The sequence below is a fragment of the Micromonospora sp. NPDC020750 genome (assembly GCF_044334565.1).
Lineage (GTDB): Bacteria > Actinomycetota > Actinomycetes > Mycobacteriales > Micromonosporaceae > Micromonospora.
Genome location: NZ_JBIRTH010000001.1, coordinates 450,585 through 507,465, shown reverse-complemented (window position 1 = coordinate 507,465; position 56,881 = coordinate 450,585). Strand labels below are relative to the sequence as shown.

The window sequence follows — 56,881 nt, the reverse complement described above, 5'->3', positions numbered from 1 at the left end:
TGCCGGATGCTGCCGGAGCGGCTGGCCGCGTACGGCATCGCCGGGCCGGCCGTCGGGGAACTGCTCCGCGTCGGCCACCTGGACGTCGGCGGTCGCCGCGTGACCCGGGACGAGGTGAGCGTGACCCGGCCGGGGCAGCGGTTCGCCTTCGTGATGGACACCGGGCTCTGCGACGGGGTGTACGCCCTCGCCGAGCACGCCGACCTGCTGGTCATCGAGTCGACGTTCCTGGAGTCCGAGGCCGCGCTCGCCGCCGAGGTCGGGCACCTCACGGCCGGCCAGGCCGCCCGGGTGGCGGCCGAGTCGGGGGTACGCACGCTGGTGCTCACCCACTTCTCCCAGCGGTACGGCGACGCCCGGCGCTTCGCCGACGAGGCCCGGCAGCACTTCGCCGGTGACCTGGTGGTCGCCGAGGACCTGATGACCGTGCCGGTGCCGCCCCGGCGGGTAGCCTCGGGCGGGTGACGATCACCCTGCGCCACGCGACCGTCGACGACCTGCGCCCGGTGGGGGCGCTGCACCAGCGGTCCCGGGTGGCGGCGTACTCATCGTTCCTGCCGGCGGAGGCGCTGGCCGACCCGACGCCGGAGGCGATGGGGGCGTACTGGGCCGAGCGGTGGACGTGGGAGCGGGACGACCACCTGATGACCGTGGCCGAGCGGGACGGCCGGCTGGTCGGGTTCAGCTACCTCGGCCCGGACGACCGGGACGACCCGGCGACCGGCCTGCTCAACGCCATCCACCTCGACCCCGCCGAGCAGGGCCGGGGCACCGGCCGAGCGTTGATGGCCGACGCGCTGGCCACCATGCGCGGCCGGGGCCGGCACCGGGCGGTGCTGTGGGTGCTGGAGCCCAACGCCCACGCCCGCCGATTCTACGAGCGTGGCGGCTGGCGGCCCACCGGTGAGCGCCGCGAGGAGCACGTCGGCACCGCCCGCGCCCCCCAGCTCCGCTACGCCCGCGAGCTGTTGTCCCAGTGAGCCCCGAACGAAGATGACCCCCAGCTTCACGCCGGGGGGCATCTCCGACCCCCTCCGGAGCGCCGCGCGCGCCAACCGTCGACCCAGGGCCGAGCCGCTCACCCTGAATCGCGATTCTTGGACACTTCTTGTTCACCCTGAACGACAACAGTCCAAGGTCCAGGCGCGGTGCCGTTGACGGTCGAGACGCAGCGACGACCGGGCTTCGCGCCGCGCCGCTCGCCGCTTTACGAACCACATGGAGACACCCCGGGCTGGGTCAGACGCCGTCCCGGTCCGAGTCCGCCGAGAAGTTGATCACCCCGAGGTAGCCGTCGCCGTCCTCGACGACCTTCATCAGCATGCTGTCAGCGTAGATGTTGTCCTTGTCGTTGAAGGTGTCCCGCCCGGTGTGCGCGGCGTACGGCGCTGCGGCGAAGACCTTCGTGTTGAGCGCCTCGTCGAACATCACCTGGGTGGTGAGCACCCGGCTGTTGTTCACGTGCACCATGGCGTGGATGTGCACGGTGCGGCCCCGGTACCAGCCCGGCCAGACGGTGACGAACTCGACGATCCCGTCGGCGTTGGTGACCTGCGCCCCGCGCAGGTACCGCTTGTCGTCGGTCGGGGTGAGGTCGGCCGCCTGCCCCTCGGAGCCGCCACCCGGGGCTCCGCCACCGGGCGCACCGCTCGGCGGAGTCCCACCCGGCCCGCCGCCGGGCGCACCACTGGGCGGAGTCCCGCCGGGCGCACCGCTCGGCGGAGTCCCACCCGGCCCACCACCGGGCGCACCGCTGGGCGGAGTCCCACCGGGCGCACCGCTCGGCGGAGTCCCACCCGGCCCACCACCGGGCGCACCGCCGGGCGCACCGCTCGGCGGGGTCCCGCCGGGGGCACCACCGCCGCCGGTCGACTGGCCCTCCGCGCCCGAGTACAGCCCTGCCGCGTCGCAGTGCCAGATCTCCACGACGGCGTTCGGCAGCGGAGCGCACTTCTCGCTGTCCTGCACCCGGATGGCCACCTGCAGCCGGGTGCCCGGCCGGTCCTCCCGGATGTCGCGACGGATCTTGTCGGCGTCGAAGTAGTACGGGCCCTGGGTGGTGCTGGCGGTCAGCGTGCAGGTGTTCGCGTCTGCGAAGAGCGCGGCCAGGTCACCCGACGTGCCGGCGGTGGCCTGCGGCGTCACGGTCTCACCGGTCGACGTGGTGACCGTGCCGTCGTCCCGTCCGCAGGCGGCCAGCAGGCCGGCCAGCCCGATCGAGCCGACGCCGGCGATCAGCCGACGACGGCTGACCCGCTGCCCTTCGTGGTGGTCGAGGTCGTGACGCATGGGTCCTCCCGGGGTGGCTCGATGACGGATCAACCGATCCGGCACCGACGCTAGGCCGGGGGGTTGGGCGGGCCCTGTGCCGAACTTGTGCGCCTGCTGTGTAACGGGTCAGAGCCCCTTCCCGGTCGGGGAAGGGGCTCTGCGGCATGTCGCCGGATCAGGCCGAGCCTGGGCCCGGCAGGTCAGTGTGCGCGGTCAGGTCAGTGGGCGCGGTCGGTCAGTGGGCACCGAGGTGGGCGAGCAGGTCCTGCCGGGTCAGCACGCCCTTGGGCTTGCCGTCCACCAGCACCAGCGCCGCGTCGGACTTCTCCAGCAGCGCGACGGCCTCGCTCACCGGCTGGCCGCCGCCGATCATCGGCAGCGGGTCGGCCATGTGCCGCTCGATCGTGTCGTGCAGGTGCGCCTGACCGGTGAACAGGGCGTCGAGCAGGTCCCGCTCCGCGATCGAGCCGGCCACCTCGCCGGTCACCACGGGCGGCTCGGCCTTGAGCACCGGGAGCTGGGAGACGCCGTACTCGCGCATGTAGTCGATGGCGTCACGGACCGTCTCGGTCGGGTGCACGTGCACCAGCTCGGGCAGCCCGCCCGGCTTGCTGGCGAGGGCGTCGGCGACGGTGGGCTCGCTGCCCGAGTTGTCCAGGAAGCCGTACCGGGCCATCCAGGTGTCGTTGAAGATCTTCGACAGGTACCCCTTGCCGCTGTCCGGCAGCAGCACCACGACCACGTCGTCCGGGCCGGCGGCGCGGGCCACCTCCAGGGCGGCGACCACGGCCATCCCGCAGGAGCCGCCGACCAGCAGCCCCTCCTCGCGGGCCAGCCGCCGGGTCATCTCGAAGGACGCCTTGTCGGAGACCTCCACGATCTCGTCGGTGATGCTCCGGTCGTACGTCTCGGGCCAGAAGTCCTCGCCGACCCCCTCGACCAGGTACGGCCGGCCGGTGCCGCCGGAGTAGACCGAGCCCTCCGGGTCCGCGCCGACGATCCGCACCCGCCCGTCGGAGGCCTCCTTCAGGTACCGGCCGATGCCGGAGATGGTGCCGCCGGTGCCCACCCCGGCCACGAAGTGGGTCAGCCCGCCGCCGGTCTGCTTCCACAGCTCCGGGCCGGTGGTCTCGTAGTGCGAGCGCGGGTTGGCCGGGTTGCTGTACTGGTCGGGCTTCCACGCGCCGGGGATCTCCCGGGCCAGCCGGTCGGAGACGTTGTAGTAGGAGCGCGGGTCCTCCGGCGCGACGGCGGTCGGGCAGACCACCACCTCCGCGCCGTACGCCCGCAGCACGTCCTGCTTGTCCTGGCTGACCTTGTCCGGGCAGACGAACACGCACCGGTAGCCCTTGAGCTGGGCCACCAGGGCCAGCCCGACGCCGGTGTTGCCGCTGGTCGGCTCAACGATGGTGCCGCCCGGCCCCAGGATCCCGGCGGCCTCGGCGTCCTCGACCATCCGTAGCGCGATCCGGTCCTTCACCGAACCGCCCGGGTTGAGGTATTCCACCTTCGCGAGCACGGTCGCCCGGATGCCCTCGGTGACGTTGCGCAGCCGTACCAGCGGGGTGTTGCCGATCATCTCGACGACATTGTCGTAGTACTGCACCTCGTTGTGCCCTCCGTTACGGCGCCGGCGACGGCGGCCGGGCAGACGTTGATTCGACGCCCAGGGTACGTGCCGTCAGGGCGTCACATGCCCCGGGATGACCGAGCTGCGGCGGGTCTCCCACTCCAGGAACCGCTCGGTCTCCGCCAGCACGGCACCGGCCAGCCAGGTGACCATGACCGCGTCGTCGGCCAGCCCGAAGATCGCCAGCGGGATCTCCGGGAGCAGGTCGATCGGCGAGACGATGTACGCCGTCGCCGCGGTCATCAGGGCCAGCCGGAGGCCGCCGTCGTACTCGCCCCGGGTGGTGGCCCGGATCATCCGGGGCAACGCCCCCAGCCGGGCGCCCAGCGACGGGCCGCCCCTCGCCCCGGAGGACAGCGCCCTGGCCAACGCCGTGAACGCCGCGCCACGTTTCAGTGTCTTCCCCATCTCCACACCCCTCTCCGCCCGACATCGTGCGGTGTCGGTGCAAGGAATACCCGCAACCGTCGGATCCCAGGCATCGCAGAGGGCAGCACGACGACAGCGGTATGTCGTGCCGGCGCGATAATGTCGCTGTATGGGGGTCGCTGGTTCCGCCGTACCGGTCGGTCCGCGCTGGCGCCGTGCCCGGCGGGTCGCCCGCTTGGCGGCGCTCGGCACGGGCGCCACCGCCGCTGCCGCCGTCGCCACGGGCGGGGTGCTGATCGGCCAGGCCCGGCAGGCCCGGCGCACCATACCGATGGCCGAGGCGCCCCCGCCCCGCTGCGACGGCGTCTACGGCGCGAAGCTCCCCGGCCCGCCGCTGACCGTGGTGGTCCTCGGCGACTCCACCGCCGCCGGGTACGGGGTGCACCGCCGCCGGGAGACCCCCGGGTCGCTGCTGGCCACGGGGCTGTCCCGCCGCCTGCACCGCCCGGTGCGGCTGCACCGGTTCGCCGTGGTGGGCGCCATCTCGTCGGGGCTCAAGCCGCAGGTGGAGTCCGCGCTGGAGCACCAGCCGGACGTCGCGGTGATCCTGATCGGCGGCAACGACGTCACCAACCGTGCCCCGGCGAGCCTGGCCGTGCGCTACCTGTTCGACGCGGTCCACGCGCTGCGCGAGGGCGGGTGCGAGGTGGTGGTCGGCACCTGCCCCGACCTCGGGGCGATCCGGCCGATCCAGCCGCCGCTGCGCTGGCTGGCCCGGCGGTGGAGCCGGCAGCTCGCCGCCGCCCAGACGGTGGCGGTGGTCGAGGCGGGCGGGTGGACGGTCTCCCTCGCCGACCTGCTCGGTCCCCGGTTCGTCGCCGAGCCGACCCGGATGTTCGCCTGGGACCGGTTCCATCCCTCCGCCGAGGGGTATGCGATGGCCGCCGCCGCGCTGCTGCCGACCGTGCTCTCGGCGCTCGGCGCCGGGCAGGAGCGCCGCCCTGGCCTCGCGCGCGGGGAGGGCGTACGGTCGCTGCCTGAGGCCGCCCAGGAGGCGGCTCGGCACGCGGGCACAGAGGTCAGCGCCACCCAGGTCCACGGGCGCGACCGGGGGCCGGGCGGGCGATGGGCGCAGCTGCGTCGGCGGGCCTTCTTCGGCGTCGGCGCGGTGCCGCAACCCGGCCCGGCCGCCGACTCACCCACACTGGAGGGACGGCCATGACCGAGCACAGCGGTAGCCACGGCGCGGGGGACCGGGGTCTGGGCGCGGAACTCGCCCTCCGGCTGGGCCGGGCTGTGGCCCTGTCCCTGATCGCCGGGACGATCGGCGGCGCGGCCGTCCTCGCCGGCGAGGCGTTCGTCGCCCGCAACCGCCGGTATGCCCAGCCGGAGCTCGGGCTGGCCCTGCGTGCCACCGTGGGGCGGCCGGGCGCGCCGCCGCTGCGGCTGGTCCTGCTCGGCGACTCGTCCGCCCTCGGAGTCGGCGTGGGCCTGCTGGGCGACACCGTCGGCGGGCAGCTCGCCCACCTGCTCGCCGAGGGGCCGGCGGGCCGCCAGGTGCACCTGTCCAGCGTCGGGGTGTCCGGCTCCCGCTCCACCGACCTGGCCACCCAGGTGGCCCGGGCGCTGCTCGGCCCGCGCCCCGACGTGGCGGTGATCCTGATCGGCGCCAACGACGCCACCGCGCTGCGCCGGCCGGCTGAGGCCGGGGCGTACCTGGGGGCGGCCGTGCGGCGACTGCGCGAGGCGCACGTCGAGGTCGTCGTCGGCACCTGCCCCGACCTGGGGGCGGTCCACGCGATCGCCCCACCGCTGCGGCAGGTGGTCGGCTGGGCCGGCCGGCGGGTGGCCCGGGCACAGACCGTCGCCGTGCTCGACGCCGGGGGCACCGTGGTCGACCTGGGCACCGAGACCGGCCCGGTGTTCCGGGCCGACGCCGGCACCTTCTGCCACGACGGGTTCCACCCCTCCGCCGACGGGTACCGGATCTGGGCACACGCGCTGATCCCGGCGGTGGCCGCCGCAGCGAACGTCGCCTCCCGCCACTGACCGCCGGCCCCGGGCCCCGGCGGTACGGCCGGGCTCCAGCGGCACGGCCGGGCTCCGGGCTCCGGGCTCCGGGCTCCGGGCTCCGGGGTGACATTTCCCGCCGGGTGGGACGCTTCCCCGGCATGTTACCGGCAAGTTAACGTTGGTTCATGCCGACCGAGTCGTCCCGCGACGCCGTCATCGTCGCCACCGCCCGCTCCCCCATCGGCCGGGCGCACAAGGGTTCCCTGCGCGATGTCCGCCCCGATGACCTCGCCGCCACCATCGTCCGGGCCGCCCTGGACAAGGTCCCCCAGCTCGACCCCGCCGAGATCGACGACCTCTACCTGGGCTGCGGCCTGCCCGGTGGCGAGCAGGGCTTCAACATGGCCCGGGTGGTCGCCACCCTGATGGGCCTGGACGGCCTGCCGGGCGCCACCCTGACCCGGTACTGCGCCTCCTCGCTGCAGACCACCCGGATGGCGATGCACGCGATCCGGGCCGGCGAGGGCGACGTGTTCGTCTCCGCCGGGGTCGAGATGGTCTCCCGTTACGCCCGGGGCAACTCCGACGGGCTGCCGCCCGAGGCGCAGGCGCTGGTGGGTGGCGGTTGGGAGAACCCCCGCTTCGCGGCGGCGCGGGAGCGGTCGACGCAGCGTGCCCAGGGCGGCGCGGAGGTCTGGACGGACCCGCGAGAGTCCGGCGAACTGCCTGACATCTACCTGGCCATGGGACAGACCGCCGAGAACCTGGCCCAGGTGCACGACGTGACCCGCGCCGACATGGACGCCTTCGGCGTGCGCAGCCAGAACCTGGCCGAGAAGGCGATCGCCGACGGCTTCTGGGCCCGCGAGATCACCCCGGTCACCACCGCCGACGGCACCGTGGTCGACGGGGACGACGGGCCCCGGGCCGGGGTCACCCTGGAGGGGGTCGCCGGGCTGAAGCCGGTGTTCCGCCCCGACGGCCGGATCACCGCCGGCAACTGCTGCCCGCTCAACGACGGCGCGGCAGCCGTGGTGATCATGAGCGCCCAGCGGGCCCGGGACCTGGGCATCACCCCGCTGGCCCGGATCGTCTCCACCGGGGTCACCGCGCTGTCCCCCGAGATCATGGGCCTCGGCCCGGTCGAGGCGTCGCGGCAGGCGCTCGCGCGGGCCGGCATGACCATCGACGACGTCGACCTGGTCGAGATCAACGAGGCGTTCGCCGCCCAGGTGATCCCCTCCTACCGGCAGCTCGGCATCCCCGAGGAGAAGCTGAACGTGATGGGCGGGGCGATCGCCGTCGGCCACCCGTTCGGCATGACCGGCGCCCGGATCACCGGCACCCTGCTCAACGCCCTGGAGTGGCACGACGGGTCGGTCGGCCTGGAGACCATGTGCGTCGGCGGCGGCCAGGGCATGGCCATGGTCCTCGAGCGCCTCGGCTGACACCGGCGGGCCGGGCGGGTACCGGGCCCGGCACGGCGGCGGTCAGAGCACGGTACGGGTCGCCGTCACCTCGGCGGCGGCCCGGGCCAGCAGGTCGGTGGCCGGCCCGGCGGCCAGCAGGTCGGCGGTGACCACCCGGAGCTGGTCGGGCAGGGCGAGGTCGTTGCCGAGCCTGGGCACCGCCCGGCGGGGCTGCCCCTCGGCGTCGGCGGCGAGGTTCGCGAGCTCCTGCACCAGCCGGTGCACCAGGTCGGCCCGGGCCACGTTGCCACCCCCGGCGACCGCCGCCCAGCGCGGTTGCTGCCAGTGCCCGACCTGACGGACCAGCAGTCCCACCGCCCGGTCCAGTTCCGCTGCGCTCACCGCACCGAGTCTACGAAAGGCCGTCGGCCGGCCGGTCACCGGCGCAGGTAGCTGAGCAGTCGCAGCAGCTGCCAGTAGAGGAAGACCAGGCCGGCGAGCAGCCCGAACGCGCAGTACCACGCGTACCGGCGGGGCAGGCCCGCGAGGACCGACCGCTCGACCATGTCGAAGTCGAGGATGAAGCTGAACGCGCCGGCGATGATCGCCACCGCCGAGAACAGGTACGCCAGCCAGCCGACACCGGCGGTCAGGCTGTACACCTCCACCCCCTGCCGGCCGGTCAGCAGGTACGCGACCAGGTTCACCACGCCGATCGCGACGATCCCGAGCAGGGTGCCGGCCACCAGCCGGGCCAGCCGCGGGGTGGCCCGGACCACCCGGGCCCGGTACAGCAGCGCCATGCCGAGGAAGACGCCGGACGTGCCCACCACGGCCTGCACCACGATCCCCGGGTAGACCAGCTCGAACGCCCGGCTGGCCACCCCGAGCAGCAGCCCCTGGAGCACCGCGTACCCGGCGATCAGCGCCGGGTTGGTGCTGCCGCGCAGCGAGATGACCAGCGCCAGCACGATCGCCGCCAGCGCGGAGCCGGCCAGCGCGGCGGAGATCCACACCGCCTGCGGGACGACGAACCAGGCCACCGCCGCCGTGGCGACGGTGAGCAGCAGCAGCCCGATGGTGCGCAGCACCACGTCGTCGACGGTCATCGTCTCGGCGCCGAGCCCGAGCACCTCGCGTTCCCGCCGGCGGGTGTCGTCCAGCCGGTCCAACACCGGGTTGGAACTGCGCACCATCACCTCCTGACCGACGTACCCCTCGCAGTCACTCTGCCCCGGCGGCGTTGGCGGCGGCGGGCAAACGCCGGGGCCCGCTCCCGGCGGGGCCGGTGGCGGGCGGCGGCCGGCCCGCAGACGACGGCGCCCGCCGCCGCGGGTCGCGGGGGCGGGCGCCGGTCGGCGACACGGGTCAGTCGTCGCCCTGGAAGTAGCTCAGCAGGCGCAGGATCTCGATGTAGAGCCAGACCAGGCTGACCAGGATGCCGAACGCGGCCGTCCAGGAGTAGCGCTGGGGCAGCCCCATCCGGACGCCCTCCTCCACCTCCGCGAAGCTGAGCACGAAGCTCAGCGACGCGACCACGATGCAGACCAGGCTGAAGCCGATCGCCAGCGGGCTGCCGTCACGCAGGCCCGTGTTGACGCCGAACAGCGCCAGCACCAGGTTGATCATCATCACCGCGAAGAGGCCGACCATCGCCGCGACCATGCCGCGGACGAACTTGGGCGTCGCCCGGATGACCCGTGCCTTGTACAGCATGGCCATCAGGAAGAACACGCCGAAGCTGGCCACCACGGCCTGGAGCACGATGCCGTCGTAGAGCGAGTTGAAGGCCTTGCTCACCATGCCGACGAAGACGCCCTCGACGACGGAGTACGCGACGACCAGCGCCGGGTTCGCCATCCGGGAGAACGAGATGATCAGGCCGAGCACCAGGCCGACCATCGCGGCGCCGATCCAGGCGACGCCGAGCAGCGAGTCAGGCACGAGCACCCAGGCCGCCGCGGCGGACACGCCGAGGATGCCGAGGAGCGTGACGGTCTTGACCACCACGTCGTCGATGGACATCGGCGTCACGGTGGGCGGCGCGGCCGGGTAGCCGGTCGCGCCCGGGTACTGCTGTGGGGGGTATCCGGGCTGCCCGTAGGGCCCGGTCGGGGCGTACCCGGTGGCGCGCTCCCGCTCGGCCGCTTGGCCGAGCCGGGCGAGCACCGGGTTCGAAGTCTTCACTGTCTGGCCTCCCTCAGGGGGTCGTCGCACGTGAACGTGCCCTTCCAGGGTAAACGCCGCGATCGACGCCGTGGAGATCACCGAGCGAGGCAGGAGCTGTGAAGAAGCTGAGAGGCGAGGTGCCCGGGGCGGGGGTCGAACCCGCACGCCTTGCGGCAGCCGCTTTTAAGGCGGCCGTGTCTGCCTTTCCACCACCCGGGCGGGGCCACGCCGACGCGCCGACGCATCGGTGCAGTGTCACCGTAGCGGGTCCGCGACGACCCGGCGTACCCCGTCACCGCCGCCGCACTAGGGTCGAGGCGTGAGCAGCGCAGCCCCCACGGCCCCCGACGCCGCCCCCGCACAAGCACTCCGTTCCGATGCCCCTGCTCCGGCCGGTTCCCGGTGGGCCAGGCTCCGGGCCGCCGCCGCCCGGAACCGGGCCGACCTGCTCGTCGGGCTGCTCTTCGCGGCCCTCGCGGTCTGGCTCACCCACGGCCTGTGGCCGGACCCCGCCGGCCGGGTGCTGACGCTCAACCCGGAGGACCAGGCCCTGTACGAATGGTTCCTGGCCGTCGACTCGCGCGCCCTGCTCGGCGACTTCGGTCTGCTCACCGACCGGCTCAACGCCCCGGACGGGGTGAACCTGATGGCCAACACCACGGTAATCGCGCTCGGCGTGCTCTTCGCCCCGGTGACCCTGCTGTTCGGCGCGCCGGTCACCTTCGCCCTGCTCGCGGCGCTCAACCTGGCCGGCACCGCGTTCGCCTGGCACCTGCTCTTCGCCCGGGTCCTGGGGGCCCGCCGGCTGGCCGCCGCGCTCGGCGCCGGGCTGTGCGGCTTCGGCCCGGGGATGATCTCGCAGACCAACAGCCACCTGCACATGACCGCGCAGTGGCTGGTTCCGGTGATCGTCTGGCTGGTGGTCCGGCTGCTGCGCGCCGCCGACCCGCTGGGTCGGGCCGGCCGCCCCCGGGGCCGGGCGGACGACGTGCGCGACGAGGGCGGGGCGGGACCGGCCCGGGTCGGCCCGGACCGGCGTCGGATGCTCACCTCCGCCGTCGGCCTGGCCGCCGCGGTCAGCGTCCAGGTCTTCGTCGGCGAGGAGGTGCTCTTCCTCTGCGCGGTGACGCTGCTGGTGATGGCCGTCGCGTACGCCCTGGCCGACCGGGCGCTGCTGCGCCGGGCGCTGCCCGGCTTCGCCGGCGGGATACTGCTCGCCGCCGGGCTGGCCCTGCTCGTGCTGGGGTACCCGCTGTGGTTCCAGTTCGCCGGCCCGCTGGGCGTCGCGGACGGGATGTTCAGCCCGCACTACTTCTCGGCCGACCTGAGCAGCTGGTGGACCGTCTCCCCGCTGTCGGTGATGGGCAGCGACGAGGCGGCCCGGCTCACCACCGGGCCGGCGGAGTACAACACCTTCCTCGGCTGGCCGCTGCTGGTGGTCACCGTCGGCTGCGCGGTCTGGCTGGGCCGCCGCCCGCTGGTGATCGCCTGCGCGGCGGGGGCGCTGGCGATGGGCGCGCTCTCGCTCGGCCCGGACGTGGTCCTCGGCGGCGACCGGACCACCGTCCCCGGCCCGTACGCCCTGCTCGGCGGCCTGCCGGTGGTCGACGGGGCGCTGCCGATGCGGTTCGCCCTGGGGGTGCTGCCGGTGATCGCGACGCTGCTGGTGCTGGCCGTGGACCGGGCGCTGCGCGACGCCGGGACGACCCGCCGGCTGATCCCGGCGGCGGTCGGGATCGCGCTACTGCCGGTCCTGCCGGCGCCGCTGCCCACCGCTGAGCGGCCGGCGCTTCCCGAGTTCGTCACCGGCGGCCACTGGCAGGAGTGCGTCCGGCCCGGCGGGGTGCTGGTGCCGGTGCCGCTGCCCACCCCGAAGGAGCCGTGGCCGATGCGCTGGGCGACCGCGGCGGACGCGGCCTTCGGCATGCCGGAGGGCTTTTTCATCGGCCCGTACGGCCGCGGCGACACAGCCGCCATGGGCACCTGGAAGCGACCGACGTCGGCCCTGCTCACGAACGTGGCGCAGCAGGGTGGCCGGCCCGTGATCGGCGACGCGGAGCGCCAGCAGGCCGCCCGGGACGCCGACCGCTGGGGCGCGTCCTGCTTCGCGCTGGCTGAGAGCACACCGCGCGCCGACGACCTGCGGGCCGTCCTGGACCAGCTCTACGGCCCGTCCACCCGGATCGCCGACGCCTGGATCTGGCGGGTCTGAGGCCCCCACGAAGAGTGGGCCCCCTCGTCGGCGAGGGGGCCCACTCTTCGTGCGAATCAGACGCGGGGGGCGACCGGCTGGGACGCCTCGACGAACTCCTCGCGCGGGTCGTGCAACTGGCCCAGGGCGACCACCTCGCGCTTGAGGAAGAACGCCAGCGACCAGTCGACCACGACCCGGACCTTGCGGTTGAACGACGGGATCCGGCTCATGTGGTACGTCCGGTGCATGAACCACGCCGGCAGGCCGGTCATCTTGATGCCGTACACCTGGGCCACGCCCTTGTACAGGCCGAGGCTCGCCACGCTGCCCGCGTGCTTGTGCTTGTATTCCACCGGCTGGCGCCCGCGGACCACGTTCGCGATGTTGTCGGCCATCCGGGCGGCCTGGCGCACCGCATGCTGGGCGCTCGGCGAGCAGAAGTTGCCCGGCTCCTTGGTCAGGTCCGGCACCGCCGCGCAGTCGCCGGCGCTCCACGCGCCCTCGACCACCCGGTCGCCGTCGACGACCTGGAGGGTCGGCAGGCAGGTGACCCGGCGGCGCTCGTCGCGCGGGAAGTCGGTCGCGTCGAGCATCGGCGACGGCTTGACGCCGGCCGTCCAGACGATCGTGTCCGAGCGGAAGCTGTCACCGTCGGAGAGCTTCACCACCCCGTCGACGCAGGACTCCAGGCGGGTGTCCAGCCGGATGTCCATGTTCCGCTTCAGCAACTGCTGCACCGTGTAGGCGCCCATGTCCCGGTCGACCTCGGGCAGCACCCGCTGGGTCGCCTCGACCAGCACCCAGCGCATGTCCTCCGGCTTCAGCTCCGGGTAGTAACGCAGGGCGTCCCGGGCCATGTCCTCCATCTCGGCCAGCGCCTCGATGCCCGCGTACCCGCCGCCGACGAAGGTGAACGTCAGCGCGCTGCGCCGGACGTCCGGATCCGGCGTGGCGGCGGCCACGTCGAGCCGGTCCAGCACGTGGTTGCGCAGGTAGATGGCTTCGCCGATGGTCTTGAAGCCGATGCCGTGCTCGTGCAGGCCGGGAATCGGCAGCGTCCGGGAGACCGCGCCGGGGGCCACGATCACGTGGTCGTAGGCGATCTCCGTGGTCGGGCCGCTGATCGGCTGCACCGTGGCCACCTTGCGGTCGTGCTCGATCCGCGTGACCGTACCCGCCACCACCTTGCACCGGCGCAACTCCCGCCGCAGCGGCACCACGGAGTGCCGGGGGGAGATGTTGCCCGCCGCCGCCTCCGGGAGGAACGGCTGGTACGTCATGTGGGGCTGCGGGTCGACGACGACGACCTCCGCCTCACTTGAGGAGAGCTTCTTCGACAGACGCAGGGCGGCGTAGAGACCGACGTGCCCGGCACCGACGACAAGGATCCGCTTCGGGTTCACGTCATCCATCTTTCCCCGGGCGAGTCGGGTAATCCCGTCCGAGACCCCCTTCTGTGACGGAGCACAACACATGTGAACTGCGCGACGTCCCCCCGCCGTCCCGTTATCTGCGACGCAACAGCCACCTCAGCAGCACGCTGAGCGCCACCGCGACCAGCAGTCCCACCACGGTCGCGGCGAGGAAGCCGCGGTCCCCACCGACGCCCGACACCTCGACCAGGAGCACCCCGAGCACCGCCGAGGCGAGCAGCACCCCACCGGCCCGGGTGAGCCAGCGCACGACCACTTCCGGGTCCACCACCGCGTCGTACGGCAGCAGGGCGGCCAGCGCGCACAACGAGTGGGCCAGGTAGAGCGCCACCGCCACGGCGAGCAGCCGCCACAGCGCGACCGGCCGGCCGTACCCCTCGGTGGACAGCAGCCACCCGCCCACCGTGACCAGGGCGGCGAAGGTCGGCCAGACGCGGCGCGGCCCGACCGCCGGCAGCAGCGCCACCACCACGAGGGCCGCCAGCGGCCGCCCGGCGAGGAGGACCTGCACCGGGTACGCCAGCAGCAGGCCGGCCAGCACCGTGCCGAAGATTCCGGCGCGGACCAGCAGCGGCGCCAGGCTCACCCGGATCACCGCCGAGCGCGCCGCCCTGGCCCGTTCCGTCACCACCTCGACCGGATTCACCGGTTCCGCCCCCTCGTCCTCGCGGCCGTCACCGGGCGCCCACCCGGGGGGCGGTGGCGAGCCGGGCCACGTCCCGCAGCACCTGGTCCAGGCTGCCCGCGCCGGCCCAGCGGACCACCGGCACGCCGTGCTCGCGGAGCTGGCCGATCATCGTGTCCCGGTCCAGCCGCCACAGCCGGAAGGCCACCTCGGCCCAGCCCTGCCGACCCGGCGGTGCGAGGTCGGCCGGGAGCGTGTCCACGGCCACCACGAACCGCCCGGACCGGGCCAGCCGGGCCAACATCTGGGCGGACCGCTCGTCCAGCAGCGGGGTGAGCACCACCACCAGCGCGTCCGAGGAGAGCAGGTGCGGCCCGAAGATCTGGTCGTACGGCTCGTGCGGGGACGCCTCGGCGCGCACGTCGAGCAGCCACTCCAGCAGCGTCAGGTACTGTCGCCGGCCGGACGCGGCGCGCAGCCGGCGGGCAGCCGGCCCGTACTCCAGCATCGCCACCCGGTCGCCCCGGTGCAGGTAGTGCTCGCCGATCGCGGCGGCGGCCCGGACGGTCGTGTCCAACACCGAGGCGGCCCCGCCGACGCCACCCGAGCGGCCCGCCTCGGCGAGCACGTCCAACAGGACCACCACCTCGGCATCCCGGTCCGACAGGGTGGCCGCCACATGCAGCTGCCGGGCCCGCAGCGAGACCCGCCAGTCGATGCGGCGCAGCCGGTCGCCGGGGCCGAAGACCCGCACGCCGGCCAGCTCACCGCCCTCGCCCGGGCGGCGGGAGTGGTGCGCGCCGACCAAGCCAGCGGCCCGGGGCATCGCCTCCACCGCCTCGAACGGCTCCGTCCTCGGGTACACCCGCACCCGGGCCGGCTCGGTGACCGCCGCCCGGGAGACCAGCAGCCCGCCCGCGGCGGCGACCCGGGCGCCGGCCGGGCCGACGGGGTGCCGGCCCCAGCGCCGGGCCTTCCCGGTCAGCTCCAGGTCGACGGCGGTGCCGGTGTCCACGACGGTGACGAAGGGCCGGTCCACCCCGCTGCGGGACAGGTCGACCCGGGCCCCGCCGACCTGGGCGCGCTCGACCAGCAGCCAGGGCGAGACGCGGGTGCGGACCACGGCGACGTCGTACCCCACGGTGTCCGGGTTGCCGACGGTGACCGTGCCGGTGAACTCGCCGCCCTCGACCAGGTGCGCCTCGTCGGCGGCGACCCACACCTGCGGCCCGGCGGTCGGCCGGCGGCGCAGCGCGTACGCGGTGCCGAGCGCGAACGGCGCGGCCAGCACGACCAGGTCGACCCGGCCGAGTAACACCCCGGCGATCAGCAGCAGGCCGGTGAGCAGCACCGCCCGGCCGAGCGCCCGGGTCGGCGCCCAGCCCGCCGCCGGCTGCTGCCCCTCGTCAGTGGGCACGGCCGTCAGCGTCCCGGCCCGCCGGCGGCGTAGCTCGGAAGCGCGCCGCTGGCCGGGGCCGGGGTCTGGTCGAGCACCTCGCCGACGACGAAGGACGGGTCGACCCGGCGCAGCCACATCTCCGGGCGCAGCGTGATCCGGTGCGCCAGGGCAGGCGCGGCCACCTCCTTGACGTCCTCCGGCACCACGTAGTCCCGGCCGGCGAAGACCGCCCTGGCCCGGGCCAGCAGCAGCAGCGCCAACGAGCCACGTGGAGAAGCCCCGACCAGCACCGACGGGTGCTCCCGGGTGGCCGCGGTCAACTGCACGATGTACCGGCCGATGGAGTCCTCCACCACCACGTCCTCCAGCGCGGCCTGCATGGCCCGCAGGGTGGCGGCGTCGACGACCGGCTTGATCTCGGCCTCCTCGCGGCGGCGGGCGATCCGCCGGCGCAGCACGTCCCACTCCTCCTCCCGGTCCGGATAGCCGAACGACACCCGCAGCAGGAACCGGTCGAGCTGCGCCTCCGGCAGCGGGTACGTCCCCTCGTACTCGATCGGGTTGGCGGTGGCCAGGACGTGGAACGGCTCGTCCAGCCGGTAGGTGACGCCCTCCACGGAGACCTGCTTCTCCTGCATGGCCTCCAGCAGCGCCGACTGGGTCTTCGGCGGCGTCCGGTTGATCTCGTCGGCGAGCAGCAGGTTGGTGAAGACCGGGCCGGCCCGGAAGGAGAAGTCGCCGGTGCGCTGGTCGTACAGGAACGAGCCGGTGACGTCGGCGGGCAGCAGGTCGGGGGTGAACTGGAGACGGCGGAAGTCCAGCCCGAGGGCCTGGGCGAAGCAGCGGGCGGTCAGCGTCTTGCCCAACCCGGGCAGGTCCTCCAGCAGCACGTGGCCGCCGGCCAGGATGCCGGCGAGGACCAGCTCCAGGGTCTCCCGCTTGCCGACCACGACCGAGCCGACCGCGTCCAGCACCGCCCGGGCCAGGCGGCCGACCTCGACGGTGGGCAGGGTGCGGTCCACGTCGTTCATCAGATCTTCTCCAGTTCGGCGACGATCGCCGCGAGGTCGCGCGGCGACGGGGTGCGGCGGGGTGGGGTGTCGAGGAACATCGAGAGCCGGTCCCCGAGCAGGGCGCGGGCGCGGGCCGGGTCGGACTCGCGGGTGACGCCGTGCCGCTGGCGCAGCCGCTCGTCGGCCAGCTCGCCGAGGCGGGGCAGGAGCCGCTCGGCGAACCGCTCCGGCCGGCCCGACGACCAGTCCAGCGGCCGTTCCCAGCCGTTGATCGCGGCGCGCAGCGCGTCCCGGGCGGCCCAGTGGTAGTGACCGTCCTCCTCGCCGGCGGGCGCGCGGGCCCCGACCCGGGGCGGGGGCGGCGGGGCGAGCGCGGCGGTGACCCGGCGGACGGCGAGCAGCGCGACCACCCCGGCGACGACAACCGCCAGCGAGACCTGGAGGCCGACCGTGCGCAGCCCGGCGACCGCGACCGCGGTGAGCGCCCCGGTCACCGCGAGGGTCCGCAGCACGCCCCTGACCCGGCCCCCCTGGGTGACCTGGGCCTGCGGCGGCGGCTCCTCCTCGAAGGTGAGCAGGTCGTCGATGCCGGCGCTCATGCCGACGCCCCCTCGACCGGTTCGCCGGCGGCCACGGCGGTCAGCTCGCCGCGCAGCCGGCGCAGCGCGGCCCGGGCCTGGTCGCGGGTGCGCTCGTCGACAGGGCGGGTGGCGTACCGGGCCTCGCGGTAGACGTGGGCGAACTCGGCCAGCACGTCGGCGCTGACGATCGCCGGGATCCCCGCCTCGGGGTCGCCGCGCAGCAGCCGGGTCACCAGGTCGGTGGAGGTGTCCCCGGTCCGCCGGACCACCCCGGCCGCGTCGGCGGCCTCCTCCAGGCGCACCCAGCAGGCGATCACGGCGGTACGCGGGTCGACGTCGGCGTCGTCCAGCTCGACCAGGCCGGCGTCGAGCGCGGCGACCACCTCGCGGGCGGTTCCCTCGGCGGTGCGCCGGGCCCGGCGCGACGGCAGCGCCCGGGTGGTGCGGCGGGCCATCCCCCGGACCAGGGTCCAGGTCAGGTAGCCGAGGGCGACGGCGATCGCCAGGCCGAGCAGCACCACCGCGACGGTGCCGAGCCACTCGGGGATGTGCGCGCGGGTGGCCTCCCCGGCGTCGCGCGGCTCGGCCGGGATCGAGGACGGCGGCTGCACCGACGGGTAGTCCGGCACGTACGGGATGTTGTCGGCGGGCGGGATGCGGCTGGCGCCGAGCGACGAGTGGCCGGCGGCCAGCGCGGCGACGGCGAGCAGGGCGGCCACCGCGCCGACCGGCCACCACCTGCGCAGCACGCTGAGGTCCATCGCCACCGCCCCACGCCGTCAGTCCACCCCGGCCAACTGCCTCGCCCGGGCGAACACGTCGTCCAGCATCCCCGGGGTCAACCGCCCGGTAAAGGTGTTCTGCTGGCTGACGTGGTAACAACCGAGCAGCGCCGGTGCGGTCGTGCCGGACCAGTGTGCCCCATGGCCGAAAGCCGGTCGAGGGCTGGGCGGGCGAACGCCGTACACCTCGCGCAACACCGGCCACCACGCGGCCCAGGCGAACGCGCCGAGCGCGACCACGACGCGCAGGGTGGGCCTGATCAGCGCGACCTCGCGGTGCAGCCACGGCGCGCAGGTGTCCCGCTCCGACGGGGTGGGCTTGTTGTCCGGCGGAGCGCAGCGCACGGCGGCGAAGATCCGGGTGTCGCGCAGGGCCAGGCCGTCGTCGGCGGCGACGCTGGTCGGCTGGTTGGCCAGGCCCGCGCGGTGCAGCGCGGCGAAGAGCACGTCGCCGGAGCGGTCCCCGGTGAAGATCCGCCCGGTGCGGTTGCCGCCGTGCGCGGCGGGGGCCAGGCCGAGGATCGCGAGCCGGGCGTCGGCCGCGCCGAAGCCGGGCACGGGCCGCCCCCAGTACCGCTGGTCGCGGAACGCCGCCCGCCGCGTCCGGGCGACCTCCTCCCGCCAGTCGACCAGGCGCGGGCAGGCGAAACAGTCGCTGACCGCGCCGTCGAGGTCGGCGAGGTCGGCCGCCCGCGCGGCGCGCGCGACCACCTCGCCCGGGGTACGGGGCTCAGCCAAGCTTCGCCCGGAACTGTTCGAGGGTGCGGGCCCAGGCGGTGGCGGCGGCCCGCTGGTCGAAGCTCTCCGGCCGGTCCTCGTTGAAGAAGGCGTGCGCGGTGCCCGGGTAGTCGTACGTCTGGCAGGTGCCTCCGGCCGTCTCCACGGCCCGGCGGGCCGTCTGCACGCCGTCGGCGGTGGAGGTGCCGTCCGCCTCCGAGCAGTGGATGACGGCATCCTTGCCCGCGTACCCGCTCCACTGTGGGCTCATCCCGTCCCAGGGCAGTCGCGGGTAGAAGGCGGCGGTAGCCACGATCCGCTCGGACCGGGTGGCCGCCCAGAGCGCCAGGCTGGCGCCGGCGCAGAACCCGACGCAACCGGCCTTGCCGGCGACCTCGGTCCGGCCGGCCAGGTACTCCGCCGCGACGGCGATGTCCGCCGCAGCCTCGTCCATCTGCGCGCTGTTCAGCATGTGCCGGGGCTCACTCGGCCGGCTGGCCGGCTGGCCGCGCCGGAAGTCCGGGGCGAGGGCGACGAAGCCGGCCTCCGCGAACCGGTCCACGACCGACCGGATGTGGGGCACGAGGCCCCACCAGTCCTGGATGACGATGACCGCCGGGCTGGCCGCACCGGCGGAGGGTACCGCGAGATACCCCTCGCGCGTCCCCCCGCGGCTGGCGTAGCTCACCATCTCGCCCATCGGCTCCTCCAAGCGGTCAGTCAACGCTGGCTGGTCGCAGAGTGTTTCCTACGTGCCGGTAGCCTGCCACGCCGCGACCGCCGTCGGGAAGACGCCGGAACAGTGGCATTCACCTCCTGTCCCCCCGCCGGTGACACCTGGTATGTCGACGGCTCTCGACCGCTCGTTGCCTCCCGGAACACCGACGGCGGCGCGGGGAGACCGCGCCGCCGTCAGCCGCCGGTGCGGGGCCGTTTCGGGTCCGGAACCGGCACGTCGTTCCGGCCCGGTCAGGCCGCCTTCCTCGTCAGGCAGAGCAGGTAGCCGGTGCTGCCCGGCTTGATGTTGTAGAAGAAGTAGCCCTCCTGGCCCGGCTGGAGGAACGGCTCGCAGGCCTTCCCCGTCCGCGCCTGGGCCTCGGTCTGGCCGTTCACCCGACCCACCACCGTGTACGCCGCCTGGCTGGACGTGCAGGCGACCACCTCGGCGCCGCTGGCGTCCTTGCGCTCGCCCTCGGCGACGTCCGGCAGTTCGGCGAGGCAGTCGCCCGTCTTCGCGTCGGCGGTGCCGTCCTTGTCGAACGCGGTGGCCACGGCGGAGCCGACGCCGAACTTGAGCGCCGCGACCACGCCGACGGCGAGCAGCACGCCGACCACGCCGAGCACCTTGCGGCCGACGGACCGCTTCTTCTCCGGCTCCCCCTCCGGCTGCTTCGGCAGTTCGGCGGCCGGAACGGCGTCGCCCGGCAGCCCGGCCGGGGCCGACGCGGAGTCTCCCGGCGGCCCGGCGGCGGGCTGCCCGGCGGCCGGCAGCCCGGCGGCGGGCTGCCCAGGGGCGGCGGACTCTGCAGCGGGCGGCGGCCCGACGGGCTGCGCGGCGGCGGGCTTGGCGGCGGCCGGCGGGTCGGCCTTGGCAGCGGCCGGCGGGTCGGCGGGTCGCGGCGCGTCCTCGGACGGCGGGTTGGGGGGCGATGCGACCTGCTCTGGCACTGAGGTTCCTTCCGAGGGGTGGATGAGCAGACGACACCGTAGCGATCAACATCGAGGGGCGCTGTCCCGTTCGGCTCGTCCGTTCAGCCAATTTCCACCCCCGGTTCACCCCGGGTCACGGACGAGCGCGTCGGGGCGTCCGGCGACCCGGACGCCCCGACGCGTGGCCGGTGGGTGTGAATCAGGAGGTGGGCGTGGGCGACGCGGTCGGCACCTGCCCGCCGGTGCCGGGCAGCGGGCCGATGGTCGCCGCCGCCGACGGGGGCGACCCGGCCGTCGGCGCGCCGGACGGCGTCGGGCCCTCGGTCGGCACGGCGGACGACGGAACCGGCCCCACGGTCGGCGGACCGGACGACGGGCGCGGCCCGACCGGACCGGTCCGGAACGGCGCGTACTCCGGGCAGTACGGGTACACGGGCACCACCGCCTTCGTCCCCTCGGGCAGCCCCTCGCGTACGCACTCCCGGTACCCGAGTCGGATCGGGTTGCCGTCCTGGTCGAACAGGCGGGCGTTCTCCACCAGCCGCCCTTCGCTGTCGTAGACGAAGACGTCGCGGACGTACGGCACCTGTTCCGAGGTGGGCTGGTACCCGGACTCGTTCCAGCCGAGCCGGTCGTCCGCGTCCACGAATCCGGCGAACGCGAAGACGGCGAGGATCGCCGTGCCCGCGCGGAGCGCGATCCGGGGCCAGCGGCCCAGCACGGGGGTGCGCCTGCCCAGCCACACCGAGGCCACCACGCAGACGGCGAGCAGCAGCAGCGCGGCGAGCGTGCTGCCGCCCAGCCTCGGCAGCAGCCCGATCGGCGCACCCGTGGTGATGACGGTGATCAGCATCGCCGCGAGGTATCCGCGCAGGACCCACCAGGCGGGGCGGAGCAGCCGCAGGTACTCGCTCGCCGTGGCGTACCCGAGGATCGGGCCGAGCCGCAGGTCGGTCGCGCGCAGCCGGGCGCGGGACCAGGAAGCGACGGCGGCGGCCCGCTGGTCCAGGTTGCGGGCGGCGGCCGGGCCCCCCGCGCCGGCCGCCGTCCGCAGTTCCGCCGCGTACGCCTCGGGCATGCCCAGCCGTTCGGCCAGCGGCCCGTCGCCCTCGGCGGCCACCTCGGCCAGGTGCTCGGCCAGGTCCTCGGTCAGCTCGTCCCGGACCGTCGGCGGCAGGTCGGCCAGCGCCGCCCGGACCCGCGTCACGTAGTCCGCGATCTCCTGCTCCATGACGGTCATGCCGTCACCCCCCGATCGTCGAGCAGTGTGTCCATGGTGGTGGCGAACGAGCGCCAGAGTTTGCCGGAGCGGGTCAACTGGTCCCGGCCGGCCGCGTTCAGCGAGTAGTACTTGCGGTGCGGGCCGGACTCGCTCGGCACGACGTAGGTGGTCAGCAGGCCGGCGGCGAAGAGCCGCCGCAGAGTGCCGTAGACCGACGCGTCGCCGACCTCGTCCAGGCCGGCCTCCCGCAGGCGACGCATGATGTCGTAACCGTAGCCGTCCTCCTCCCGGAGCACGGCCAGGACCGCGAGATCCAGCACACCCTTCAACAGCTGCGTGGTATCCACGCACTGCACACTACTGCGCATTGCGAAGTACCGCAACGATCTCGGCGACCCCGCGTGGCGGGACACCGCCGGTCCGCAGCCCGCCGGTCAGCGCTCAGCGGTCAGCGCTCAGCCACGGAAGGAACAGGCCGGCCGTAGGCGACAATCGCTGCCATGCGTTTCTGCGTCCTGGGTCCGACTCAGGTGCTGCTGGCCGACGGGCGCGAGATCCCCGTGGGCGGTCCGCGGCTTCGCGCCCTGCTCGCGCTGCTCCTGCTCGACGCGGGCCGGGTGGTGTCCGCCGATCGCCTGATCGAAGGCCTGTACGGCGAGCATCCGCCCCGCGGCGCGTCCAACGCGCTCCAGTCCCAGGTGTCGCGGCTGCGTCAGGCCCTGCCCGCAGAGCACACGGTCGAGTTCCACCCAGCCGGTTATCGCCTCGCCGTGGATCCCGCTGACGTCGACGCGTACCGGTTCGAGAGCCTCGCCGAGACGGGGCACCGCGCGCTCGCCGGCGGCGACTGGCTGCGCGCCACGGTCGTGTTGGGCGAGGCGCTGGACCTGTGGCGCGGTCCGGCCCTGGCCGACGTCATCGACGTGGCCGGTGCACCCGCGCAAGCGGCCCGGCTGGACGAGGTGCGGCTGGCCGCCAACGAGGATCGCATCGAGGCGGAGCTGGCGCTGGGCGGGCATGCCGCCCTGGTAGCGGAGCTGCGGCAGCTGGTCGCCGCACATCCGTTGCGGGAGCGACCGCGGGGCCAGCTCATCCGCGCCCTGTCCGCCTCAGGCCGGCCGGCCGAGGCACTCGCCGAGTTCGAGGACGCCCGGCGCACGCTGGCCGAGGAACTCGGCGCCGACCCGTCGGCCGCGCTGGCCGCGATCCACCTGGACGTGCTGCGCGGCGAGGAACGCCCGGCCACGCGCGAGGAACCCGAACCCGGGCTACCGAGCCAGCTCACCACGTTCGTCGGGCGGGAGGAGGAGCTCAAGCGCGTTGGCGAGTTGCTCGGCGAGCGAAGGCTGATCACTCTCGTCGGCCCCGGGGGAGCGGGCAAGACGCGGTTGGCGATCGAGGCCGCGAGCCGTCCAGACAGCCAGGTCCGTCTCGTCGAGCTGGCCTCGCTGGCCCACGGTGCGGACGTACCGCAGGCGGTGCTGAGCGCGCTCGGCCTGCGCGATGCGGGCCTGCGCGCCCCGGCCGAGCCTGGCCGGGACTCCACCGACCGGCTGGTCGCGGCACTGGCCGAGCGGCGGCTGCTGCTCGTGCTCGACAACTGTGAGCACGTCATCGCCGATGCGGCCCGGTTGGTCGCACGGTTGCTGAGCGCGTGTCCGGCGCTACGCGTCCTCACCACGAGTCGCGAGCCGCTCGGGCTGGCCGGCGAGGCGTTGTGCCCGGTGTCCGGGCTCACCCTGCCGCCGCCCGGCGCGTCGGTGGTCGAGGCCCACGATTACGCCGCGGTCAGGCTGTTCGCCCAGCGGGCCGCCGACGTCGCGCCCGACTTCACGGTCACGTCGGCCAACGTCGAGATGGTGCTGCGGATCTGCCGTGCCCTCGACGGCCTGCCGCTGGCGATCGAACTGGCCGCCGCGCGGCTGCGGGCGCTGCCGGTCGCCGAGGTGGCCGCCCGCCTCGACGATCGGTTCCGGCTGCTGTCGATGGGCAGCCGGGCGGCGACGCAGCGGCACCGGACGCTCCGCGCGGTGGTCGAGTGGAGCTGGGACCTGCTCGACGATGCCGAACGGAAGCTGGCCCGACGACTGACCGTGTTCGCCGGTGGTACCACGGTGGAGGCGGCCGAGCGGGTCTGTGGCCTGCCTACCGCCGAGTTCGTCGACGCGCTGGCCGGCCTGGCCGACAAGTCCTTCGTGGAGTTGAGTGTCGGCCGGTACCGGATGCTCGAGACGGTGCGCGCCTTCTGCGCCGAGCGGCTCACCGAAGCCGGTGAGGCCGACCAGCTGCGCCGCGCGCACGCCGCGTACTTCTTGGAGTTCGCCTGGACCGCCGACGGCCACCTTCGCCGGGCGGAGCAGTTGGAGTGGCTACGGCGGCTCGACGCCGAGCGGGACAACCTGCATGCGGCGCTGCGTCGCGCCACCGGGTCCGGTGACGCGCCTGACGCGGCCGGGATGGTCGCGGCCCTGTCGTTCTACTGGTGGCTGCGCGGCATGCGCGGCGAAGGGGCCAGACTGGCCGGCGATGTCCTCGACGTGCTCGGCGCCGAGGCGCCACCCAATCTGCGCGAGGAGTTCGCCCTGTGCGTCTACCACGCCTCGCTCGGCGGTTCCGGCCGTCTGCCGCCGCCCCTCGGATCGCAGCGCTCCCTGATCCACAGCCTCGACCGGCCACCTCGGCAGCCCTTCCTGCTCTATCTGTCCGGGATCGCGACCGGACCGCCGACCGGGGTCACGGAGGACGTCGACGAACTGACGCGGGAGCTGCAGCGGGTGGTCGGCTCGGACCCGTGGATCGATGCGCTCGGCGCGATGGGAGTCGGCTCGGCGCGGATGTCCAATGGTGAGTGGGACCGGGCGAGGACCGCGCTGGTCACCGCGCTCGCCGGCTTCCGGAGCATCGGCGACCGGTGGGGGTCGATGATCACGTTCGGTGCGATCGGCGAACTCGCGGCCGGGCAGGGTGATCCGGGAGCGGCGAGCGCGTTCCTGGACCAGGCCATGGAGCTGGCCGATGAACTCGGGTCGACCGTCGACGAGGCCGACATGCGGCGTACCCGGGGCGAGATAAGGCTGCGCGCCGGTGACCTCGCCGCGGCGCAGGACGACTTCGCCCGCGCACTGCTCCTCGCGCAGCGCGGTGGCGCGCCGGAGTTCATATCCGGCGCTCGCCTCGGCCTCGCCCAGGTAGCGCGGTCGCGCGGAGATCTCGCCGAGGCCAGGCGGCTGTGCGAGGCGGCGCTGGCCGGCGGGCTCACCGGCTGGTACATCGGCGAGGCCACGCGTTCGGAGATCATCCTCGTCCTCGACCAGATCACCGAGGCGGAGAACGCCGCGGCCCGGGCCGCACCGGGCGGTACGCCGCCGTCAGCCGACGGTGCGTGAGCCGTCAGCGCCGACGCGCACCGTGGGGGCATGACGACATTCGAAGTGGTCGCGGAGGGGCTGGGCAAGCGGTACGGCCCGACCCGCGCGCTCGACGATTTTGACCTGACCGTGCCGACCGGCACGGTGTACGGGCTGCTGGGACCGAACGGCGCCGGGAAGACCACCGCCGTGCGGATCCTCGCCACGCTGCTGCGCTTCGATGCCGGCCGGGCCACCGTGGCCGGATTCGACGTGGTGCGTCAGCCGGACGAGGTGCGTGCCCGGATCGGGCTGACCGGGCAGTACGCCGCGGTCGACGAGACCCTCAGCGGCCGGCAGAACCTGGAGCTGTTCGGCCGGCTGTTCAAACTCGGCCGCCGCGCGGCCCGCCAGCGCGCCGGTGAACTGCTGGAACGGTTCGGGCTCGACGAGGCGGCGAGCCGGTCCGCGGGTGAGTATTCGGGTGGGATGCGCCGCCGGCTGGACCTCGCCGCCTGCCTGATCCGCCCGCCGCACGTGCTCTTCCTCGACGAGCCGACCACCGGCCTGGACCCGCGCAGCCGCAACCAGGTGTGGGACATCGTCCGAGCCCTGGTGGCGGACGGGGCCACGGTGTTGCGGACCACGCAGTACCTGGAAGAGGCCGATCAGCTCGCCAACCGGATCGCGGTGATCGACGCCGGGCGGGTGGCGGCCGAGGGCACGCCGGACGAGCTGAAGTCGATGACCGGCGGTGACCGGATCGAGGTGGTCGTGCGCGACGCGGCCGACCTGACCCGGGCCGTCGGGATCGTCGCACGGATCTGTGCCACGGAGCCCGAGCATGATCCGGAGATCCGGCGACTCAGCGCGCCCGTGGCCGACCGGGTCGCCGGGTTGGTCGACGTGGTGCGGGCGGTGGACGACGCGGGAATCGCGGTCGAGGACATCGGCCTGCGCCGCGCGACGCTGGACGAGGCGTTCCTGCACCTGACCGGACGCCGTCCCGACGAGGCCGGCGAGCCCGTCGACGCCGGACGAAAGGCGGACGCGGCATGACGACCGCAGCCCGATCCCGCGGGACGACGACCGCCCCAGCCCCGCCGGTGTCCGCGCGGACACCGCTGGCGCGGGTACGCTCCGCAATTGCCGACGGCTGGACGATGACCAGGCGGAACATGACCCACGTGATCCGCGCGCCGGAGGAGCTGATCCTCTACTTCTCGCTGCCGATCATGTTCGTGCTGGTCTTCGGATACGTGTTCGGCAGCGGCATGCAGGTGCCAGGTGGCGGCAACTATCGCGAGTTCCTGTTGCCCGGGGTCTTCGTGATGACGATGCTGTACGGCCTTGGCGCCACCGCGACCGGCGTGGCGTTCGACCTCAGCCGGGGTGTTGTCGACCGGTTCAGGTCGATGCCGATGGCGCGTTCCGCCCTGATGACCGGCCGCAGTGCCGCGGATCTGCTGCGCGCCCTGCTGGAGATGTCCACCCTGCTGGTCTGTGGCCTGCTCGTCGGCTGGCAGTGGCGTGACGGCGCGGGCAGAGCGTTGCTCGCCGTCGGGCTCCTCCTGTTGCTGCGAGTCGCGATCACCTGGATCGGGATCTACCTGGCGCTGCTGGTCCGCAACCCGGACACGGTCGGGGTGATCGTCTTCCCAGCGGCTTTTCCGCTCACCGCGATCTCCAACGTCTTCGTGTCGCCCGAGTTGATGCCGCGGTGGATCGGTGCGATCTCGGAGTGGAACCCGCTGTCCGCAACCGTCGCTGCGATCCGCCAACTGTTCGGCAATCCGGGCATAGGTGGCGACTCGTGGCCGGCAGAGCACGCGATGCTGTTGGCGGTGGTGTGGCCGGTGCTCCTGATCGCGACGTTCGCTCCGCTGGCGGTGCGCCGCTACCAACGACTGAGCCGCTGACTCCTGGCCTCCGGTGGCCTCGACGTCCGCCGGAGACAGCACCGCGTGGGAGGAACTGCGGCGGCTCCCGGCCAGGCCCCGGGCCAACAGGTAGTTGATCGGTGCGTGCCCTTGAGGATGACAACATCGGCCCCTGCCGGGTCGACCTACCCTCCTTTGGCCCCTATGGAGCTGCCCCGTCTGCGCTCCCGCTCCGTCGCTAGCACAAACGGGGCAGCTCCATAGGGGCCGCCCGGCATGTCCCCCCACCAAGCTGGCGGGCATTCGCCGAACCACCCAGTGTGGGGGACGGCATGAACGGCATGAACGGCATGGGCGACATGGACGGCGTGGGCGGCGACATGGACGGCGTGGGCGACATGGACGGCGTGGGCGGCGTGGCGGCGACTTTCGGGGCATTCGCGGGAGCTGTGGGATAGCTGAGGTCCGGCGAGACCGAGGCCCCATCCCGCATGCCGCACACCACGAACAGAAGCGCCTTTTTCGGTGCCAAGCCGGGGCTGCGACTGACCGCACGGGAGATCTTGGAAGGAAGTGGCCCCCGGGAGGGCCGTTTCCTTCCAAGATCTCCGGTCATCCTAAGATGCGGAACGGAGTTCCTGGGATGTGGAGTTAGTTCGGGTGGGAACCGCAGGGTTGGGGGCGGGGGCCAGCGCGGCGGGACGGGGCTTCTGTGGGACGGGAGCGGCGGCGGGACAGGGTGGCCGACTACGCGGCGAGGGCCGCGCCGGAGACATCCGCGTACTGGCTTCGATATGCGCGGTACCGGACACTCCGCGACTCTGCCGGGCCTGGACTTCACCCCGCCCGCGCACGAGACCGGGGTACGGGTTGACGGTGGGCCGGCCGCCCAATGGCCGACTTGTTCAGCCACTGCAACCCGGCGAACATGACGAACTGGGACCGCCGGGCAACCGCGTCCCCATGCCCGTCGAGCTGGTAGCCGTCCGCCCAGAGCCACCCGTCGTACGTGGGCCAGTCGTGAACCCGAATGACGCGGAACACGATCGGCTTCACGAACATGCCCAGGTGCTGGTGGGCGCCAGGGCCGGTCGATCGCGCCGCCGACAGCGGCCGGAAGCCGGGCCGGAGAAGTGGCGCTGCCGGGGATCGGCTAGCCGGCGGTGGGCAGCAGGCTCCAGGCGATGCCGTCGAGGATGTCATGCTCCGAGGCCACCACCGAGGGCATCCCGGCGCGCTCCATGATCACGCGCAGCACCAGGGCGCCCGCGCCGATCACGTCGGCCCGCCCCGGGTGCATCACCGGGGTGGCGAGCCGCTGCTCGCGGGTCTTGCCGAGCAGGTCGGCGGTCACCCGCGCCACCGCGTCGTACGACACCCGGGCGTGGTGGATGCGCTCCGGCTCGTACTCGGTCAGGCCCTCGGCGAGGGCCACGACGGTGGTGACCGAGCCGGCGAGCCCGACCAGGGTGGCGGCCTGCCGCCCCGGCACGGCCTCCAGCGCGCGGTCCACGGCGGCCGTGATGTCGGCCTGCGCGGCGGCGATCTCGTCCGGGCCGGGCGGGTCGCCGTGCAGGTGCCGCTCGGTCATCCGGACGCAGCCGATGTCCACCGAGATCGCCGCCTCGACGCCGCCGGAGCGGGTGCCGACCACGAACTCTGTGGACCCGCCGCCGATGTCGACGACCAGGTACGGCGGCCGGGCGTCGGCGGGCAGGCCGCGCACCGCGCCGGTGAAGGAGAGCCGCGCCTCCTCGTCGCCGGTGACCACCTCGGGGGCCACGCCGAGGGTCCGCTCCACCATGGCCCGGAAGTCCCCGGCGTTGGAGGCGTCCCGGGACGCCGAGGTGGCGCACATCCGCACCCGCTCCGCGCCCAGCTTCTCGATCTCGCTGGCGTAGGACGCCAGCGCGACCCGGGTCCGCTCGATCGCCTCGGGCGCGAGGCGGCCCGTCCGGTCGACGCCCTGGCCGAGCCGGACGATCTCCATCCGGCGGCTCAGGTCGACCAGCGGCGCCTCCGGCCCGGCGGACGGGTCGGGCAGGTCGGCGACCAGCAGTCGGATCGAGTTGGTCCCGCAGTCGATGGAGGCCACACGCGTCGTCACGGCAGCAACCCTACGGCAGCCGTCCCGCCCCGGCCGGCTCAGCCGTCCGCCCCGCCGCCGGACGGGCGCTCGATGATCGACGGCGACCCGCGAGGCGGAGCAGGTCCGGCAGCCACAGGAGCACGCCGGCGAGCAGCAGCGCCGACAGCAGCGGCAGCCGCCACCACCAGCGCACCGTGGCCGGGGGCGGGGCCGGCGGGTCGGCCACCCACGGGCGGGCGGTCTTCGACCAGGCCAGGAAGGCGTCGCCGACCGGGAGGACGCCGAGGGCGTACCGGCGGGTCCACGGGGTGTCGACGGGCAGGCCCACCAGGTCGCCGTAGTTGGCCAGCGCCCCGGCGAGCGCGGCGTCGCCCTGGGACTGGGCCGCGCCGAGGGTGACCACGGTGGCCGACAGGCTCACCCCGAGCAGCAGCGGCCCGGAGTCCACGTCGCCCGGCCCGTCCATGCCGTGCGGGTACTCGCGCACGGCCGGGCCGAGCCCGAGCGGCGTGGCCACGAACCGCTCCCGGAAGCGCAGGTACTGCTCGCGGGCGAACGCCGGGTCGACGTCGACCAGGAAGCGCTGGATGATGCTCTGCGACGTGGCCCGGGCCACCTCGGCCGGGGCACCGGAGGTCAACTCCACCCGGTGCGGCAGCAGCCCGGTCCCCGGGTCGAGGCGCTGTCGCACCCCGTCCAGCCAGCGCGTCACGGTGCCGGCGAAGCGGGGCGGGAGCAGCGCGTCGTGCAGCCGCAGCGAGGCGATCGCCACCGTCGAATCCACCGGCCACGCCTGCCCCGGGTACGCGGCCAGGTACGGCGAGGCGGACCCGTCGAACGCCGCCCCGACGGCCGCCGACGCCTCGGCGAACCGGGCCACCTCGGCCGGGTCGCGCCGGTCCGCCGGTTGCAGGGCGAGCACGCCGCCGCGCAGCCAGTTCGTCCAGCCCTGCCAGAAGATCCCGTACGCGGGGGTCAGGCCGGGGTCGAACGGTGCGGTGCCGTCCGGCGACTCCAGTCGGGCCAGGGCCCACCGGGCCTCGCGCAGGGCCGACTCCCGCAGGCCGGCCGGCTCGCGCAGGCCCAGCTCGACCCGGGCCAGCCCGTACAGGGCGTGGGCGAAGAACCACCCCTCCGGGAAGAGAGCCTGGGCGTCGGAGCCCGCGCCGTCGTCGAGCGCGGCGCGCAGGAAGGCGAGCTGTCGGGCCACCCCCGGCGGCTCGCCTTCCGGGCCGGCGGTGGCCGGCGCGACGAGGCGTACCACCCCGAGCAGGGCGGCGGCGCTCAGCAGCACCGCGCAGACCCGACGAACGACGCTCACCAGGACAGCATGACCGGGGTGATCAAGGGCTTAGAGGCGCAGCAGCATCCGGGTGTTGCCGAGGGTGTTGGGCTTGACCCGCTCCAGGTTCAGGAACTCCGCGACGCCCTCGTCGTACGAGCGCAGCAGCTGCTCGTAGACCGGCTGCGGCACCGGCGCGCCGTCGATCTCGGCGAAGCCGAACGAAGCGAAGAACCGGGTCTCGAAGGTGAGCACGAAGATCCGGGCCACCCCGATCTCCCGGGCCGCGTCGATCAGCTCGCCGACGATCCGGTGGCCGAGCTGCCGGCCCCGGTACGCCGGGTCCACGGCGACCGTGCGGATCTCGGCCAGGTCCTCCCACATCACGTGCAGCGCACCGCAGCCGACCACCGCGCCGTCGCCGTCGGCCACCACCCGGAACTCCTGCACGTCCTCGTACAGGGTGACGGTGGCCTTGCTGAGCAGCCGCCGGCCGTCGGTGTAGGTGTCCACCAGCCGCCGGATGCCCCGCACGTCGGAGGTGCGGGCACGGCGCACCACGAGTTCGTCGGACGCCGGCGTGGTCACTCGTCCGCCGGCACGTCCACGCAGGGGCCGGCGGCCCACCACTTCTCCACCAGCGCCAACGTCTCGTCGCCGAGCGGGTTGACCCCCGGGCCCGCGCCGAGGGCATGGCCGAGGTGCACGTGCAGGCACTTCACCCGGCCGGGCATACCGCCGGCCGAGATGCCGGCGATCTCCGGCACCTCGCCGATCGCGGCCCGGCGGGCCAGGTAGTCCTCGTGCGCCGCCCGGTACCGGGCGGCCAGCTCCGGGTCGGTGGCCAGCCGCTCGGCCATCTCCTTCATCAGCCCGGCCGACTCCAGCCGGCTGCACGCGGAGGTCGCCCGGGGGCAGGTCAGGTAGAACAGCGTCGGGAAGGGCGTCCCGTCCGTCAGGCGCGGGGTCGTCTCCACCACGTCGGGCAGGCCGCAGGGGCAGCGGTGGGCCACCGCCCGGGTGCCGCGCGGGGTGCGTCCGAGCTGGGCGGCCACCGCGGCCAGGTCGCGCTCGGTGGCCGGTTCCCGCTCCGGCGGGGGTACGGAGTCCGCCGCCGGGTGCTGCGGGGGTACGACAGTCACGGTGCCCATCTTTCGTCGGTGCTCTGGTGGTGCTGCGCTCACTGGCCGGGACGGTCGGCGTTCGCGGCCCGCACGCTCGACCACAGGGTGTCGTACCAGGGGTCGGGGGTCTGCGGCCGGGCGGGGGCCTTCCCGCCGCTCGCGTCCCGGGCCGCGCCGGCCGGGTCGTTGAGCACGATGACCGGGACCTCGCCGGGGTAGACCATGTAGAACCGCTCCCGGGCCTGGATGCGGATGTACTCCTTGTCCTGCCACTTGGCCGCCTCGACGGAGCGCTCGGCGATCAACTGCCGCTGGGCGGCCTGGGACGCCTCCATCCGCTCGATGTCCGCCTGCTGGTCCAGGTAGACCCGGACCGGGTAGGTGTAGGCGAGGGCGAGCGCGATCAGCACCGCGAAGAGCACGGTGGCCCGCCCGGTGAAGCGTCGGGGGTGGGGCGCGGAGAGCCGCTTCACGCTGCCGCCGGCCGCCGTGCGCCGGGCTGCGGCGGGACGGTTCGCGGAACGAACCTGGTCGGCGGCGCGGGCCGAGCCGGGCGACCGGCCGGCGGTGCGCGCCTCCGCGCGGACGCCGTCGCGGACCGACGCCCGGGCGCGGGCCCCGCCCGGTCGGCCGGTGCTACCCGGCCGGCGGGCGGGACGCTGACCACCCGGTGTGCGGCGCTGCTGCATCGTCACACCCCTCCCCCGAGGCTAACTGGGCGTTCTCAGGCGGAACGGTAACGCGGGAACGCGCCCGCCCCGGCGTACCGCGCCGCGTCGGACAGCTCCTCCTCGATCCGCAGGAGCTGGTTGTACTTGGCCACCCGGTCGGAGCGGGCCGGGGCACCGGTCTTGATCTGACCGCAGCCGGTGGCCACCGCCAGGTCGGCGATGGTGGTGTCCTCGGTCTCGCCGGAACGGTGGCTCATCATGCACTTGAAGCCGGCCCGGTGGGCCAGCTCGACCGCGTCGAGGGTCTCGGTGAGCGAGCCGATCTGGTTCACCTTCACCAGCACGGCGTTGGCGGACCGCTCCGCGATGCCCCGGGCGATGCGCTGCGGGTTGGTCACGAACAGGTCGTCGCCGACGATCTGGATGCGGTCGCCCAGGGCAGCCGTCAGGGTGGCCCAGCCGCTCCAGTCGTCCTCGGCCAGCGGGTCCTCGATGGAGACGATCGGGTAGTCACCCGCGAGCTTGGTGTAGTAGTTGCTCATCTCCTCGGCGGACTTGGCCGCGCCCTCGAAGGTGTACGTGCCGTTGTCGAAGAACTCGGTGGCGGCCACGTCGAGGGCGAAGACGATGTCGGTGCCGAGCCGGTAACCGGCCTTCTCGACCGCCTCGGCGATCAGGTCCAGCGCGGCGGCGTTGGTGGGCAGGTTCGGGGCGAAGCCGCCCTCGTCGCCGAGCCCGGTGGAGAGGTCCTTCTTCTTCAGCACGGACTTCAGCGCGTGGTAGACCTCCGCGCCGGAGCGCAGCGCCTCGCGGAAGCTGGGCGCGCCGATCGGCGCGATCATGAACTCCTGGATGTCGACGTTGGAGTCCGCGTGCGCCCCGCCGTTGAGGATGTTCATCATCGGCACCGGGAGCAGGTGCGCGTTCGGGCCGCCCAGGTAGCGGAAGAGGCTCAGCTCGGCGCTGCCGGCCGCCGCCTTGGCCACGGCCAGCGAGACGCCCAGGATGGCGTTCGCGCCCAGCTCGCCCTTGTTGTCGGAGCCGTCGAGGTCCAGCATCTTCTGGTCGATCAGCCGCTGCTCGCTGGCCTCGTACCCGATGAGCTGGTCGACGATCCGGTCCTCGATGTTCGAGACCGCCTTCTCGACGCCCTTGCCCTGGTAGCGGTCGGCGTCACCGTCGCGCAGCTCGACCGCCTCGAACGCGCCGGTGGAGGCGCCGGACGGCACCGCGGCGCGGGCGATCGTGCCGTCGTCGAGCCCGACCTCGACCTCGACCGTCGGGTTGCCCCGCGAGTCGAGAATCTCCCGGGCGACGATTCCCTCGATGGTTGCCACTGAGTCGCTCCTCGTATGTGTGGTTCCGGTCCGGTATGGGCCGCGACGGTGCGGCTGGGGCAGGTGTTGAACGCAGCGTATCGGGCGGGGGCTCGGCGCCCCGCGTCGCCCGGCGCACCGGCCCCGGGGGTGGACGTCGGACATTCCCGGATTCTCGGCCCTCAACCGGCAACCGGTTTGCGCGACGTGGACCGGTCGACAAGGCTGGTCGCCATGCCCGCCGTCTCGACCACGCTCCGCGCGCTCGCCCTGTCGGCCATCGCGTCACTATCCGTGACCGGCTGTCAGGCCCTGGACGACGCCGGCCGGGCGTTCGGGCGATCGGACCTGGTCAACGACATCGCCGCCCGGCTGGACCGGGCGTTGGAGCTGACCTACGCGGCCGACTACCAGATCTCCGGCGGCCAGGCCACCTCCATCGCCCAGACCCAGGACCCGGCCCGCTCGGTGTACGCCTGGCCGGGTGGGAGGCTGACCGTCGCCGCCGAGGCCACCACCCGGTGCGAGACCGGCACCGGCCGGACCGTGTGTACCCTGCTCGCCCCTCCCGTGACCACCGCGAAGCCCTCGGTGGTCCTGTTCACCGAGGCCGAGCAGCGCGGTCTGGTCACCCCGCCGGTGGTGGTGGGGCTGCTCGCCGAGGCCGCGCTCGACCCGGAGGCGGTCGTCGCCCAGAGCGGCACCACCCTCGCCGGGCACCAAGCGACCTGCGTCAACGTGCAGCGGTCGGCCGGCGACTTCACCGCCTGCGTGACCACGGAGGGCGTGCTCGGCAGCTTCACCGGCGAGCTCGACGGCCGGCCGACGGAGCTGGCCCTGACCCGCTACAGCGACACGGTCGACGGGGCGAGCTTCGAACTGCCGACCGGGGCCGTCGTCGTCGACCGCCGCTCCGCCGGCTCGTGACCACCCCGCCGACGCCCCGCCGGGGCGGGTTCGTGCCGGGGGCCGACCGGGCCGGGCCGCCGCAGCCCGGGGACCTCGCCCTGGCGGTCGCCGGACGGAAGCTGCTGACCGGCCCCGGCGGCCGGTTCCCCCGGGTGGCCGAGCTGCCCGCCGACAGCGCCTGGGTTCCGCTGGGCACCCTCGACGAGGTGCCCGCCTGGGGCGTCGAACTGGCCGACGAGCAGGCCCTCCCGGGCCGCTGGCACAGCTGGCGGACGCTGGCCGCCGAGCTGCCCGCCCCCCTGGCCGACCTGGCCGGCCGGGCGCTGGCCGTGCTCACCTGGCGGCGCACCCACCGATGGTGCGGGGCGTGCCGGGCCGAACTGGCCGACGTGCCGGGCGAGCAGTCCCGGCGGTGCCCCGACTGCGACCTGTACGTGCCGATGCAGCTCTCCGCCGCCGTGCTGGTGGCGATCACCCGGCCCGGGCCGGCCGGCAGCCCCGACGAGCTGCTGCTGGTGCGGCACGCGGACGGACCGCCGGAGCTGTGGGCGCTGGTCGCCGGGTACGTGGAAGCCGGCGAGTCGCTGGAGGCGGCGGCCCGCCGGGAGGTCGGCGAGGAGGTCGGGCTGACCCTCGGCGTGATCTCCTACTTCGGCAGCCAGCCCTGGGCGGTGTCCGGGCCGGGGGTACTGCTGGCCGGCTTCACCGCCGCCGCCGCCGACCCGGCCGTCGAGCCGGTCGTCGACGGGAAGGAACTGGTGGAGGCCCGCTGGTTCCCGCTCGACGCGCTGCCGGCTGAGCTGCCCTCGGCGTACTCGATCTCCCGGTGGCTGGTCGACCACGTCGCCGCCCGCCCGACGGGCTGACCGACCGCGGAGGGGGTCCTCCGGCCCTGACCGGCAGGGCCCTGCGGTGGCCCCCGGCGGGCATCGGGGTACCCGAATGATAGGGGTCACCTCACGGCGGTGTTCCCGGCATCATCGGTGCCCCGGGGGCAACAGCCCGGTCAACGGGCCGTCGGCGTCGGCCGGAACCTCCCCGGACCTCTCCCACGACGCGCACCCCTCCCACGAAAGGACCACCGTGTCCACTCGTCGTCAACTGCTGCGCCTCGGTGCGGCATCGGGCATCGTCGGCGCAACCGGTGGCCTGGTGAGCCTCGCCGGACGTGTCGGCGCGGCTCCCGCCACGGCGGCCCCCGCCACGTCGGCGGCCCCGGCCGTGACCCCGTTCACCGTTCCGCTCACCGTGCCGCAGACCCTGCGGCCGGTGCTGCGGACCGCCACCACCGACTACTACTCGGTCACCATGCACCGCCGGCGGTTGGAGATCCTGCCGGGCTCCCGCACGGAGGTGTACACGTACAACGGCGACCTGCCCGGCCCGACGATCCGTGCCACGTCGGGCCGGCGGGTGGTGGTGCGGCAGCGCAACCGGCTGAACATGCCGACCGCGGTGCACCTGCACGGCGGCGCCACCGCGCCCGGTGACGACGGCTCTGGTGACGCCACGATCCCGCCCGGCGGGGAGCGGACCTACACCTACCCCAACCGGCAGCCGCACGCCACGTTGTGGATGCACGACCACACCCACCACATGGAGGCCGAACACCTCTACCGCGGCCTGTCCAGCCTCTACCTGCTCAGCGACCGCACCGAGGCGGCGCTTCCGCTGCCCCGCGGCGCGTTCGACGTCCCGCTGGTGCTGCGCGACGCGCACCTGGACGCCGACGCCCAGCTCGTCTGGACGATGGACGACGCCGACAACCGGACCACCCTCCTGGTCAACGGTCGGCCCTGGCCTCGTTTCCAGGTGCAGGCCCGCCGCTACCGCTTCCGCCTGGTCAACTCCAGCAACCTGCGGTTCTTCCTGCTGCGGCTCGCGGACGGCGGGGAGATGACCGTGATCGGCTCCGACGGTGGCCTGCTGGAGGCACCGGTCACCACGCCGTACCTGCTGCTGTCGCCGGGCGAACGGCTGGAAGTGGTGGTCGACTTCGCGCGCTACCAGCCCGGCACGTCGGTGGTGTTGCAGAACCTGATGGGGCCCGGCCCGGCCGAGCAGGTCGGCCAGGTGATGCGCTTCGACGTCGTACGCGCCACGGCGCCGGACCGCAGCTCGGTGCCGCAGCGGCTGCGCACCCTGCCGCCACTGCCCACGCCGACCGTGCGGCGCAACATCGAGCTGCGGATGGACGAGCCCGGCACCGGGCACCAGGCGTACATCGACGGGAAGGTCTTCGACCCGGCCCGGATCGACACCACCGTCGCCTGGGGCAGCACTGAGGAGTGGACGGTGACGAATGCCAACGCCCTCATGCCGCACAACTTCCACATGCACCTGGTGCAGTTCCGGGTGCTCGACCGGGGCAACGCCCCGGCCGATCCCACCGAGGCCGGCCTGAAGGACACCGTGCTCCTCTGGCCCGGTCAGACCGTACGGCTCCAGGCCACGTTCGACACCTGGCGCGGCGTCTACCCGTACCACTGCCACATGGTCGACCACAGCGCGATGGGGATGATGGCCCAGCTCAGAATCGTCTGATCCGGCCGGTGTGGGTTCCCCTGCCGACGGTCGGTCGTCGGCAGGGGAACCCTCGGTCACACGCCGAGCAGGGTGCGCAGGTGGCGCGGGGGCGGGCAGTCGTGGGCGAGCATCGCGTCGTGCCACCCGCGCACCGACACCCCGTCGGGGCGCAGCGCGGCGATCTCCGCGATCTCGCTGTACCCGACGAAGTAGGTGGAGAGCTGGGTGGAGGTGAGCAGCGCCCGCCGCCACTTGCCGGCCGCCTCGCCCTCCTCCTGGAAGCCCCGGCCAATCATCAGCGCCATCGCCTCGGCCTCGGGCAGGTCGTCGCAGTGCACGAGCTGGTCGAGCAGCGCGTTGATGGTCATCCGGAGCTGCATCTTGAGCTGTTGCAGCCGCACCGGCAGGCCGCCAAAGCCGAGGCCGGCCATCAGCTCCTCGGTGTAGACCGCCCAGCCCTCGATGAACGTCCCGGACTCGGCGAGCGCCCGGACCCGGGTGCGGCCGTCGTACCGGCGGGCGTGGGCGAGCTGGAGGAAGTGCCCCGGCATCGCCTCGTGCACGGTCAGGTTGCGGATCATGTGGTCGTTGTACTCCCGGTAGAACGACTCGACCCGCGCCGCCGGCCAGTCCGCCGGGGTGGGCGCGATGCAGTAGAACGTCGGCACGTCCGCCGTCTCCAGCGGGCCGGGCGAGTCGCAGTACGCCACCGCCACGCCCCGGGCGAACTGGGGCATCTCCTGGATCACGCACGGGTCGTCGACCAGGGTGACCAGGTCGCGGGCGCGGACGAAGTCGGTCGCCTCGTCGAGGGTGACCGAGGCCAGGTCGACGATGGTGTGGTCGTCGGGGTGCTCGGCGGCCAGCAGGTCCAGCGCCCGGCGTACCGCCCCGTCGTCGCCCGCGCCGCCGACCAGCTCGACGGCCGCCTCGCGGATCTCGGCGGTGACCCGGTCCAGGTTGGCCCAGGCTCGGCGCTGCACCTCGGCGGCGCCCAGCTCCGTGTCGAGGGTGTGCCAGAGCCGGGCCTCCCAGCGCCGCCGGCCGAGCCGGGGGTCGCGCCCCGGGCCGGCGTCGGCCGCCAGGCCAATGCGCAGCCAGGCCACGAACTCCTCCAGCGCCGCGATCGCCGCGATCGCCGCCGGCTCCACCCGGTCGTGCAGCGCGGGCACCTCGGCCAGCAGCCGGGGCACCTCGTCGCGGACCAGGGCCGCCGTGCCGGTGAACTGCCCGACCGCCGTCTCGGCGTGCACCCGGGGCATGTCCCGCAGCGTCGCGCGCGCGGTCGCCAGGGCGTCCGGTACGGCCGCGAGCCGGCCGGCCAGGCTGGTCAGCCGCACCTCGGCCGGGGCGTACGGGCGGGCGAGCAGCGCGTGCAGCAGCGGGCCCGGGTTGTACAGCAGCGGATCCCACTCGGGCGCCCGGATCTCGTCGGCCTCGAACAGCTCCCGGTCGACCAGGGCGGTGAGCAGGGCGTGGTCGACCCGCTCCTCGACGTCGAGAGCGTCCGGGTCCAGCTCGGCGAGCGCGTCGGCGGCGTCCCGGAGCATTTCCCGGTCGGCGGCGACGGCAGCGGCGGACAGGTCCGGTAGCCGGTCGTCGCACCGGTGGTCGCCGGCGGACGTGGCGAGGCCGGGCCGGCTCTCCAGCAGGGCGTCGACGATCCGTTCGGCACGGGGTGCGAAGGAGGACATGCGACGACCCTAGCGGGGAGCCGGCACCGGCGTCCGCCGTCGGTGCGGCCTTCCGTGCCGGGCCGAACGCCGCCGTCCAGCCCGGTGGGGCCTGCCGCGCCCGGTCCCGCTCCGGCTCTGTCAGTCGGTGCCGGTGGCCCGTTCGGCGGCGCGGAAGGCGTCCGCGTACGCCAGGGCGGCGCGGCGCAGCGCCGCCTCGGGGTCCAGGCCGGACTCCCGGGCCGCCGCGACCGTGGCCAGCAGGCCCGCGCCGAGCCGCGCCTCCGGGTCGACCTGGGAGTCTGCCAGGGGCACCGGGACGGCCAGGCCGACGCGGGCGGCCCGCTCAAGGATCTTGTTGGCCAGGGCGAGCGCGGGCAGGCTCGGCGCGATCCCGTCCAGCACCGAGTCCCGGGCCTTCTCGGCCCGCTTGATCCGCTCCCAGTTGGCGGTGATCTCGTCCAGGGTGGTGGCCCGGTCGTCGGCGAAGACGTGCGGGTTGCGCCGGACCATCTTGTCCACCAGGCCGCCGGCCACGTCGTCGACGTTCCACCGCTCGCCCTCGGGCAGTTCCTCGGCCAGCCGGGCGTGCAGCAGCACCTGGAGCAGCACGTCGCCCAGCTCCTCGCGGAGCGCGTCGGTGTCGTCTGCGCCGATCGCGTCGTACGCCTCGTAGCACTCCTCGATCAGGAAGCCGGCGAGGCTGCGGTGGGTCTGCGCCCGCTTCCACGGGTCACCGCCGGGCGAGGCCAGCCGGTCCATCACCTCGACGGCGTCGAGCAGCCGGGCCCCGGGCGGGTCCCACGAGCCGTACATCAGTTCCAGCTCGGCCAGGCCCGGCTCCCGGGCCAGCCGCAGCCCGAGTTCCCGGGCCAGCGTCTCGTCGCCCACCGGGCCGGCCAACCAGACCACCGCGCCGTGCGCCGCCGCCGCCTCCAGCAGCGCCTGCGTCGCCGGGCCGTCCGGCACGGTCACCGTGCCGCCCGCCGCCCGCACCGCGGCGGTCAGCTCGCTCTCCGCCCCGGCCAGCACCGGGTTGCCGCGTACGGCGTCCCAGGCGGCGGCGGTCAGCAGCCCGACCGGGAGCCGGGGCGAGGTGACCAGCAGGACGATCCGGGCCGTCATACCCCGGGGGTCGCCGGGGCAGCCGACTCCGTGGCCGGGGCCTCGGGGGTGGAGATGTCGGTGACCGGGCCGTCCTGGCCGATGTACGGCAGCGAGTAGAAGACCAGCGACTGACCGGTGCTGACCACCGACGGCACGCCGATCGGCCGGTACCGGGGGTGGATCGAGGTGCCGGCCTTCTCCGCCTCCTCCTGGAGGGCCGAGCTGAGCGCGGTGGCCCCGCGCACGAAGCTGCCCCCGCCGCCCTCGCCGGTCTCGCCGAACGCCTGCCGGACCTCGGCGACGCTCAGCCCGGACTGGATCGCCCCGGTCTTCTCGATGGCGCCATAGACAGCCATGATCGACTTGTCGCTCACCTCGACCGGGGGCAGCTTCGCGCCCAGCACGGCGGAGATGTCCACCCACTCGCCCCACAGCTTCGCGTACTCGGCGGCGGCCGGGATCCGGAGCTGCTGCTCCAACTGCTCCGGCTTGACCTCGTCGGGCACCTGGAGGCCCTGCGCGGCAACCACCCGCTTGCCCAGATCGATGCTGACCAGCAGGTTCAGCACGTCCTGCCGGGTCACCGAGGTGCGCAGCTGCTCCGGCGACGGGGTGGCCCCGGCCTGCCCGACCTCGGCGCTCACGGCGGCGGCATACATCGCCTGGGCGTTGTCGTAGATCTCGTCCACCCGGTCGACGGAGTACCTCGTGTCGCCGACGTACGCGGCGACGTCCGGCGCGGACTTCCCGCACGCACCGAGGGAGAGGGCACCGAGGGCCGCGACGCTGGCGGCGGCGATGAGACGGCGAGCACGCATGTCCGTCACTCTCTCATGCGTGCCCACCGGCCATGACGCCGCCCACCGCCCGGCGCTGGTCAGCGCGCGCCGCGCCACGCCCCGTGCTGCGCCCCCGGCCCGGCCCGCCGAGGCCCGCCCCGGCCCGCGAGCCGGCTCACCGGGCGCCGGTCCCGGCCGGCCGGGCCGCGGGGGCCGGATCGCCGAGCACGTCGGAGAGGAGCTGCGCGCACCACTGGAGCAGCGCCTGGTCGCGCAGCGGCTCGCCACCCATCCGGCGGGTGCTCGGCCGGGGCACGCTGACCTGGTCGTTCGCGGACTTGTAGACCGAGTCGGGGTGGTACCGCTTGAGCCGGAGCTGCTTCGAATCGGGCAGCGGCAGCGGGCCGAACCGAAGGTGCTTGCCCTGCATCGAGACGTCGGTGAGGCCGTACCGGCGGACCAGCAGCCGGAACCGGGCCACCGCGACCAGGTTCTGCACCGGGGCGGGCGGCTCGCCGTACCGGTCGGTCATCTCGGCGACCACCTCGCGCAGCCGCTCGTCGTCGCGGGCCTCGGCCAGCTTGCGGTACATCTCCAGGCGCAGCCGCTCCACCGAGACGTAGTCGTGCGGCAGGTGCGCGTCGACCGGGAGATCGATCTTGACGTCGGCCTCCTCCTCGGGACGCTCGCCCTTGAACGTCTGCACCGCCTCGCCGACCATCCGGACGTACAGGTCGAAGCCGACGCCCTCGATGTGGCCGGACTGCTCACCGCCGAGCAGGTTGCCCGCGCCCCGGATCTCCAGGTCCTTCATCGCCACGTACATGCCGGCGCCCAGCTCGGTGTGCTGGGCGATGGTGGCCAGCCGCTCGTGGGCGTGCTCGGTGAGCGGCTTCTCCGGCGGGTAGAGGAAGTACGCGTACGCCCGCTCCCGGCCCCGGCCGACCCGGCCCCGGATCTGGTGCAGCTGGGACAGGCCGAGCAGGTCGGCCCGCTCCACGATCAGGGTGTTGGCGTTCGGGATGTCGATGCCCGACTCCACGATCGTGGTGCAGACCAGGACGTCGAACTCCTTCTCCCAGAAGCCGACCATGACCTTCTCCAGGGCGTCCTCGCCCATCTGGCCGTGCGCCACCGCGACCCGGGCGTCGGGCACCAGCTCGCGGAGCCTCCGCGCCGCCTTGTCGATCGACTCGACCCGGTTGTGCAGGTAGAACACCTGGCCGTCGCGGAGCAGCTCGCGGTGGATGGACGCGGCCACCTGCCGCTCGTCGTACGCCCCCACGAAGGTCAGCACCGGATGCCGCTCCTCCGGCGGGGTGGCGATGGTCGACATCTCCCGGATGCCGGTGATCGCCATCTCCAACGTCCGCGGGATCGGGGTGGCCGACATGCTCAACACGTCGACCGAGGCGCGCAGCGTCTTCAGGTGCTCCTTGTGCTCGACGCCGAAGCGCTGCTCCTCGTCGACGACCACCATGCCGAGGGACTTGAACCGGGTGGCGGTCTGGAGCAGCCGGTGGGTGCCGATCACGATGTCGACGGTGCCGTCGGCGACCATCTCCAGGGTCCGCTCGGACTCCTTCGGCGTCTGGAAGCGCGACAACTGCCGGATCTCGACCGGGAACTGGCCCATCCGCTCGGCGAACGTGTTGTAGTGCTGCTGCACCAGCAGGGTGGTCGGCACGAGCACCGCCACCTGCTTGCCGTCCTGGACCGCCTTGAACGCCGCCCGTACCGCGATCTCGGTCTTGCCGTACCCGACGTCGCCGCAGATCAGCCGGTCCATCGGGACGGTCTGTTCCATGTCCCGCTTGACCTCCTCGATGGCGGCCAACTGGTCGGGCGTCTCCTGCCAGGGGAAGGCGTCCTCCAGCTCCCGCTGCCACGGCGTGTCGGGCCCGAACGCGTGCCCCTTGGACGCCTTCCGCGCGGCGTAGAGCTGGATGAGCTGGGCGGCGATCTCCTTGACCGCCTTGCGGGCCCGGGCCTTGGACTTCTGCCAGTCCGAGCCGCCCATCTTGTGCAGGGTGGGCTGCTCGCCGCCGACGTACCGGGAGAGCTGGTCGAGCTGGTCGGTGGGGACGAACAGCCGGTCGCCGGGCTGGCCGCGCTTGCTCGCGGCGTACTCGATGACCAGGTACTCCCGGGACGCGCCGTTGACGGTGCGCTGCACCAGCTCGACGTACCGGCCGATGCCGTGCTGCTCGTGCACCACGTGGTCGCCGGCCTTCAGCTCCAGCGGGTCGATGGTGTTGCGCCGCCGGCTCGGCATCTTGCGCATGTCCCGGGTCGAGGTGCCCCGGCCGCCGGTGACGTCGTTGCCGGTGAGCAGCGCGAACCGGGACGCCTCGTCGACGAACCCGCTGGTCAGGCCGCCACAGGTGACCAGCACGCCGCCGGGCTCGGGCGCGTGCGGGACCTCCTCGGCGAACCGCGCGCCGAGGCCGGCGTCGCCCAGCACCTCGACGGCCCGCTGGGCGGGGCCGTGGCCCTCGAAGACCAGCGCGACCGACCAGCCCTCCCCGGCCCAGCGCTTGAGGTCGTCGACGAGGCGGGGGGTCTCGCCGTGGTACAGCGGGGCCGGCTGGGCGGCCAGGGTCACCGCGATCGCGTCGTCGGGCGTGACGTCGACCTCGGTCGGCCCGTCCTCCCAGGGCTGCGGAGCCGGGGCAGTGGCGTCCGCCTCCACCAGGCCGAACGGGGCGAGGGTCCACCAGGGCCGGCGCAGGGCGCGGGCGTGCGCCCGTACGTCGGCCAGGGTCTTGAAGGCGGCGGCCCCGAGGTCCACCGGGGCCTGGCCCCCGACGGCGGCGGCGGCCCAGCTCGCCTGGAGGAACTCGTCGGAGGTACGGACCAGGTCGTGCGCCCGGGTGCGGATGCGCTCGGGGTCGCAGAGCAGCACGTGGGTGCCGGCCGGCATGCAGTCCAGCAGCAGCTCCAGCGAGTCCGCGCCGACCAGCGCGGGGGCCAGCGACTCCATCCCCTCGACCGGGATGCCCTCGGCGAGCTTGTCCAGGATCTCGGCCAACTCCGGGTGCTCGGCGGCGAGCGCGGCGGCCCGCTTACGCACGGCCGGGGTGAGCAGCAACTCCCGGCACGGCGGCGCCCAGAGCAGCGGTACGGCCTCGATGGTCCGCTGGTCGGCGACGGCGAAGGTGCGGATCTCCTCCACCTCGTCGCCCCAGAACTCGACCCGGGACGGGTGCTCGTCGGTGGGCGGGAAGACGTCGAGGATGCCACCGCGCACCGCGAACTCACCGCGCTTGGTGACCAGGTCCACCCGGGCGTACGCCATGTCGGTGAGCCGGCGGGCGACGTCCTCCAGATCCGCCTCGTCGCCGACCGCGAGCTGTACGGGCTCAAGGTCACCGAGGCCCTTGAGCTGCGGCTGGAGCAGCGAGCGGACCGGCGCGACGACCACCCGCAGCGGACCGGCGCGCCCATGCGCGTCGGCGGCGTCGGGGTGGGCGAGCCGACGCAGCACCGCCAGCCGCCGGCCGACGGTGTCGGAGCGGGGCGAGAGCCGCTCGTGCGGCAGCGTCTCCCAGGACGGGAAGACGGCGACCTGCTCGGCCTGGAGCAGGCTGCCCAGCGCCGAGGCCAGGTCGTCGGCCTCCCGGCTGGTGGCGGTCACGGCCAGCACGGGCCGCCCCGCGCCCCCGGCGGGCCCTCCCTCCGGCCCTGCACCCAGATTCGGCCTCCCGTCGGGCCCCGCACCCGGGGCCGGCCTCCCGTCGGGTACGGCGGCTCCGGCCGGGTCGGCGGCGACGGCGGCGACGGCGAACGGGCGCAGTGCCGCCGGGGCGGTCAGGTCCAGCCCGTCGACCTGCGCGGCACCGGAGCGCGCCAGGTCACGCGCCCGGGCCAGCCCGGGATCGGCCAGGGCGGCGGCGAAGAGTCCGGTGAGCAATCTGATCACTTCCCAGCGACGCGGTCGTGGCACACGACAGTTCCCCCACGCCCGGCCCGGACGGGGGGTTGACAACACCCCACCCTATCCCCGTCCCCCCACCCCCACCCCCCTCCCGCCCTCCCCACCCACCCACCCCGAGCCCCCGTGGGCGCGCAAATTCACGGAATTAGTGGTGTCAGACCCCTCCCGAGGCCACGAATTCCGTGAATTTGCACGGCCTGGGGGCGTATGGGGTGAGGGCGACGTCCATCTGCCGCAGGCCTACCCGCCCTGCCCCGCCGGGCGGCGCGGCGCGGCCCGGCGCGGCCCGGCACAGGGTGCGGGGCCGCCCGGCACAGGGTGCGGGGCGGGGCGGCACAGGGTGCGGGGCGGGGCGGCACAGGGTGCGGGGCGGGGCGGCACAGGGTGCGGGGCGGGGCGGCACAGGGTGCGGGGCGGGGCGGGGTGCGGGGCGAGGGCGGGGGCGTGCTCGATCCGGGGGGGGAGATAGAGGGCCGGTCGCGAGGGAGGCCGCTGTTTCCGTGATCAAGCGCGATCCTGGCCTTTGCCGGGAACAATCTTGACCGGCGGCTTCGGGGCGTGGTCGAGTCCGAGGCATGACGGGACAGTGGCGGGCGCGGTTCGACGCGGAGGTGACCTTTGCCAATGGCGGGAGCCTGCGGACGGAGGGGTTCCGGCTCGACATTCCGGGGCAGGACATCGGCGACGACGAGTTGGCCGCGCTGTTCGTCCGGCACCTCGGGCTGCTCATGGTGGCCGAGGTGCGGATCCGAGAGAAGCAGGTCGTCGAGGAGCCGCACCGGGGCGGCCGGGGTACCGCCGGCCCGGCACCGGGGGAGCGGCTGCTGCTCGAGCTGAGCCACGTGATCAGCGACGGCATGACCACGCTGCCCGGCTGGCCGACGCCCAGGATCACCGAGTGGCTGACCCGGGAGGCGTCCCGGGCGAACTACGCCCAGGGCACGGAGTTCCAGGTCGGCCGGATCGACATGATCGCCAACACCGGCACGTACCTGGACACGCCCGCGCACCGGTGGGCCAACGGCCCCGATCTCACCGGCGTCCCGCTGGACCGCCTCGCCGACCTGCCGGGAATCGTGGTCCGGGTGCCCGCCGGCACCCGCGCGGTGGACCGCCTGCTGCTCGCCCCGTACGAGGTGGCGGGGCGGGCGGTGCTGCTGGACACCGGCTGGTCCGCGCACTTCGGCACCGACCGGTACGCGTCCCCGGACGCGCCGTATCTGACCGGGGACGGCGCGGCGTGGCTGGTCGAGGCGGGGGTGGCCCTCGTCGGCATCGACTCGATCAACATCGACGACATGAGCCCGGCAGCTCGGGGTGAGCGCCCGGCGCACAGTGGCCTGCTGGCGGCCGGGATCCCGATCGTGGAGCACCTGACCGGTTTGGACGCGCTGCCCCCGACCGGCTTCCGGTTCACCGCCGCGCCGCCGAGGGTGGCCGGGATGGGCACCTTCCCGGTACGCGCGTTCGCCGTCCTCGACGCCTGACCACCACCCGCTTCCGAAATCAGCGACAGATCCCGCACATCGAGGTCTTCCGCCGCGCAGCCACCTCGATGTCACGCATCTTGAGTTGACCTTGCCAATGTCGAGCCGGCCGTCAGGCAGCCCGCATCGCGCCGGAACTGAGACCCGCCAGCAACCGCCGGGAGATGCGGGCGAGCGCACGCGACTGCGCCCGGTCGATCGGCCAGCGCTCGACGTGCTCGCCGGCGGAGAGTTCGAGCAGCAGACCGGACGGCGGGGTGGGTCCGACGTCCATCCGCCACAGGCCGAGTCGCACCTGGAACACCTCGTCGCCGCGGACCGCCGCGTCGATCAGGTGGGACAGGTGCAGCCACCCGACACGGCGCAATCGGCGCCGCGAAGACACCAGGACGGGTGGGGATGGTTCGGTAGGTTGCTCATGGGCCGGGCTCCTTCCCGGTCAAGGCCTGGGGAGCGGAGTGCCACCTCCACCCCGGGCCGCCCTTTGTTCAGTAGGCAGAACCTGCCACGGTTGCCCGCCACAAAGCTAGCACTACCTGTCATGTTAGGCCAGTACCTGAGCGCACTTTTCATTGACGCTTCGCACCAACCGTGATCACATGGCCTTACCTGCCACGGAAGTAAGCCCATGCCTGCGTACACGAAGAAACAACGACTCATCGAGACCCTGACCGAGCGCATCGAGTCGGGCGAGTATCCACCGGGAGCAAAGCTGCCCTCCGGCACGGAACTGTGTGCCGAGTTCAGCGTCTCCCGCCAGGTGGTCCGCTCGGCGATCGACTGGCTCAAGGCTCGCGGGCTGGTCGAGGGCGCCCCGGGCGCCGGGGTGTTCGTGCGGGAGCCCGACGGTCGGTAGCGCACGCTGATCCGGCGCTGCACGGAGTCGACGACGGACTCTCCCCGTACCGGATGATCAACTGTGGGTCGGTGTGGCCGAGATCGACGTCGAAGACGACCACCGCGGCCGGGCAATAGGCGGCGAGCGCCCGGGTCACGGCGGCCCAGCCCGGCACCACGGCCCGGTGCCACGGCCCGGCGAAACGCCCCAAAACGGGATTATCACCCCTAGGCTGGCCACGTGGACGAGGAGCCGGACATCCCGGTGCGCGACTGGCTGCCCCGCGCCGCCGCCCTGCTGGTCGGCACGCTGGCGCTGGCCGCCGCGTTCATCGCCGCGTACGTGGGCGCGCTGCACCAGCCCACGCCCCGCGACCTGCCGGTCGGGGTGGTCGTCGGCGACCAGCACGCCGAGGCCGTCATGGCCGCCGTGCGCGGCCGGACCGACACGATCGAGCCCGTCGAGTACGGCGACGCCGAGGCTGCCGACGACGGGCTGACCGCCCGCGAGGTGTACGCGGTGCTCACCTCCACGCCCGAGGGCGGGCTGCGCCTGGCCACCGCCAGCGCCTCCGCGCCGGCCGCCACCGAGGTGGTCGAGCAGGTGCTCGGCCAGACCGCCCGGCAGGCGAACCTGCCGCTCCAGGTCACCGACGAGGTACCGGTCACTCCGAACGACCCGCGCGGCCTCGTCCCGTTCTACCTCGCGGTCGGCTACGTGCTGGGCGGCTACCTCGCCTCCACCGCCCTGGGCCTGAAGACCGGCACCGCGCCCCGGAGCCTCGCCCGCGCCGGGCTGCGAATCGCCGCCCTCGCCGCGTACGCGGTGGTGCTCGGTGTGGTGGGCGCGCTGATCGTCGGGCCGGGGCTGGACGTGTGGGACCACGACGTGCCGGCGGTCGCCGCGGTCGGGGCGTTGGCCGTCTTCGCCGCCGCGATGGTCGCCGCCGCGGTGCAGGGCTGGCTCGGGCTGCTCGGCACCGGGCTCGTCATCCTGCTGCTGGTGGTGCTCGGCAACCCCGGCTCCGGCGGCGTCTACGCACCGGAGTTCCTGCCCACCTTGCTGCGCGGGATGCACCTCTGGAACGTGCCCGGACTGACCACCGACCTGATCAAGTCGGCGGTCTACTTCGACCGCCGTTCGATGACCTGGCCGGTGGGCGGGCTGGTGCTCTGGGCGGCGCTCGGCGTCGTGGGATTGCTCACGGCCACGCTGGTACGCGGCCGGCGCGGCACCGCCCGCCGGCCGCGTACCACCGCCCCCGCCAGCACGGATACCCGATCCGTGGAGTGAAGGCGGCGACGGCAGCCGGGCATTCCAGGGAAAGGGACGAGCAGGACCCCTTCCTTCCCGATGGGTCGGCGCGGATACGATCCAGGAAGTCGGACAGCGCTGTCCTTCGTTCTCACGTAAGGAGCGCATCGTGACCGACCAGTACGACCACGACGGCCCCGACGCCGCACTGCGGGCCGACATCCGCCGCCTCGGCACGCTGCTCGGGCAGACCCTCGCCCGGCAGGAGGGCCGCCCGCTGCTCGACCTGGTCGAGGAGATCCGCGCCCTGGTCCGCTCCGACGTCCCCACCGCCGCGCAGCGCCTCGGCGGGCTGGACGTGACCACCGGCACCAAGCTGGCCCGGGCCTTCTCCACCTACTTCCACCTGGCCAACATCACCGAGCAGGTGCACCGGGCCCGGGACCTGCGCCGCCGCCGGGCGGTGCAGGGCGGCTGGCTCGACCAGGCGGCCAAGATGATCGCCGAGCGCGGGGTGCCGGCCGAGGAGATCGCAGCGGCGGCCCGCCGGCTCGCGGTCCGGCCGGTGTTCACCGCCCACCCGACCGAGGCCGCCCGCCGGTCGATCCTGTCGAAGCTTCGGGCGATCGCCGACGAGCTGGACGCCGAGACCGCCAACGCGATCCTCTACGGGGCCAGCGACGAGGGGCCGGCGAACCGGCGCCTCGCCGAACTGCTGGACCTGATGTGGCAGACCGACGAGCTGCGGCTGGACCGGCCGGACCCGACCGACGAGGCCCGCAACGCCATCTACTACCTGCGCGACCTGTACGCCGAGGCCGCCCCGCAGGTGCTCGACGACCTCGCCGACACGCTGCGCACCCTCGGGGTGGAGACCGCGCCGACGTCCCGGCCGCTGACCTTCGGCACCTGGATCGGCGGCGACCGGGACGGCAACCCGTTCGTCACCCCGGCGGTCACCCGGGAGGTCCTGCAGATCCAGCACGAGCACGGCATCGCGGCCACCGAGGCGGCGATGGAGCACCTGATCAAGGAGGTGTCCGTCTCCCGCCGGCTGCGCGGGGTGTCGCTGGACCTCTCCGCCAGCCTCGCCGCCGACCTCGACGCGCTGCCCGAGGTGGCGGCCCGGTTCCGCCGGGTCAACGCCGAGGAGCCGTACCGGCTGAAAGCCCGGTGCGTGAAGGCGAAGCTGGCCAACACCCGGGAGCGGCTGCGCCGGGGCACCCCGCACGTGCCGGGCCGGGACTACCGGGGCTCGGCCGGGCTGGTCGCCGACCTGGAGCTGCTGCGCGCCTCGCTGGCCCGCAACTCCGGCAAGCTCACCGCCGTCGGCCACCTCGCCTCCACGATCCGCACGGTGTCCGCGTTCGGGATGCACCTGGCGACCATGGACGTGCGGGAGCACGCCGAGAAGCACCACGAGGTGCTCACCCAGCTCTACGCGGCCGTCGGCGAGGTGTCCGACTACCCGTCGCTGAGCCGCCTCGAGCGGACCAAGCTCCTCGCCGACGAGCTGACCGGCCGCCGGCCGCTGTCGACGCTCGACACCCCGCTGACCGAGAGCGCCCGCAAGACGTTCGACGTGTTCGGCACGATCCGCGAGGCGCAGGACCGGTTCGGCTCCGAGGTCATCGAGTCGTACATCATCTCGATGACCCTCGGCGTGGACGACGTCCTCGCGGCGGTGGTGCTGGCCCGCGAGGCCGGGCTGGTCGACGTGCACAGCGGCCGGGCCCGGATCGGCATCGTGCCGCTGCTGGAGACCCCGGCGGAGCTGGACTCCGGCGGCGAGCTGCTGGACGAGCTGCTGTCGCTGCCCGCGTACCGGGCCCTGGTGGCGGCCCGGGGCGACGTGCAGGAGGTGATGCTGGGCTACTCCGACTCGAACAAGGAGGCCGGCATCACCACCAGCCAGTGGTCGATCCACCGGGCCCAGCGGGCGCTGCGCGACGTGGCCGCCCGGCACGGGGTGCACCTGCGGCTGTTCCACGGCCGGGGCGGCACCGTCGGGCGCGGCGGCGGCCCCACCCACGACGCGATCCTGGCCCAGCCGTACGGCACCCTGGACGGCGCGATCAAGGTGACCGAGCAGGGCGAGGTCATCTCCGACAAGTACACCCTGCCGGCGCTGGCCCGGGAGAACCTGGAGCTGACCGTGGCCGCGGTGCTCCAGGCGACCCTGCTGCACACCGCGCCCCGGCAGCCCGCCGAGATGCTGGAACGCTGGGACGCGTCGATGGACGTGGTCTCCCACGCGGCGTTCCGGTCGTACCGGTCGCTGGTGGAGGACCCGGACCTGCCGGAGTACTTCTGGGCGTCCACCCCGACCGAGCTGCTGGGCGCGTTGAACATCGGCTCCCGCCCGGCGAAGCGGCCCAACACCGGGGCCGGCCTGGCCGGGCTACGGGCCATCCCGTGGGTGTTCGGCTGGACCCAGACCCGGCAGATCGTGCCCGGCTGGTTCGGGGTGGGTTCCGGGCTGGCGGCGGCGCGCGAGGCCGGCCTGGAGGACGTGCTCGCCGAGATGCACCGCAACTGGCACTTCTTCCGCACGTTCCTGTCGAACGTCGAGATGATGCTGACCAAGACCGACCTGAGCATCGCCCGCCGGTACGTCGAGACCCTGGTGCCCAAGAAGCTGCACCCGATCTTCAACAAGATCGAGCAGGAGTACGAGCTGACCAAGCAGGAGGTGCTGGCGATCACCTCCTCGCCGGCCCTGCTGGAGAACTCGCCGGTGCTCCAGCGCACCCTCGCGGTGCGGGACACCTACCTGGAGCCGCTGCACCACCTCCAGGTGGCGCTGCTGCGGCAGTACCGGGACTCGGGCGCGGCCGGCCGGGCCGTGGCCACCGCCCCGGGCGGCCGGCGCGCCCCCAGCGACGGGACGGCCCTGGAGCGGGCCCTGCTGACCACGGTCAACGGCATCGCCGCCGGCATGCGCAACACCGGCTGAGACGCCAGGAAGGTCCCCCGCCGGCGCATCTCCCCCGGCAGGGGACCTTCCTCACGCGCGGTCGGTGTCAGTGGCACGGGCACGGGCACGTCGGGCAGGGCGTGCCCGGCGTCAGAAGTCGCCGCCCCCGAAATCGCCCCCGCCGAAGTCACCTCCGCCGAAGCCCCCGAAATCGCCGCCCCCGCCGAAGTCGCCGCCCTGGTCACCGCCGCCGAAGTCGCCGCCCTGGTCACCGCCGCCGTCGAAGCCCTCCTGGCCGCCGGCCTCGGCGCCGTACCCCGGGTCGGCGAACGCCGGCGAGAAGAGCGCGTCCGCGATCAGCATCCCGCCGAGCACCCCGGCGCCCGCGCCGAGCGCGGTCTTCCACCACGGCGTCGAGTACCAGCCGGCCGGCACCGGCCGCCCCTGCATCCGGCCGCCCGGGTAGTAGTAGGGCGTGGCCCGGCCCGGCTGCGGGCCGGCCCGGAAGGACTGCCCCTGCACGTTGACCTCGCGCTCCCGGGTGAGCTGGCCGGCGCCCTGCGCGGAGGCCAGCGGCGGCAGCTCGGGGCCGGGGTCGATGCCCAGTGCGATCCGGGCCGCCCGGGCGTACGCCAGCCCCTCCAGGGCGGTCTCCCGGGCCAGCCGGAACTGGTGGACCGTGCGGGCCTGCTCGAGCTGGCCGCCCGCCGCGTTGTACCGCTCGCCGGCGTCGACCAGGGCCTGCCGCACCGCCGGGTCGTCGCCGTGCAGGTTCATCACCTGGCCACCGAGGCGTTCGTACCAGCGCTGGGCGTCGGCGCGCGCGTCGGCCAGGCTGCGGGCCGCCCGGGCCGCGCTCTCCCGGCGCCACCAGACGAGACCGCCGACGAGCAGCGCCACCAGGATGACCACGAGCAGAAATTCCATGCTCTCGAACGTACCCGGCGTCGTCACCTCGTACGCGTTTGGCAAGCTCTGACGATGAGCTTCTCGACGCTGGCCGTGGTGGTGTTCTGTTTCACCGCCGGTTGCGCGCTGGGCTGGTTCGCCGCCCGCTCCCGGGCGGCGGCCGACATCGCCCGGCTGGAGGCCACCCTCGCCGCGACCCGGGAGGGCGAGGGGCGGCTGGAGCAGTCGATGCGGGCGCTCAGCTACGAGGCGACCGCCCAGTCCCAGGAGGCGGTGGCCCGGGCGGTCGCGCCGCTGCACGACACCCTCCGGCGCTACGAGTCTCGGGTCGCCGACCTGGAGCACGTCCGGGTCGACGCGTACGCCGAACTGCGCGAGCAGGTCCGCGCGATGAACACCGTCTCCGGCGAGCTGCGTACCGAGACCAAGCAGCTCGTGGCGGCGCTGCGCGCGCCCCAGGTGCGGGGCCGCTGGGGCGAGCACCAGCTCCGCCGGATCGTCGAGGCCGCCGGGATGCTGGAGCACTGCGACTTCAACGAGCAGGTCACCGCCGCCACCGACCACCAGGGGGTACGTCCCGACCTGGTGGTCCGGCTGCACGGCGGGCGCACCGTGGTGGTGGACGCGAAGGCGCCCTTCGACGCGTACCTGACCGCGATGGAGGCGCGCGACGAACGGGGCCGGAACACCCAGCTCGACGCGCACGCGAAGCACCTGCGGGCACACGTCGACGCGCTGGCCGCGAAGTCCTACTGGGCGGCGTTCGACTCGACCCCCGAGTTCGTGGTGCTGTTCGTGCCGGCCGACCCGTTCCTCGACGTGGCGTTGCAGCGCGACCCGACGCTGCTGGAGCACGCGTTCGCCCGCGACGTGGTGCTGGCGACGCCGGCCACCCTGGTGGCGCTGCTGCGTACGGTGGCGTACTCGTGGCGGCAGGAGTCGCTGGCCCGCAACGCGGTCGCGGTGCACTCGCTGGCCCGCGAGCTGTACGGCCGGCTGTCCACCCTTGGCGACCACGTCGGCAAGCTCGGCGCGTCGCTCGGCGGGGCGGTGACGGCGTACAACCGGGCGGTCGGCTCGCTGGAGGCGCGGGTGCTGGTCAGCGCCCGCAAGCTCGCCGAGCTGGGCGTGTCCGACCAGGAGCTGGCCGTTCCCGCGCAGGTCGAGGTGGCCCCCCGCCAGCCGCAGGCGCCGGAGCTGGCGGAGCCGACCTCGGCAGTGGCCGACCGGCCCCGCGCGACGGAGCGCTAGCTGTCGCGGATCGTCACGTTGTTGACGGCTCGAGGAGCTCCGCCTGGTGCGCTGCGGCCCACTGGGCCAGTTGCGCGAGTGGGCCGTTGGCGAACGACTCGCCCAGAGGCGACAGCTGATAGACGACGCCGCGACGCCCGGGCACCCGTTCGTCGTTGCCCCGCCGGGTGATCAGCCCCCGCGCTCGCAGCCGTTGCAGCGCCTGCGTCAGGACCTTGTCGCTGATGCCCGCGATGCGTTCCAACAGGTCGTTGCGCCTCGTGGGGCCGGCGCGCAGTGCCGACAGGACGACGGGATCCCACGCGTGGTTGATCAGTTCGACTGCCGTGCGGACGTGACAGTCCGACACGAATGTCTGGCAGGTCCCGTCGATCATCCTCCCAGTGTCGCAGCGATCTCCTACCAGATGGTAGGAACCGCCGTCTTAGCGTTTCCCAGGTCATCCACAGATCGAGGAGATCACCGTGAACGTAGGAATCCTGGGAACCGGCAACCTCGCCACGACGCTCGGCCGAGCATGGGCGGCGGCTGGCCACGCGGTCGTGGTGACGGGGCGCAGTTCGGAAAACGCCGGCCGGGTCGCCGGCCAGATCGGCGGCGCGGCTGAGGCTGTCGGACCCGCCGATTTCGCGGCACGGGTCGACGTGGTCGTTGTCGCGGTCGCATGGGAGGGCCTGGAGGAGGCGCTCGCCCTCGTCGGCGGGGCCGACGGCTCCCTGAGCGGCATGACGGTGATCGACTGCACCAACGCCGTCGACTACGCCACCGGGCAGCTGAAGCCCACGTCGGGTTCGGCCGCGGAGCTCGTCGCCCGCCTCGCGCGGGGCGCGCACGTGGTGAAGGCACTCCACCTGTTCGCCGGAGCGTCCTGGCCCTACACGGGACCGCAGGACTCGGCACCGGTCGTGGCGATCTGCGGCGACCAGCCCGACGCGCTCGAACGCGCCGCAGCGCTGACCGCTGACCTCGGCGGACGGACTGCGGTGATCGGTGGGCTGACCAGTGCGCGCCAGCTGGAGGAGGCCGCGGGATTCGTCATGCGTGTCGTGGCAGCGGGGTCGAACCCCAGGTTCGCCGTCCCCGATGTGGATCCGGCGTCCCTCAACGCGGGATCGGCCACGGCCGACTGATCTTCGGGGCGAATCGTCCTGGTCCGCGTTGACGTCCAGCGTCACCGGCAGCCCGCCCGCGTCGGGCGGGGACGGGCTGCCGGGTCGTCCCGTTCGGTCGGGTAGGGGTCAGCCGCGGCGGGCGGACTCGACGACGAATGGGATGCCCTGCTGGCAGGTGGTCATCATGTCGGGTTTGGCCTGGCCGGTGACCGTGACCTTCGTGCCGGGTGTGAGCACGTCGGCGGGGCCTCCGATGAGCTGGTGGCCGTCCAGCAGCCGGCAGCCGGGCTCCACCCCGGCCTCGACGGTGCCCGTCAGCGTGGCCGCGCCGGGGCCCGGCGGGCGGCTCGGCCCCTGCGGGGGCTTGGTGGGCGCCGACGGGGGCGGCACGGTGGCGGTCGGGTCTGCCGGGGCCGTCGGTCCGGTGCTGGTCGCGTCGGTCATCGGCGATCCTCCCGAGGGGCTGGGGGCGGGCGTGCCGTCACCGGCCCCCTGGCCGCCGCAGGCGCTCAGCGCGGCGCAGACGACCAGGGCGGCGAGGGCCATCCGAGGAGTCTTCATACTTGTTCGGACGCGCCCGGACGACGATCCGTTCCGACGCCGGGGCCACGGTTCGCCGCCGAGGGCGACGAACCAGCACCGGACCGGACGGGTGAACCGCCGGGCAGGCCCGGCCGTCAGGCGCGACGGCCGCCGGTTGACCGTCGGGCGCCGGACGGCCGTCAGGCCCGGGTGACCGCCGCGGCGGCCTTCATGTCCCGCTTGAGCTCCTGGGGCAGGGAGAAGATCAGCCGCTCGTTGGCGGTCACCACCTCGTCCACGTCGGTGAAGCCCCGCTCGGCGAGGTGCGCCAGCACCTCCTGGACCAACTCGTCGGGGACGCTCGCGCCCGAGGTCAGCCCCACGGTGCGAGCCTCGGTCAGCCAGGCGTCGTCGATCTCGTGCGCGAAGTCGACCAGGTGGCCGGCGCGGGCGCCGGCGTCCAGGGCGACCTCGACCAGCCGGACCGAGTTCGACGAGTTGCGCGAACCGACGACCAGCACCACGTCGCACTCGGGGGCGATCTCCTTGACCACGTGCTGCCGGTTGGAGGTGGCGTAGCAGATGTCGTCGCTGGGCGGCGACTGGAGCAGCGGCAGCCGGGACTTGAGCCGGGCCACGGTCTCCAGGGTCTCGTCGACCGACAGCGTGGTCTGGGAGAGCCAGACCACCTTGCTCGGGTCGCGGACGGTGACCTTGTCGGCGTCGCCCGGGCCGTCGACGAGCTGAATGTGCGCGGGGGCCTCGCCGGCGGTGCCGACGACCTCCTCGTGCCCCTCGTGGCCGATCAGCAGGATGTCGTAGTCCTCGGCCGCGAACCGCTTCGCCTCCTGGTGGACCTTGGTCACCAGCGGGCAGGTCGCGTCGATCGCCTTGAGTGAGCGGACCTTCGCCTGCTCGTAGACCTCGGGGGCGACGCCGTGCGCGGAGAAGATCACGGTGGCGCCCTCCGGCACCTCCTCGTTCTCCTCCACGAAGATCGCGCCCTGGTCCTCCAGCGTGCGCACCACGTGCTTGTTGTGCACGATCTGCTTGCGCACGTAGATCGGGGCGCCGTAGAGCTTCAACGCCTCCTCGACGGTCTGCACCGCCCGGTCGACGCCCGCGCAGTAGCCGCGGGGCTTGGCCAGGAGCACGCGCTTGCCGGTCTGGGGGGTCGCCTGAGCCTCGGTCACCCGCCCATCCTACGTGCCGGCCCCGAGCCGGACGGCCGCTGCGATCCCCGCCACAGCCCCGCCGACCGCCGGGCTGCTCCCCCAGCCGTCGACCGGAGGCCGCGGGATTCGGGCCGCGAGACGCCCCACCGGCGACGCGGGACCCGTGATCGTCAGGGGCGTCCGTAGGGTGAGGGGGTGAGCGCGGGTGAGAGCGGGCGGAGCAGCTCCGAGGAGCCGTGGCCGGTACGGGTGGTCAGCCAGAAGGTGGGGGCGTGGATCGCCCGGCTCGGCTGGGTGTGGGTCGACGGGCAGGTGGCGCAGATCAGCCGGCGGCCCGGGGCCAGCACCGTCTTCCTCACCCTTCGGGACCCGGCGGCCGACCTGAGCCTGACCGTGACCACCAACCGGGACGTGCTCGACGCGGGCGCCCCCGAGCTGCGCGAGGGCGCCCGGGTGGTGCTGCACGCCAAGCCCGAGTTCTACGCGGCCCGGGGCACGCTGAGCCTGCGCGCCGACGAGATCCGCCAGGTGGGGCTCGGCGAGCTGCTGGCCCGGCTGGAGAAGCTGAAGAAGCTGCTGGCCGCCGAAGGGCTGTTCGACCGGGCCCGCAAGCGGCGGCTGCCGTTCCTGCCCGGGCGGGTCGGGTTGATCACCGGCCGCGCCTCCGCCGCCGAGCGGGACGTGCTGACCAACGCCCGTCGGCGCTGGCCGGCCGTGGAGTTCCGCACGGTCAACGTGGCCGTGCAGGGCGCGGGCGCCGTCACCCAGATCGTCGACGCGCTGCGGGTGCTCGACGCCGACCCGACCGTCGACGTGATCGTCATCGCCCGGGGCGGCGGCGGCATCGAGGACCTGCTCCCCTTCTCCGACGAGGCGCTGTGCCGGGCGGTGTTCGCCTGCCGTACGCCGGTGGTCAGCGCGATCGGCCACGAGGCGGACGCCCCGCTGGTCGACTACGTCGCCGACGTGCGGGCCTCCACGCCGACGGACGCGGCCAAGCGGGTGGTGCCCGACCTGGGCGAGGAGCTGCGCCTGATCGGGCAGGCCCGGCACCGGCTGGAACGGGCCGTGCGCAACCTGGTCGACCGGGAGTCGCACCGCCTGGACGGGCTGCGGTCCCGGCCGGTGCTGGCCCGGCCGCAGGTGATGGTGGAGCAGCGGGCCACCGAGGTCGCCGCGCTGCGCCAGCGGGCCGGTCGTTGCCTGGACCACCGCCTCGGCGCGGCCGGGGAGGAGCTGCGGCACACCCTGGCCCGGCTGCGCGCCCTCTCCCCCGCCGCCACCCTCGACCGGGGCTAC

At 74.0% G+C, this 56,881-nt stretch carries 53 protein-coding genes and 1 tRNA gene (2 of these 54 only partly in view); 20 read left to right on the top strand and 34 right to left on the bottom strand.

The genetic code is table 11. The annotated features are described in order from the left end of the window. Positions 1-465 carry the final stretch of a ribonuclease Z gene (locus ACH4T9_RS02470; protein ID WP_396669418.1) on the top strand. 465 nt of this gene lie to the left of the window's left edge, so the window shows 465 of its 930 coding nt (coding positions 466-930); its start codon lies beyond the left edge, outside the window; the stop codon is at positions 463-465. Next, positions 462-980, top strand: coding sequence for a GNAT family N-acetyltransferase (locus tag ACH4T9_RS02465; RefSeq protein WP_396669417.1), 519 nt, complete (start codon positions 462-464; stop codon positions 978-980). The genes ACH4T9_RS02470 and ACH4T9_RS02465 overlap by 4 nt, the downstream gene beginning before the upstream one ends. A 259-nt stretch (positions 981-1,239) precedes the next feature. On the opposite strand, the gene ACH4T9_RS02460 is transcribed toward ACH4T9_RS02465, so the two are convergent. The 3 genes from ACH4T9_RS02460 to ACH4T9_RS02450 all read right to left on the bottom strand — a co-directional run bounded on the left by ACH4T9_RS02460 (position 1,240) and on the right by ACH4T9_RS02450 (position 4,309). Next, positions 1,240-2,289: a hypothetical protein gene (locus ACH4T9_RS02460; protein WP_396669416.1), complete on the bottom strand. Its 1,050-nt coding sequence runs from the start codon at positions 2,287-2,289 to the stop codon at positions 1,240-1,242. A gap of 217 nt (positions 2,290-2,506) precedes the next feature. Continuing rightward, complete coding sequence (locus ACH4T9_RS02455) at positions 2,507-3,877, bottom strand: cystathionine beta-synthase (protein ID WP_396669415.1); 1,371 nt, start codon at positions 3,875-3,877, stop codon at positions 2,507-2,509. Positions 3,878-3,952: 75 nt separating this feature from the next. Then, complete coding sequence (locus ACH4T9_RS02450; RefSeq protein ID WP_161687133.1) at positions 3,953-4,309, bottom strand: YkvA family protein; 357 nt, start codon at positions 4,307-4,309, stop codon at positions 3,953-3,955. Between the two features lie 130 nt (positions 4,310-4,439). On the opposite strand from ACH4T9_RS02450, the gene ACH4T9_RS02445 reads away from it, so the two are divergent. The 3 genes from ACH4T9_RS02445 to ACH4T9_RS02435 all read left to right on the top strand — a co-directional run bounded on the left by ACH4T9_RS02445 (position 4,440) and on the right by ACH4T9_RS02435 (position 7,731). Further along, entirely contained in the window at positions 4,440-5,492 is a 1,053-nt protein-coding gene (locus ACH4T9_RS02445; protein ID WP_396669414.1) for an SGNH/GDSL hydrolase family protein, read from the top strand. After that, positions 5,489-6,319, top strand: coding sequence for an SGNH/GDSL hydrolase family protein (locus ACH4T9_RS02440; RefSeq protein WP_396669413.1), 831 nt, complete (start codon positions 5,489-5,491; stop codon positions 6,317-6,319). Before ACH4T9_RS02445 ends, ACH4T9_RS02440 begins: the two co-directional genes overlap by 4 nt. 149 nt (positions 6,320-6,468) lie before the next feature. After that, the gene (locus ACH4T9_RS02435; protein ID WP_396669412.1) at positions 6,469-7,731 is read left to right on the top strand and encodes an acetyl-CoA C-acetyltransferase; all 1,263 of its coding nucleotides are present in this window, start codon (positions 6,469-6,471) and stop codon (positions 7,729-7,731) included. Positions 7,732-7,773: 42 nt separating this feature from the next. Here the strand turns inward: ACH4T9_RS02435 and ACH4T9_RS02430 are convergent, their stop codons facing one another. The 4 genes from ACH4T9_RS02430 to ACH4T9_RS02415 form a co-directional block, all read right to left on the bottom strand. Then, a complete protein-coding gene (locus tag ACH4T9_RS02430; RefSeq protein ID WP_396669411.1) occupies positions 7,774-8,094 on the bottom strand; it encodes a hypothetical protein in 321 nt (106 codons plus the stop codon). Positions 8,095-8,129: 35 nt separating this feature from the next. Continuing rightward, positions 8,130-8,888, bottom strand: coding sequence for a Bax inhibitor-1/YccA family protein (locus tag ACH4T9_RS02425; RefSeq protein ID WP_396669410.1), 759 nt, complete (start codon positions 8,886-8,888; stop codon positions 8,130-8,132). Positions 8,889-9,060: 172 nt separating this feature from the next. Then, entirely contained in the window at positions 9,061-9,879 is an 819-nt protein-coding gene (locus tag ACH4T9_RS02420; protein ID WP_396669409.1) for a Bax inhibitor-1/YccA family protein, read from the bottom strand. A gap of 120 nt (positions 9,880-9,999) precedes the next feature. Next, positions 10,000-10,080 (bottom strand) — tRNA-Leu (locus ACH4T9_RS02415). A 100-nt stretch (positions 10,081-10,180) separates the two neighbouring features. Between ACH4T9_RS02415 and ACH4T9_RS02410 the strand changes: the two genes are divergently transcribed. After that, positions 10,181-12,073 (top strand): hypothetical protein, encoded by a 1,893-nt coding sequence (locus ACH4T9_RS02410; RefSeq protein ID WP_396669408.1) that lies wholly within the window; start codon positions 10,181-10,183, stop codon positions 12,071-12,073. 56 nt (positions 12,074-12,129) lie between these two features. On the opposite strand, the gene ACH4T9_RS02405 is transcribed toward ACH4T9_RS02410, so the two are convergent. The 11 genes from ACH4T9_RS02405 to ACH4T9_RS02355 form a co-directional block, all read right to left on the bottom strand. Beyond that, complete coding sequence (locus ACH4T9_RS02405; protein ID WP_396669407.1) at positions 12,130-13,458, bottom strand: NAD(P)/FAD-dependent oxidoreductase; 1,329 nt, start codon at positions 13,456-13,458, stop codon at positions 12,130-12,132. Between the two features lie 103 nt (positions 13,459-13,561). Further along, positions 13,562-14,134 (bottom strand): hypothetical protein, encoded by a 573-nt coding sequence (locus tag ACH4T9_RS02400; RefSeq protein WP_396669406.1) that lies wholly within the window; start codon positions 14,132-14,134, stop codon positions 13,562-13,564. A gap of 28 nt (positions 14,135-14,162) precedes the next feature. After that, positions 14,163-15,539: a DUF58 domain-containing protein gene (locus ACH4T9_RS02395; protein ID WP_396669885.1), complete on the bottom strand. Its 1,377-nt coding sequence runs from the start codon at positions 15,537-15,539 to the stop codon at positions 14,163-14,165. Next, the gene (locus tag ACH4T9_RS02390) at positions 15,536-16,543 is read right to left on the bottom strand and encodes an AAA family ATPase (RefSeq protein WP_396669405.1); all 1,008 of its coding nucleotides are present in this window, start codon (positions 16,541-16,543) and stop codon (positions 15,536-15,538) included. The genes ACH4T9_RS02395 and ACH4T9_RS02390 overlap by 4 nt, the downstream gene beginning before the upstream one ends. Further along, a complete protein-coding gene (locus ACH4T9_RS02385; RefSeq protein WP_396669404.1) occupies positions 16,543-17,124 on the bottom strand; it encodes a hypothetical protein in 582 nt (193 codons plus the stop codon). Before ACH4T9_RS02385 ends, ACH4T9_RS02390 begins: the two co-directional genes overlap by 1 nt. Further along, complete coding sequence (locus ACH4T9_RS02380; RefSeq protein ID WP_396669884.1) at positions 17,121-17,867, bottom strand: DUF4129 domain-containing protein; 747 nt, start codon at positions 17,865-17,867, stop codon at positions 17,121-17,123. Before ACH4T9_RS02380 ends, ACH4T9_RS02385 begins: the two co-directional genes overlap by 4 nt. An 18-nt stretch (positions 17,868-17,885) precedes the next feature. Further along, entirely contained in the window at positions 17,886-18,599 is a 714-nt protein-coding gene (locus tag ACH4T9_RS02375) for a uracil-DNA glycosylase (protein WP_396669883.1), read from the bottom strand. Positions 18,600-18,618: 19 nt separating this feature from the next. After that, positions 18,619-19,305 (bottom strand): dienelactone hydrolase family protein, encoded by a 687-nt coding sequence (locus ACH4T9_RS02370; RefSeq protein ID WP_396669403.1) that lies wholly within the window; start codon positions 19,303-19,305, stop codon positions 18,619-18,621. A gap of 269 nt (positions 19,306-19,574) precedes the next feature. Next, positions 19,575-20,273, bottom strand: a complete 699-nt coding sequence (locus ACH4T9_RS02365) for a hypothetical protein (RefSeq protein ID WP_396669402.1) — start codon at positions 20,271-20,273, stop codon at positions 19,575-19,577. A gap of 181 nt (positions 20,274-20,454) precedes the next feature. Then, positions 20,455-21,495 carry an HAAS signaling domain-containing protein gene (locus tag ACH4T9_RS02360; RefSeq protein WP_396669401.1) on the bottom strand — a complete coding sequence of 347 codons (1,041 nt, stop codon included), beginning with the start codon at positions 21,493-21,495 and terminating at the stop codon, positions 20,455-20,457. Then, positions 21,492-21,824 carry a PadR family transcriptional regulator gene (locus ACH4T9_RS02355; protein ID WP_396669400.1) on the bottom strand — a complete coding sequence of 111 codons (333 nt, stop codon included), beginning with the start codon at positions 21,822-21,824 and terminating at the stop codon, positions 21,492-21,494. The genes ACH4T9_RS02360 and ACH4T9_RS02355 overlap by 4 nt, the downstream gene beginning before the upstream one ends. Before the next feature lie 153 nt (positions 21,825-21,977). Here ACH4T9_RS02355 and ACH4T9_RS02350 point away from each other — a divergent pair, with 153 nt between their 5' ends. From ACH4T9_RS02350 to ACH4T9_RS02335, 4 genes are all read left to right on the top strand, one after another. After that, positions 21,978-24,863, top strand: coding sequence for a BTAD domain-containing putative transcriptional regulator (locus ACH4T9_RS02350; protein ID WP_396669399.1), 2,886 nt, complete (start codon positions 21,978-21,980; stop codon positions 24,861-24,863). Positions 24,864-24,893: 30 nt separating this feature from the next. Beyond that, positions 24,894-25,883 carry an ATP-binding cassette domain-containing protein gene (locus tag ACH4T9_RS02345; protein WP_396669398.1) on the top strand — a complete coding sequence of 330 codons (990 nt, stop codon included), beginning with the start codon at positions 24,894-24,896 and terminating at the stop codon, positions 25,881-25,883. A gap of 104 nt (positions 25,884-25,987) precedes the next feature. Beyond that, entirely contained in the window at positions 25,988-26,743 is a 756-nt protein-coding gene (locus ACH4T9_RS02340) for an ABC transporter permease (RefSeq protein ID WP_396669397.1), read from the top strand. 293 nt (positions 26,744-27,036) lie between these two features. Continuing rightward, on the top strand, positions 27,037-27,162 hold the full coding sequence (locus ACH4T9_RS02335) for a hypothetical protein (RefSeq protein WP_396669396.1): 126 nt from the start codon (positions 27,037-27,039) through the stop codon (positions 27,160-27,162). Positions 27,163-27,541: 379 nt separating this feature from the next. Here ACH4T9_RS02335 and ACH4T9_RS02330 read toward each other — a convergent pair whose 3' ends face one another. The 7 genes from ACH4T9_RS02330 to eno all read right to left on the bottom strand — a co-directional run bounded on the left by ACH4T9_RS02330 (position 27,542) and on the right by eno (position 33,207). Further along, the gene (locus ACH4T9_RS02330) at positions 27,542-27,766 is read right to left on the bottom strand and encodes a hypothetical protein (RefSeq protein WP_396669395.1); all 225 of its coding nucleotides are present in this window, start codon (positions 27,764-27,766) and stop codon (positions 27,542-27,544) included. Between the two features lie 91 nt (positions 27,767-27,857). Further along, positions 27,858-28,799: an exopolyphosphatase gene (locus ACH4T9_RS02325; protein WP_396669882.1), complete on the bottom strand. Its 942-nt coding sequence runs from the start codon at positions 28,797-28,799 to the stop codon at positions 27,858-27,860. A 22-nt stretch (positions 28,800-28,821) separates the two neighbouring features. After that, positions 28,822-30,114 (bottom strand): hypothetical protein, encoded by a 1,293-nt coding sequence (locus tag ACH4T9_RS02320; protein WP_396669394.1) that lies wholly within the window; start codon positions 30,112-30,114, stop codon positions 28,822-28,824. A 30-nt stretch (positions 30,115-30,144) separates the two neighbouring features. Beyond that, positions 30,145-30,663 (bottom strand): amino-acid N-acetyltransferase, encoded by a 519-nt coding sequence (locus ACH4T9_RS02315; RefSeq protein ID WP_396669393.1) that lies wholly within the window; start codon positions 30,661-30,663, stop codon positions 30,145-30,147. Next, positions 30,660-31,217 (bottom strand): DUF501 domain-containing protein, encoded by a 558-nt coding sequence (locus ACH4T9_RS02310; protein WP_396669392.1) that lies wholly within the window; start codon positions 31,215-31,217, stop codon positions 30,660-30,662. The genes ACH4T9_RS02315 and ACH4T9_RS02310 overlap by 4 nt, the downstream gene beginning before the upstream one ends. Before the next feature lie 38 nt (positions 31,218-31,255). Continuing rightward, positions 31,256-31,888, bottom strand: a complete 633-nt coding sequence (locus tag ACH4T9_RS02305) for a septum formation initiator family protein (RefSeq protein WP_396669881.1) — start codon at positions 31,886-31,888, stop codon at positions 31,256-31,258. A 35-nt stretch (positions 31,889-31,923) separates the two neighbouring features. After that, positions 31,924-33,207, bottom strand: coding sequence for a phosphopyruvate hydratase (gene eno, locus ACH4T9_RS02300; RefSeq protein WP_396669391.1), 1,284 nt, complete (start codon positions 33,205-33,207; stop codon positions 31,924-31,926). Between the two features lie 213 nt (positions 33,208-33,420). Here eno and ACH4T9_RS02295 point away from each other — a divergent pair, with 213 nt between their 5' ends. From ACH4T9_RS02295 to ACH4T9_RS02285, 3 genes are all read left to right on the top strand, one after another. Further along, on the top strand, positions 33,421-34,113 hold the full coding sequence (locus ACH4T9_RS02295; RefSeq protein ID WP_396669390.1) for a hypothetical protein: 693 nt from the start codon (positions 33,421-33,423) through the stop codon (positions 34,111-34,113). Beyond that, positions 34,110-34,961, top strand: a complete 852-nt coding sequence (locus ACH4T9_RS02290) for an NAD(+) diphosphatase (RefSeq protein ID WP_396669389.1) — start codon at positions 34,110-34,112, stop codon at positions 34,959-34,961. The genes ACH4T9_RS02295 and ACH4T9_RS02290 overlap by 4 nt, the downstream gene beginning before the upstream one ends. A 217-nt stretch (positions 34,962-35,178) precedes the next feature. Further along, a complete protein-coding gene (locus tag ACH4T9_RS02285) occupies positions 35,179-36,639 on the top strand; it encodes a multicopper oxidase family protein (protein WP_396669388.1) in 1,461 nt (486 codons plus the stop codon). A gap of 56 nt (positions 36,640-36,695) precedes the next feature. On the opposite strand, the gene ACH4T9_RS02280 is transcribed toward ACH4T9_RS02285, so the two are convergent. From ACH4T9_RS02280 to mfd, 4 genes are all read right to left on the bottom strand, one after another. Further along, positions 36,696-38,315, bottom strand: coding sequence for a DUF885 domain-containing protein (locus ACH4T9_RS02280; RefSeq protein WP_396669387.1), 1,620 nt, complete (start codon positions 38,313-38,315; stop codon positions 36,696-36,698). 120 nt (positions 38,316-38,435) lie between these two features. Beyond that, complete coding sequence (locus ACH4T9_RS02275) at positions 38,436-39,419, bottom strand: nucleoside triphosphate pyrophosphohydrolase (protein ID WP_396669386.1); 984 nt, start codon at positions 39,417-39,419, stop codon at positions 38,436-38,438. Continuing rightward, the gene (locus tag ACH4T9_RS02270) at positions 39,416-40,219 is read right to left on the bottom strand and encodes a hypothetical protein (protein WP_396669385.1); all 804 of its coding nucleotides are present in this window, start codon (positions 40,217-40,219) and stop codon (positions 39,416-39,418) included. The genes ACH4T9_RS02275 and ACH4T9_RS02270 overlap by 4 nt, the downstream gene beginning before the upstream one ends. 136 nt (positions 40,220-40,355) lie before the next feature. Further along, the gene (gene mfd, locus ACH4T9_RS02265; protein WP_396669384.1) at positions 40,356-44,093 is read right to left on the bottom strand and encodes a transcription-repair coupling factor; all 3,738 of its coding nucleotides are present in this window, start codon (positions 44,091-44,093) and stop codon (positions 40,356-40,358) included. Positions 44,094-44,692: 599 nt separating this feature from the next. Here mfd and ACH4T9_RS02260 point away from each other — a divergent pair. Further along, on the top strand, positions 44,693-45,604 hold the full coding sequence (locus ACH4T9_RS02260; protein WP_396669383.1) for a cyclase family protein: 912 nt from the start codon (positions 44,693-44,695) through the stop codon (positions 45,602-45,604). 112 nt (positions 45,605-45,716) lie between these two features. Here the strand turns inward: ACH4T9_RS02260 and ACH4T9_RS02255 are convergent, their stop codons facing one another. After that, positions 45,717-45,971 (bottom strand): hypothetical protein, encoded by a 255-nt coding sequence (locus tag ACH4T9_RS02255; protein WP_396669382.1) that lies wholly within the window; start codon positions 45,969-45,971, stop codon positions 45,717-45,719. Between the two features lie 261 nt (positions 45,972-46,232). Here ACH4T9_RS02255 and ACH4T9_RS02250 point away from each other — a divergent pair, with 261 nt between their 5' ends. The 3 genes from ACH4T9_RS02250 to ppc all read left to right on the top strand — a co-directional run bounded on the left by ACH4T9_RS02250 (position 46,233) and on the right by ppc (position 50,652). Then, entirely contained in the window at positions 46,233-46,460 is a 228-nt protein-coding gene (locus ACH4T9_RS02250; protein ID WP_396669381.1) for a winged helix-turn-helix domain-containing protein, read from the top strand. Positions 46,461-46,682: 222 nt separating this feature from the next. Then, positions 46,683-47,735 (top strand): hypothetical protein, encoded by a 1,053-nt coding sequence (locus ACH4T9_RS02245; RefSeq protein WP_396669380.1) that lies wholly within the window; start codon positions 46,683-46,685, stop codon positions 47,733-47,735. A 130-nt stretch (positions 47,736-47,865) separates the two neighbouring features. Continuing rightward, entirely contained in the window at positions 47,866-50,652 is a 2,787-nt protein-coding gene (gene ppc, locus ACH4T9_RS02240) for a phosphoenolpyruvate carboxylase (protein ID WP_396669379.1), read from the top strand. 111 nt (positions 50,653-50,763) lie between these two features. Here the strand turns inward: ppc and ACH4T9_RS02235 are convergent, their stop codons facing one another. Then, complete coding sequence (locus tag ACH4T9_RS02235) at positions 50,764-51,540, bottom strand: hypothetical protein (RefSeq protein WP_396669378.1); 777 nt, start codon at positions 51,538-51,540, stop codon at positions 50,764-50,766. 54 nt (positions 51,541-51,594) lie between these two features. On the opposite strand from ACH4T9_RS02235, the gene ACH4T9_RS02230 reads away from it, so the two are divergent. Continuing rightward, a complete protein-coding gene (locus ACH4T9_RS02230; RefSeq protein ID WP_396669377.1) occupies positions 51,595-52,773 on the top strand; it encodes a DNA recombination protein RmuC in 1,179 nt (392 codons plus the stop codon). Between the two features lie 13 nt (positions 52,774-52,786). On the opposite strand, the gene ACH4T9_RS02225 is transcribed toward ACH4T9_RS02230, so the two are convergent. Then, complete coding sequence (locus ACH4T9_RS02225) at positions 52,787-53,149, bottom strand: winged helix-turn-helix transcriptional regulator (protein ID WP_396669376.1); 363 nt, start codon at positions 53,147-53,149, stop codon at positions 52,787-52,789. 88 nt (positions 53,150-53,237) lie between these two features. On the opposite strand from ACH4T9_RS02225, the gene ACH4T9_RS02220 reads away from it, so the two are divergent. Next, entirely contained in the window at positions 53,238-53,903 is a 666-nt protein-coding gene (locus tag ACH4T9_RS02220) for an NADPH-dependent F420 reductase (protein ID WP_396669375.1), read from the top strand. 108 nt (positions 53,904-54,011) lie between these two features. Here ACH4T9_RS02220 and ACH4T9_RS02215 read toward each other — a convergent pair whose 3' ends face one another. Continuing rightward, positions 54,012-54,446 (bottom strand): hypothetical protein, encoded by a 435-nt coding sequence (locus ACH4T9_RS02215; protein ID WP_396669374.1) that lies wholly within the window; start codon positions 54,444-54,446, stop codon positions 54,012-54,014. 161 nt (positions 54,447-54,607) lie between these two features. Beyond that, the gene (locus tag ACH4T9_RS02210) at positions 54,608-55,600 is read right to left on the bottom strand and encodes a 4-hydroxy-3-methylbut-2-enyl diphosphate reductase (RefSeq protein ID WP_396669373.1); all 993 of its coding nucleotides are present in this window, start codon (positions 55,598-55,600) and stop codon (positions 54,608-54,610) included. A 177-nt stretch (positions 55,601-55,777) separates the two neighbouring features. On the opposite strand from ACH4T9_RS02210, the gene xseA reads away from it, so the two are divergent. Continuing rightward, positions 55,778-56,881, top strand: the 5' portion of a protein-coding gene (gene xseA, locus ACH4T9_RS02205) for an exodeoxyribonuclease VII large subunit (protein ID WP_396669372.1). Its footprint extends 117 nt past the window's final position; 1,104 of the gene's 1,221 nt are visible here — the first part of the coding sequence; the start codon lies at positions 55,778-55,780; its stop codon lies off the right edge, out of view.

Coding starts and splice junctions, on each gene's coding strand:
- ACH4T9_RS02460 (WP_396669416.1), bottom strand. CDS start 2,289: ATGCGTCACGACCTCGACCACCACGAAGGGCAGCGGGTCAGCCGTCGT.
- ACH4T9_RS02450 (WP_161687133.1), bottom strand. CDS start 4,309: ATGGGGAAGACACTGAAACGTGGCGCGGCGTTCACGGCGTTGGCCAGG.
- ACH4T9_RS02445 (WP_396669414.1), top strand. CDS start 4,440: ATGGGGGTCGCTGGTTCCGCCGTACCGGTCGGTCCGCGCTGGCGCCGT.
- ACH4T9_RS02440 (WP_396669413.1), top strand. CDS start 5,489: ATGACCGAGCACAGCGGTAGCCACGGCGCGGGGGACCGGGGTCTGGGC.
- ACH4T9_RS02435 (WP_396669412.1), top strand. CDS start 6,469: ATGCCGACCGAGTCGTCCCGCGACGCCGTCATCGTCGCCACCGCCCGC.
- ACH4T9_RS02425 (WP_396669410.1), bottom strand. CDS start 8,888: ATGGTGCGCAGTTCCAACCCGGTGTTGGACCGGCTGGACGACACCCGC.
- ACH4T9_RS02390 (WP_396669405.1), bottom strand. CDS start 16,543: ATGAACGACGTGGACCGCACCCTGCCCACCGTCGAGGTCGGCCGCCTG.
- ACH4T9_RS02385 (WP_396669404.1), bottom strand. CDS start 17,124: ATGAGCGCCGGCATCGACGACCTGCTCACCTTCGAGGAGGAGCCGCCG.
- ACH4T9_RS02380 (WP_396669884.1), bottom strand. CDS start 17,867: ATGGACCTCAGCGTGCTGCGCAGGTGGTGGCCGGTCGGCGCGGTGGCC.
- ACH4T9_RS02370 (WP_396669403.1), bottom strand. CDS start 19,305: ATGGGCGAGATGGTGAGCTACGCCAGCCGCGGGGGGACGCGCGAGGGG.
- ACH4T9_RS02360 (WP_396669401.1), bottom strand. CDS start 21,495: ATGACCGTCATGGAGCAGGAGATCGCGGACTACGTGACGCGGGTCCGG.
- ACH4T9_RS02350 (WP_396669399.1), top strand. CDS start 21,978: ATGCGTTTCTGCGTCCTGGGTCCGACTCAGGTGCTGCTGGCCGACGGG.
- ACH4T9_RS02345 (WP_396669398.1), top strand. CDS start 24,894: ATGACGACATTCGAAGTGGTCGCGGAGGGGCTGGGCAAGCGGTACGGC.
- ACH4T9_RS02340 (WP_396669397.1), top strand. CDS start 25,988: ATGACCAGGCGGAACATGACCCACGTGATCCGCGCGCCGGAGGAGCTG.
- ACH4T9_RS02335 (WP_396669396.1), top strand. CDS start 27,037: ATGAACGGCATGAACGGCATGGGCGACATGGACGGCGTGGGCGGCGAC.
- ACH4T9_RS02330 (WP_396669395.1), bottom strand. CDS start 27,766: ATGTTCGTGAAGCCGATCGTGTTCCGCGTCATTCGGGTTCACGACTGG.
- ACH4T9_RS02305 (WP_396669881.1), bottom strand. CDS start 31,888: ATGCAGCAGCGCCGCACACCGGGTGGTCAGCGTCCCGCCCGCCGGCCG.
- ACH4T9_RS02295 (WP_396669390.1), top strand. CDS start 33,421: ATGCCCGCCGTCTCGACCACGCTCCGCGCGCTCGCCCTGTCGGCCATC.
- ACH4T9_RS02280 (WP_396669387.1), bottom strand. CDS start 38,315: ATGTCCTCCTTCGCACCCCGTGCCGAACGGATCGTCGACGCCCTGCTG.
- ACH4T9_RS02275 (WP_396669386.1), bottom strand. CDS start 39,419: ATGACGGCCCGGATCGTCCTGCTGGTCACCTCGCCCCGGCTCCCGGTC.
- ACH4T9_RS02270 (WP_396669385.1), bottom strand. CDS start 40,219: ATGCGTGCTCGCCGTCTCATCGCCGCCGCCAGCGTCGCGGCCCTCGGT.
- ACH4T9_RS02260 (WP_396669383.1), top strand. CDS start 44,693: ATGACGGGACAGTGGCGGGCGCGGTTCGACGCGGAGGTGACCTTTGCC.
- ACH4T9_RS02250 (WP_396669381.1), top strand. CDS start 46,233: ATGCCTGCGTACACGAAGAAACAACGACTCATCGAGACCCTGACCGAG.
- ACH4T9_RS02235 (WP_396669378.1), bottom strand. CDS start 51,540: ATGGAATTTCTGCTCGTGGTCATCCTGGTGGCGCTGCTCGTCGGCGGT.
- ACH4T9_RS02230 (WP_396669377.1), top strand. CDS start 51,595: ATGAGCTTCTCGACGCTGGCCGTGGTGGTGTTCTGTTTCACCGCCGGT.
- ACH4T9_RS02225 (WP_396669376.1), bottom strand. CDS start 53,149: ATGATCGACGGGACCTGCCAGACATTCGTGTCGGACTGTCACGTCCGC.
- ACH4T9_RS02215 (WP_396669374.1), bottom strand. CDS start 54,446: ATGAAGACTCCTCGGATGGCCCTCGCCGCCCTGGTCGTCTGCGCCGCG.